The organism is Methylobacterium nigriterrae (assembly GCF_037106235.1).
Classification (GTDB): Bacteria; Pseudomonadota; Alphaproteobacteria; order Rhizobiales; family Beijerinckiaceae; genus Methylobacterium; species Methylobacterium nigriterrae.
Genome location: NZ_JBAWTG010000047.1, coordinates 1 through 41,315, shown reverse-complemented (window position 1 = coordinate 41,315; position 41,315 = coordinate 1). Strand labels below are relative to the sequence as shown.

The 41,315-nt window shown below is 67.6% G+C and carries 42 protein-coding genes and 4 pseudogenes; 35 read left to right on the top strand and 11 right to left on the bottom strand.

Annotated features, from left to right (window positions below):
- Nucleotides 1-199: 199 nt before the first annotated feature.
- Nucleotides 200-448, bottom strand: a complete 249-nt coding sequence (locus WDW90_RS21425; protein WP_336489489.1) for a hypothetical protein — start codon at nucleotides 446-448, stop codon at nucleotides 200-202.
- A gap of 147 nt (nucleotides 449-595) precedes the next feature.
- Between WDW90_RS21425 and WDW90_RS21420 the strand changes: the two genes are divergently transcribed.
- From WDW90_RS21420 to WDW90_RS21390, 6 genes are all read left to right on the top strand, one after another.
- Nucleotides 596-808, top strand: coding sequence for a hypothetical protein (locus tag WDW90_RS21420; protein ID WP_336489488.1), 213 nt, complete (start codon nucleotides 596-598; stop codon nucleotides 806-808).
- Between the two features lie 9 nt (nucleotides 809-817).
- Complete coding sequence (locus WDW90_RS21415) at nucleotides 818-1,018, top strand: hypothetical protein (protein ID WP_336489487.1); 201 nt, start codon at nucleotides 818-820, stop codon at nucleotides 1,016-1,018.
- Between the two features lie 139 nt (nucleotides 1,019-1,157).
- On the top strand, nucleotides 1,158-1,646 hold the full coding sequence (locus WDW90_RS21410) for a phosphohydrolase (RefSeq protein WP_336489486.1): 489 nt from the start codon (nucleotides 1,158-1,160) through the stop codon (nucleotides 1,644-1,646).
- Nucleotides 1,647-2,811: 1,165 nt separating this feature from the next.
- Entirely contained in the window at nucleotides 2,812-3,759 is a 948-nt protein-coding gene (locus tag WDW90_RS21400) for a hypothetical protein (protein WP_336489485.1), read from the top strand.
- Complete coding sequence (locus WDW90_RS21395) at nucleotides 3,723-5,054, top strand: PAS domain-containing protein (RefSeq protein WP_336489484.1); 1,332 nt, start codon at nucleotides 3,723-3,725, stop codon at nucleotides 5,052-5,054. Before WDW90_RS21400 ends, WDW90_RS21395 begins: the two co-directional genes overlap by 37 nt.
- Nucleotides 5,055-5,125: 71 nt before the next feature.
- Nucleotides 5,126-5,500: a response regulator gene (locus tag WDW90_RS21390; RefSeq protein WP_336489483.1), complete on the top strand. Its 375-nt coding sequence runs from the start codon at nucleotides 5,126-5,128 to the stop codon at nucleotides 5,498-5,500.
- Between the two features lie 292 nt (nucleotides 5,501-5,792).
- Here WDW90_RS21390 and WDW90_RS21385 read toward each other — a convergent pair whose 3' ends face one another.
- Complete coding sequence (locus tag WDW90_RS21385; protein WP_336489482.1) at nucleotides 5,793-7,703, bottom strand: potassium transporter Kup; 1,911 nt, start codon at nucleotides 7,701-7,703, stop codon at nucleotides 5,793-5,795.
- Nucleotides 7,704-7,949: 246 nt separating this feature from the next.
- On the opposite strand from WDW90_RS21385, the pseudogene WDW90_RS21380 reads away from it, so the two are divergent.
- The 13 genes and pseudogenes from WDW90_RS21380 (at nucleotide 7,950) to WDW90_RS21320 (ending at nucleotide 19,387) form a co-directional block, all read left to right on the top strand.
- A pseudogene (locus tag WDW90_RS21380) lies at nucleotides 7,950-8,195 on the top strand (hypothetical protein).
- A gap of 31 nt (nucleotides 8,196-8,226) precedes the next feature.
- Nucleotides 8,227-8,472, top strand: coding sequence for a hypothetical protein (locus WDW90_RS21375; protein ID WP_336489481.1), 246 nt, complete (start codon nucleotides 8,227-8,229; stop codon nucleotides 8,470-8,472).
- 12 nt (nucleotides 8,473-8,484) lie between these two features.
- Entirely contained in the window at nucleotides 8,485-9,159 is a 675-nt protein-coding gene (locus tag WDW90_RS21370) for a methyltransferase family protein (RefSeq protein ID WP_336489480.1), read from the top strand.
- A 129-nt stretch (nucleotides 9,160-9,288) separates the two neighbouring features.
- Complete coding sequence (locus tag WDW90_RS21365; protein ID WP_336489479.1) at nucleotides 9,289-9,429, top strand: hypothetical protein; 141 nt, start codon at nucleotides 9,289-9,291, stop codon at nucleotides 9,427-9,429.
- 541 nt (nucleotides 9,430-9,970) lie between these two features.
- Nucleotides 9,971-10,060 (top strand): K(+)-transporting ATPase subunit F, encoded by a 90-nt coding sequence (locus tag WDW90_RS21360; protein WP_017484418.1) that lies wholly within the window; start codon nucleotides 9,971-9,973, stop codon nucleotides 10,058-10,060.
- 22 nt (nucleotides 10,061-10,082) lie between these two features.
- Nucleotides 10,083-11,798 carry a potassium-transporting ATPase subunit KdpA gene (gene kdpA / locus WDW90_RS21355; RefSeq protein WP_336489478.1) on the top strand — a complete coding sequence of 572 codons (1,716 nt, stop codon included), beginning with the start codon at nucleotides 10,083-10,085 and terminating at the stop codon, nucleotides 11,796-11,798.
- A gap of 1 nt (nucleotide 11,799) precedes the next feature.
- A complete protein-coding gene (locus WDW90_RS21350) occupies nucleotides 11,800-12,000 on the top strand; it encodes a hypothetical protein (RefSeq protein WP_336489477.1) in 201 nt (66 codons plus the stop codon).
- A gap of 59 nt (nucleotides 12,001-12,059) precedes the next feature.
- A complete protein-coding gene (gene kdpB, locus WDW90_RS21345) occupies nucleotides 12,060-14,150 on the top strand; it encodes a potassium-transporting ATPase subunit KdpB (RefSeq protein ID WP_336489476.1) in 2,091 nt (696 codons plus the stop codon).
- A gap of 23 nt (nucleotides 14,151-14,173) precedes the next feature.
- Nucleotides 14,174-14,779 (top strand): K(+)-transporting ATPase subunit C, encoded by a 606-nt coding sequence (locus tag WDW90_RS21340; protein ID WP_336489475.1) that lies wholly within the window; start codon nucleotides 14,174-14,176, stop codon nucleotides 14,777-14,779.
- Nucleotides 14,780-14,788: 9 nt separating this feature from the next.
- Nucleotides 14,789-17,506 (top strand): ATP-binding protein, encoded by a 2,718-nt coding sequence (locus WDW90_RS21335; protein ID WP_336489474.1) that lies wholly within the window; start codon nucleotides 14,789-14,791, stop codon nucleotides 17,504-17,506.
- On the top strand, nucleotides 17,503-18,249 hold the full coding sequence (locus tag WDW90_RS21330) for a response regulator (protein ID WP_336489473.1): 747 nt from the start codon (nucleotides 17,503-17,505) through the stop codon (nucleotides 18,247-18,249). The genes WDW90_RS21335 and WDW90_RS21330 overlap by 4 nt, the downstream gene beginning before the upstream one ends.
- 31 nt (nucleotides 18,250-18,280) lie before the next feature.
- Entirely contained in the window at nucleotides 18,281-18,742 is a 462-nt protein-coding gene (locus tag WDW90_RS21325; protein ID WP_336489472.1) for a PTS sugar transporter subunit IIA, read from the top strand.
- 225 nt (nucleotides 18,743-18,967) lie between these two features.
- The gene (locus WDW90_RS21320; protein ID WP_336489471.1) at nucleotides 18,968-19,387 is read left to right on the top strand and encodes a tellurite resistance TerB family protein; all 420 of its coding nucleotides are present in this window, start codon (nucleotides 18,968-18,970) and stop codon (nucleotides 19,385-19,387) included.
- Nucleotides 19,388-19,418: 31 nt separating this feature from the next.
- Here the strand turns inward: WDW90_RS21320 and WDW90_RS21315 are convergent, their stop codons facing one another.
- The 4 genes from WDW90_RS21315 to WDW90_RS21300 all read right to left on the bottom strand — a co-directional run bounded on the left by WDW90_RS21315 (nucleotide 19,419) and on the right by WDW90_RS21300 (nucleotide 22,030).
- Nucleotides 19,419-20,210, bottom strand: a complete 792-nt coding sequence (locus WDW90_RS21315; protein WP_336489470.1) for a 2-keto-4-pentenoate hydratase — start codon at nucleotides 20,208-20,210, stop codon at nucleotides 19,419-19,421.
- A gap of 210 nt (nucleotides 20,211-20,420) precedes the next feature.
- Nucleotides 20,421-21,212: an ABC transporter permease gene (locus WDW90_RS21310; protein ID WP_336489469.1), complete on the bottom strand. Its 792-nt coding sequence runs from the start codon at nucleotides 21,210-21,212 to the stop codon at nucleotides 20,421-20,423.
- Entirely contained in the window at nucleotides 21,209-21,832 is a 624-nt protein-coding gene (locus WDW90_RS21305; RefSeq protein WP_336489468.1) for an ABC transporter ATP-binding protein, read from the bottom strand. Before WDW90_RS21305 ends, WDW90_RS21310 begins: the two co-directional genes overlap by 4 nt.
- A gap of 57 nt (nucleotides 21,833-21,889) precedes the next feature.
- The gene (locus WDW90_RS21300) at nucleotides 21,890-22,030 is read right to left on the bottom strand and encodes a hypothetical protein (RefSeq protein WP_336489467.1); all 141 of its coding nucleotides are present in this window, start codon (nucleotides 22,028-22,030) and stop codon (nucleotides 21,890-21,892) included.
- A 154-nt stretch (nucleotides 22,031-22,184) separates the two neighbouring features.
- Between WDW90_RS21300 and WDW90_RS21295 the strand changes: the two genes are divergently transcribed.
- Nucleotides 22,185-23,510 carry a hemolysin family protein gene (locus WDW90_RS21295; protein ID WP_431311093.1) on the top strand — a complete coding sequence of 442 codons (1,326 nt, stop codon included), beginning with the start codon at nucleotides 22,185-22,187 and terminating at the stop codon, nucleotides 23,508-23,510.
- Between the two features lie 437 nt (nucleotides 23,511-23,947).
- Here the strand turns inward: WDW90_RS21295 and WDW90_RS21290 are convergent, their stop codons facing one another.
- The gene (locus WDW90_RS21290) at nucleotides 23,948-24,166 is read right to left on the bottom strand and encodes a hypothetical protein (protein WP_336489466.1); all 219 of its coding nucleotides are present in this window, start codon (nucleotides 24,164-24,166) and stop codon (nucleotides 23,948-23,950) included.
- 204 nt (nucleotides 24,167-24,370) lie between these two features.
- Between WDW90_RS21290 and WDW90_RS21285 the strand changes: the two genes are divergently transcribed.
- The 12 genes from WDW90_RS21285 (at nucleotide 24,371) to WDW90_RS21230 (ending at nucleotide 34,852) form a co-directional block, all read left to right on the top strand.
- Nucleotides 24,371-25,201, top strand: a complete 831-nt coding sequence (locus tag WDW90_RS21285; protein ID WP_336489465.1) for a chromate resistance protein ChrB domain-containing protein — start codon at nucleotides 24,371-24,373, stop codon at nucleotides 25,199-25,201.
- A gap of 2 nt (nucleotides 25,202-25,203) precedes the next feature.
- Nucleotides 25,204-26,616 (top strand): chromate efflux transporter, encoded by a 1,413-nt coding sequence (chrA, locus tag WDW90_RS21280; RefSeq protein ID WP_336489464.1) that lies wholly within the window; start codon nucleotides 25,204-25,206, stop codon nucleotides 26,614-26,616.
- Between the two features lie 11 nt (nucleotides 26,617-26,627).
- Complete coding sequence (locus WDW90_RS21275; protein WP_336489463.1) at nucleotides 26,628-26,993, top strand: hypothetical protein; 366 nt, start codon at nucleotides 26,628-26,630, stop codon at nucleotides 26,991-26,993.
- 28 nt (nucleotides 26,994-27,021) lie between these two features.
- Nucleotides 27,022-27,984 (top strand): DUF1259 domain-containing protein, encoded by a 963-nt coding sequence (locus WDW90_RS21270; protein WP_336489462.1) that lies wholly within the window; start codon nucleotides 27,022-27,024, stop codon nucleotides 27,982-27,984.
- 22 nt (nucleotides 27,985-28,006) lie between these two features.
- The gene (locus WDW90_RS21265; RefSeq protein ID WP_336489461.1) at nucleotides 28,007-28,426 is read left to right on the top strand and encodes a DMT family transporter; all 420 of its coding nucleotides are present in this window, start codon (nucleotides 28,007-28,009) and stop codon (nucleotides 28,424-28,426) included.
- A 64-nt stretch (nucleotides 28,427-28,490) separates the two neighbouring features.
- Nucleotides 28,491-28,874, top strand: coding sequence for a Rap1a/Tai family immunity protein (locus WDW90_RS21260; RefSeq protein WP_336489460.1), 384 nt, complete (start codon nucleotides 28,491-28,493; stop codon nucleotides 28,872-28,874).
- 188 nt (nucleotides 28,875-29,062) lie between these two features.
- Entirely contained in the window at nucleotides 29,063-29,815 is a 753-nt protein-coding gene (locus WDW90_RS21255) for an ABC transporter ATP-binding protein (RefSeq protein ID WP_336489459.1), read from the top strand.
- A complete protein-coding gene (locus tag WDW90_RS21250; protein WP_336489458.1) occupies nucleotides 29,802-31,178 on the top strand; it encodes an ABC transporter permease subunit in 1,377 nt (458 codons plus the stop codon). Before WDW90_RS21255 ends, WDW90_RS21250 begins: the two co-directional genes overlap by 14 nt.
- Nucleotides 31,175-31,915, top strand: coding sequence for a LamG domain-containing protein (locus tag WDW90_RS21245; protein ID WP_336489457.1), 741 nt, complete (start codon nucleotides 31,175-31,177; stop codon nucleotides 31,913-31,915). The genes WDW90_RS21250 and WDW90_RS21245 overlap by 4 nt, the downstream gene beginning before the upstream one ends.
- 116 nt (nucleotides 31,916-32,031) lie before the next feature.
- Entirely contained in the window at nucleotides 32,032-33,084 is a 1,053-nt protein-coding gene (locus WDW90_RS21240; RefSeq protein WP_336489456.1) for a Cj0069 family protein, read from the top strand.
- Between the two features lie 1,221 nt (nucleotides 33,085-34,305).
- Complete coding sequence (locus WDW90_RS21235; protein WP_336489455.1) at nucleotides 34,306-34,482, top strand: hypothetical protein; 177 nt, start codon at nucleotides 34,306-34,308, stop codon at nucleotides 34,480-34,482.
- A 4-nt stretch (nucleotides 34,483-34,486) separates the two neighbouring features.
- Nucleotides 34,487-34,852, top strand: coding sequence for a DUF3768 domain-containing protein (locus WDW90_RS21230; protein ID WP_336489454.1), 366 nt, complete (start codon nucleotides 34,487-34,489; stop codon nucleotides 34,850-34,852).
- Nucleotides 34,853-35,022: 170 nt separating this feature from the next.
- Here WDW90_RS21230 and WDW90_RS21225 read toward each other — a convergent pair whose 3' ends face one another.
- Nucleotides 35,023-37,368 carry a cytochrome P450 gene (locus WDW90_RS21225; RefSeq protein ID WP_336489453.1) on the bottom strand — a complete coding sequence of 782 codons (2,346 nt, stop codon included), beginning with the start codon at nucleotides 37,366-37,368 and terminating at the stop codon, nucleotides 35,023-35,025.
- A 260-nt stretch (nucleotides 37,369-37,628) separates the two neighbouring features.
- Nucleotides 37,629-37,856, bottom strand: a pseudogene (locus tag WDW90_RS21220) (hypothetical protein); the annotation flags it as partial.
- A 146-nt stretch (nucleotides 37,857-38,002) separates the two neighbouring features.
- Here WDW90_RS21220 and WDW90_RS21215 point away from each other — a divergent pair.
- Nucleotides 38,003-38,296 (top strand): hypothetical protein, encoded by a 294-nt coding sequence (locus tag WDW90_RS21215; RefSeq protein ID WP_336489452.1) that lies wholly within the window; start codon nucleotides 38,003-38,005, stop codon nucleotides 38,294-38,296.
- Nucleotides 38,297-38,589: 293 nt separating this feature from the next.
- Here the strand turns inward: WDW90_RS21215 and WDW90_RS21210 are convergent, their stop codons facing one another.
- Nucleotides 38,590-39,189, bottom strand: a complete 600-nt coding sequence (locus WDW90_RS21210; RefSeq protein ID WP_336489451.1) for a hypothetical protein — start codon at nucleotides 39,187-39,189, stop codon at nucleotides 38,590-38,592.
- Nucleotides 39,190-39,713: 524 nt separating this feature from the next.
- Here WDW90_RS21210 and WDW90_RS21205 point away from each other — a divergent pair.
- Together WDW90_RS21205 and WDW90_RS21200 are read left to right on the top strand one after the other, a co-directional pair.
- Complete coding sequence (locus WDW90_RS21205) at nucleotides 39,714-40,817, top strand: patatin-like phospholipase family protein (protein ID WP_336489450.1); 1,104 nt, start codon at nucleotides 39,714-39,716, stop codon at nucleotides 40,815-40,817.
- Nucleotides 40,818-40,850: 33 nt separating this feature from the next.
- Nucleotides 40,851-41,222 (top strand): annotated as a pseudogene (locus tag WDW90_RS21200) (acetoacetate decarboxylase); the annotation flags it as partial.
- Nucleotides 41,223-41,226: 4 nt separating this feature from the next.
- Here the strand turns inward: WDW90_RS21200 and WDW90_RS21195 are convergent.
- Nucleotides 41,227-41,315, bottom strand: a pseudogene (locus tag WDW90_RS21195) (IS5-like element ISMex42 family transposase); the annotation flags it as partial.

Genomic DNA, 41,315 nt, shown 5'->3' with positions numbered 1-41,315 from the left:
CGTGCTGCAGGCGTTACGGGCGAGCGACCTGATCGTCTGGAGCAAGTCCGCGCTGACCATCCCCGATGTGGAGCGGCTGAAGGCGTTTGCCGAGTTCGATGCCAGCTACCTGAGCCTGAGGACCGCCAAGGCCGCCTGACCCGCGATCTCATCTCCTCACGTGCCCTGCACCGTCGAGCGCTTCGATCCATGAAGCTCTTCAGTGAAAGCCGTGATGCACCTGCTCCTGACCCAAGTGGTGCGAGCGCAGGTGCCTCAGAGCGGTGCAGAGGTTGCGCGGCAGGCCCCGAACAGGTGGTGGGCAGGTACACTCGACGAGCCGGTCGAGGGCATGGAGCTGCAGCTCGTGCCGATAGGGACTGCGGGCCGACCGAGGCGGCCATGGGTCCGTGAGCGGCACGCGGGAAAGCCCCTTCGGCGTGGCAGTGAGGATGGCGATGCTGGCCATGGGACACCAACCGTCATCGGCGCCCGGCATGAGCCTCATGGGCAGACGGTGCGCCTGAAGTCAGCCCGAACGGTTTGAGCCCTTGAGCGTTCCTCACGGTCGAACACGACGGGGCGTCAGGAGTGCGCCATGGTCAGTTGGAGGCCCATGGATCGGGCCCCGCAGGACGGCCGGTGGATCATCGCCATCGACCGGCACGAGCCGGATCGGCGCGCGGTGATCCGCTGGGACCCGAAGCGCTTCGGCGACGTCCGGCCCTGGCACGTCGCTTCCTGCCAGCACAGCTACCCGGCCGACGCCTTCACCCACTGGATGCCGTTTCCTGATCTGCCCAGCGCCGAGGACAAGACAGCCAAGTAGGAGGCGACGATGACGGCCGAACAGTCGGCTCCCCTTACCCTGCAGGTGGAGCCCTGCACGAAGGACCCCAGCCGCTACCGCTGGCTCATCCGGGATCACGCACATGTCGTGCGGCAATCCTGCTACTCGCTGGCGACCGAGCATGAGGCGCGCACCCAAGGATGGGCTGCTTTCCAGGATGCGGCTGCCATCTGGCGCGACAGCCACTGAGACGAGGAAACGAGCCGCATGCCCGAGCGCGATCCACGCCCAGCGCGCATGCGGCTGATGCTGGGCCTTGCTGCGGCGCTGTTCGTGCTGATCATCGGCGGCATGGGTCTGGTCTGGCACTTGGCGTGAGGCGAGCAGGATGACGAGCGCCGATGCCAAAGCCTTTGCCCGCCTGCACCACGTTGGACAGGGGGACCAAGCCGGGCAGCCTGTCTTCGACCGTCTGGCGCGGGTCGCGTGCGCCGTCGAGCGCCGTGCCCAGCATGCCGCGGACACGGGTCTGCCGGTGAGGTCCGATGAGATCACGCAAGCAGCATGGCTGCACGATGTCATTGAGGACACCTCGTTGACCGCAAACGAGCTGCGCACCGCCGGCTTCGCCGAGTCTGTGGTCACGATGGTGGAGTTGCTGACGAAGCCGAAGGGCCAGGAGACTGACGAGGCACGCATCGCCAAGCTGACTGCGAGCGGCAATCTGGGTGCGATCCTGATCAAGCCGTCCGAGAACGAGGACGCGGTGAGCCCAGATCGGTCGCTGGACCCGGCGAGCACACTGGCGGCGCGCGATGCGGCCACGATGGTGCGGCTGCGCAAGGCGGCTGCGGCGCTCGGCTACTCCGGGCCGTGAGGTCCCACCAGCCGAGCGCGGAATACTCCATAACAGCCCGGGACGAACCCTTTTGGAGTGAGGGCGTTAGCCCAATACCCACTTCCGAAAGGAGCATCCCCATGCGCTCGAAGACGATTGCCTTCGCCGCGTCACTCGGCCTGACGCTCATGGGGATCGCGGGTGTGGCTTACGCCCAGGAGCCCGCCAGATCCCCTGTGCCGGGAACTACCGGGACCACGGTCGCGCCAACCCCGGGCACGACCGGGAACGCTCCAAACGTCACGGTCGCGCCAGGGGCGACAGGCGCCTCGACTGGCCAGACCGACTCGGCTGCCGGCGGTAATGCGGAGCAGCCTTCGCGCAGGGTGCCCCAGGGTGGCGGCGGTGGTGGTAATCGCTGACGCGGACGTCGATTGACATCAGATCAGGCTAGGCCTCTTACGCGAGCCAAAGGCACCATAACGCCCAACCTGCGAAAGCCCGCTTCCAGCAGGATACATGCCTCTGTGAGCCGAACGACCTAACTTCCGCTCATGGCGCAATCCGGCCCTAAAGTCTGGGCAGTTGCAGCGGCTGCATTCGGTATGCCGGACGATAGCGGGTACGACCGGAATGGGCGCATAGGTGCCGGCCGGGCTTGGCCGAAAGCGGCCGGTCCGCTTCGGGGCGGAAGGTATGGGGAAGCGGACGTTCAGCGCAGCTCAGGTACATGCCTTAAACTGACCCGAAGCAGTCCTTCACGGCGGGTGTGAGGAATGTCCGGTCGCGAGCGTATTGCGGACAATTGATTTCCCAACAGGGTTTCCTGACACGGACAGCCGAGGGGCTCGGGCGCCGGGCCGGACGCAATCGGCGTGCATGGTTGGTTTCCCGTCGTTTTTGGACGGGTCATTTGCCCGATCCGTGGCTGAGTGCGCGAGCCTGAGAAAACGTGGCTGGCAACCCCGCCCTGTTCCACTCACGTCTAAGACGTCTCGCCGGTCTTGTTCCAAAGCCCCAACCCCGACGCATGCGGAACGGCTCTGGAACGGTCCATTGGGGCAAGCCCTATTGGAACGCCCGAAGCTGCCGCGCGCTGGTTAACACGAGACAGGGATATCTGCCGCGTATCGAGCATCCTGGAAGCAATGCCGCCGTCCGGTCCAGACCGCTCCGCCGGATCAGCCAAGCCGAGGAACCGCGCATGGGCTCGGACGAAACAGATCAGGTGACCAACAGGTTCGCCAACGAAGTGGCAGGCCGCTTCGGTGTCCTGCCCAACTTCTTCTGCTCCGCGCCCGCTGCCGCGGGTCTGATCGAGGAGCTGTGGGCCTTCGCCAAATCCGGCTATCTCGACAATCCGCTGCCTTCCCTCTTCAAGGAGCGCCTGTTCGTCCACCTCTCCCGCTTCTGTGAGGTGCGCTACTGCATCGTGCGCCATGTCGGCTTCCTGCTCGGTGAGGGTCGCCCGGCCGGCGACCCGGCCGCCACGCCGCACACGCTCGAACAGGCTCTAACGCTGCTCCGCAGGCCGGTGCCGGATGTCGCCGCGCTCGATCAGGTCTTCACACGGCTTGCGGCTCATGCACGGCCGGGCGATCTGCCCTCGCCTGAAACCCAGGCCGAGGCCGATCTGTTTGACGCATTGACCGTGATCTTCCTGGTGCCGCAGCACTCGGCCCATGCGCGTGAGGCTGTGCGCAGGGCCGCCGGCGAGAGGCATTTCGAGCTGCTGACGGCTTTTCTCGCGTTCGTGCGCACGGCTCACTTCTGGACCGAGACCCATCCCGAGCTGGCCTATGAGTCCGACATGCTCGCCTGCATGGAGCGGCATCCTGAGCTTGCCCGCCTTCTGCTCGATGCGACCGAGGCCGAGGAGGCAAAGAGCAGCCCCCAGTTGCGGGAGGCGCTCAGCACCCTTCAGCGGACGGAAGGAGCGCTGCGCCGGAGCGAAGCTTGGCTTGCCGGGCAGAAGGAGGCGTTCCAGGCGGCCATGAACGGGGCGCCGCTGGAAGCCTCGCTGGCCTACCTCATCCGCACCGCCATCGAGCAGCGGAGAGCGCGCGCAGATGCGCCTTCTACATCGCCGATGCTGAAGGCAAGACGCTCCGGCACGTGGTCGGCATGCCCGACGAGTATGCGCAATGCGTGAACAACTTCGAGATCTCACCCGCGTCGCTGTCGTGCGGTCTGGCGGTCGCGAGGGGAGAGCCCATCGTCACGACCGACGTGCAGGAGGAGCCGCGATGGGAGCCATGGCTCTGGATGGCGAAGCAGTTCGATTTCCGCGGCTGCTGGTCCTTCCCCATCGAGACGGTCTCGGGACGGTTCGTCGGCACCTTCGCGATGTACTTCCGGGAGCCGCGCGAACCGACGCCGCTCGACCGTGAGCTAGCTGCTGCCTTGACCCAGACCGCGGCGATCATCATCTCCCGCCACCAGGAGACCGAGGAGCGCGCACGGGCCGAGAACGCCTTGCGGGCGGGCGAGGAGCGACTGCGGCAGTTCGGCGAGGCCTCTTCCGACGTTCTCTGGATCCGCGATGCCGAGACCCTGCAGTGGGTCTACCTCACCCCGGCCTTCGAGCAGATCTACGGGCTCGACCGCGAGGCGGCGCTGCAGGGCGACAACCTGACGGGCTGGCTCGATCTGGTCGTGCCCGAGGACCGCCAGCGCGTCCTCGATAGCATCCAGCGCGTGCGGGCGGGCGAGCGTGCCTCCTTTGAGTACCGCATCCGGTGGGCCTGCGACAGCGCGGTGCGCTGGCTGCGCGATACCGACTTTCCGATGCGCGATGCGAGTGGAAAGGTCTGCTGGATTGGCGGTGTCGGCCGGGACATCACCGAGGAGAAGACGGCGGCTGAGCGCCAGGACGTGCTGGTCAAGGAGTTGCAGCACCGCTCGCGCAACCTGCTCGCCGTGGTCACCTCGTTGGCCAACCGCACCGTCGGCCAGGGTGCGCCGGTCGAGAGCTTCACCACGCGGCTGAAGGCGCTCAGCCGGGCTCAAGCCCTGCTCAGCCAGTCCGGCAGCGACACCGTCGAGGTAGGCGCCCTCGTGGACGCGGAACTCGCTGCCCATGCTGACGGCACTCTACCCCGCATCACTGTCTCTGGACCGAAGGTGCTGCTGACCTCCCAACAGATGCAGAACTTCGCGCTTGCCCTGCACGAGCTGGCCACCAACGCCGTCAAGTACGGCGCACTGAAGAGCGAGACGGGCCAGCTCTCCGTCACCTGGGAGCGGACCCGAGACCAGGACGGTGACGGGCACTTGGCCCTGAACTGGATCGAGAGCGGCGTGGACGTGCAGCCGGAGAAGGTGCCCCGGCGCGGCTTCGGCCGAGAGCTGATCGAGCAAGCGCTCGCCTACGCGCTGCAAGCCCGGACCGAGTACGCGCTGGGCACGGACGGCGTGCGCTGCCGGATCGAGATGCCACTCGCCTAACCCACGGTAACGCGCGGCCGTGCCGGAGCCGATAGGCTTCAAGGCTCTGCAGCGTGGCCCAGAGAGTCCACATGGCTGATCGTCCGACCTCGCTTGCCGGCCGGCGTGTGCTCGTGGTCGAGGACGAGTACGTCATCGCCATGGACATGCAGTCCAGCCTACAGGAGGTTGGTGCCGAGGTGGCCGGGCCGGTGCCGGATGCCGAGCAGGCGCTCGCGCTGATCGAGGCGGCTTCGCTCGATGCGGCGGTGCTCGATGTGAACCTCAGGGGCGAGGCGGTCTACACGGTTGCGGACCGATTGAGAGAACGGGACGTGCCGTACCAGTTTGCCACGGGCGAGAGCCAGATTGTGGACCGCTCCGACTACCGCTCACGCCCGAGGCTGGAGAAGTCGATCCTCGACACCGAGCTGGTGCGAGCCCTCGGCAAGCTCCTGCTTGGCTGATCGGCCCGACGTTCTTTCCATAACGCCCAATCCGCGAGGGTCCGCTTTAAAGCACACATCGGCCGTTGAAATTGGCCTGACCGAAAGTCCGCTCGTGGCGCAACCCTTACCTCTGACCAGGGCTCAGACGATGTCTGCTTCAGAGATCTCGGCTGAGGCCACCGGATGGCGGCAATGGGCGCAAATCGGAACGGCAATCATTGGCCGAGAGCGGCCTGTCCGCTCTCGGCACTTGGACCGCAGAAGCGGACGCTCATTGCGGCCTAGGTAAAACCTGGCTGCTTTGCCGCCTCTAGATCTTGATCTGCGCACCGATCTCCACGGCCCGGTCCACGGGTATGCGGAAGTAGCGGGACGCGTCGGTCGCGGTCCGGGCGAGCGCGATGTAGAGGCGGTCCTGCCAGACCGGCATGCCGGTCTCTGGCGAGGCCACCAGCACCCGCCGCGTGAGGAAGTAGGACAGGTTGCCGGTGTCGAGCCCGGCGGCGGCGAGGGCGCGGGGCAGGTCGGGCAGCTCCATGAAGCCGAAATGCACCGTCGCGCAGGAGAAGACGTCCGACAGTCTCCTGACCCTAACGCGCTCCGTCTCAGTCACGCGCGGCAGGTCCTCCGTGACCACATGCACGATCATGTTGTGGGCGTGCAGCACGCGGTTGTGCTTCACGTTGTGTAGGAGCGCCCCGGGTGTGTCGCCGGGCGTGCCGGTCAGGAACGCGGCCGTTCCGGGCACTTGCCGGATCGAGCCGCTCTCGGCCATGCGGGTGAACTCGGAGAGCGGCACGCGCCGACGATGGATTTCCTCGGCGATGAGGCGCGAGCCCGTCCGCCAGGTCCGCATGGCTGTGACGAGCCCAGCCCCGATCGTCAGGGGCACCCAGCCGCCGTGGAGCAGCTTGAGGGCGTTGGCCGACAGGAACACCAGCTCGATCAGGAGGAAGGGCGCGATGACGAGGGCCGCCAGGACAGGTGACCAGCGCCAGAACCGCCAGGCCACGATGAAGATCAGGCAGGCGGTGATGACCATGTCTCCGGTCACCGCGATGCCGTAGGCGGCCGCCAGCGCACTCGACGACTTGAACAGCACTACCAAGAACACGACCGCGACGAGCAGCCACCAGTTCACGCGCGGGATGTAGATCTGCCCCTTCTCGGTCTCGGACGTGCGCTGCACGCGCATGCGCGGCAGCAACCCGAGCTGCATGGCCTGTTGGGTGATCGAGAAGGTGCCGGTGATCACGGCCTGGCTCGCGATCACGGTCGCCACGGTGGCGAGCAGCACCATCGGCAGCAGCGCCCAGGACGGGTAGAGCAGGAAGAACGGGTTCTCGATCCGCTCGGGATGGGCGAGCAGCATCGCGCCCTGGCCCAGGTAGTTGAGGGCGAGCGCCGGCAGCACGAGTCCGAACCACGCCGTCCGGATCGGCCCGCGGCCGAAATGGCCCATGTCGGCGTAGAGCGCCTCGGCCCCGGTCACGGCCAGGAACACGGCGCCGAGCGCCAGGAGCCCGGCCGTGCCGTGGCCGAGTAGGAAGCTGATGCCGTGAGCCGGGTTGAACGCGCCGACGATGCTCGGGTCTTCAGCAAGGTGGCTGACGCCGCCGAGCGCCATGACGAGGAACCAGAGCGCCGTGATCGGCCCGAAGAAGGTCGCGACCCGCGCCGTGCCGTGGCTCTGGACCGCGAACAGGCCGATCAGGATCGCGAGGCCGAGGGGCACGACATAGGGCTCGAAGGCCGGGGTGACGAGCTTCAGCCCCTCGACCGCCGAGAGCACCGAGATCGCCGGCGTGATGATTGCGTCGCCGTAGAACAGGGCGACGCCGACCATGCCGAGCACGATCACCGGACCGCCGGTCCGGCCCAGCGCCCGCTGGGCGAGCGCCACCAGCGACGGCGTGCCGCCCTCGCCGTCGTTGTCGGCCCGCATCACGATGAGCACGTATTTCAGCGTGACGATCAGGATGAGCGCCCAGAGGATCAGCGAGACGACGCCGAACACCATCTCGCGGGTGGGGCCGTGTCCGCCGGAGGCCGCGTGCAGGGACTCCTTCAGCGCGTAGAGCGGGCTCGTGCCGATGTCGCCGTAGACGACGCCGACCGAGCCGAGGGTCAGCGCCCAGAACGACGTTTTCGAGCCATGGCCCGCATCGGCCGGCAGCGGCGTCTGCGACGTCGGGAACCCGGTCGTTGCAGGTGCAGACATCTACGGCTTCCTCCGTGCGCGACCCGAGGTCGCTCTGGGTTCGGGCCTAGAACGGGCGAGAGGTCGAGAACGTTCGCGCGAGCCGAAGCGTATGGTCTTCCCCTGATCGCGCCATCGAACGAGACAACGGCATGATCCGGGTCCACCGCGCCGGACGGCATGGCTTGCCGCCGTCCTGAGTAACCGTTCACGGGCAACTGGGCCGCGCTCCGGCGTTACGGCACGCAAGCCCTAACTGGAGCCTCCATGCCAAACCCCTTCCGTGCCGCGTTCCTGCTCGCCGTCGAGGCGCAGAGGGTCATCGAGTTGCGGCTGGTGTGGATCGCCTGAAGCGGGGCGGAGGCTCAGGCGGAGATGATCTCGATGGTCGGCGAGAAGGTCGTGGCCGACATGGGGGCCGGCAACACGCTGCTTGCCGGCGGCACGCACGAACAGGTCGTCGCCCGCTACCGGGAACTTGTTGCGGCCAAAACACGGCGCCTGACGGCCTGAGCGAGTAACGGGAACGCGGGAGCGAAGGTCTGTGACCCGACCGGTGTGCTACAGCATCGTCGATCTGCCGGACGGGAGCTTCGGCGTGGTGGCTGTCGTTGGCTCCGGCAAGGTCTTCCGTCGCGTCGGGCTGCTCACCCTGGCCGAGGCGGAGGAGTGCGTCGAGGTCCTTCGCGCCGCCATGGCGGCGTGCCGTGCGCCGGTCATCGATGCGCCTGCCGACCTAATGGGCGCTGCGGCGCAACGGCGTGATGATCAGGCCGGCCGTGGGGGCTGATGGAGGCTCGCGTTGCGGCGGAACGTCATGCGCTCGCTGCTCGGGACCGGCCTGCTCGGCCTGCTACTGTTCGTGCCGGCCGGCACGCTCGCATGGCCGCAGGGCTGGTGGTTCCTCGCTCTGTTCGTCGGCTGCGGCGCAGGCATCGGCTTGTGGCTGGCGTGGGCCGATCCGGCGCTGCTGGCCGCGCGCACGGGCTCGCCCTTCACGGCCGACCAGGCCCCCCGCGATCGGGTCCTGGGCATCCTGCTGACCGCCGCGTTCTGGCTGTGGCTGCCCTTCATGGCCCTGGACGCCAAGCGCTTCGGCTGGTCGCACGTGCCGTTCTGGGCGCAGCTGCTCGGCACGGCGCTCCTGCTGGTCGCCTTCGCCGGCTGGGTCTGGGTGCTCGGCGCCAACACCTTCGCGGCCACCACGGTACGGGTGCAGGTCGAGCGCGGGCATACCGTCGTCGACGCGGGACCCTACGCTTACGTGCGCCACCCGATGTACGGCTTCGCCCTACTAATGCTGCTTGGAGCGCCACTCCTCCTCGGCTCGTTCTGGGGCCTTGCCTGGCTCGTCGTGCTGGTGCCACTGCTGGTTGCTCGCACGCTCGGCGAGGAAGCGGTGCTGCGGAAGGATCTGGCCGGGTACGAGCACTACACCCATGGGGTTCGCCATCGGCTGATCCCGGCCGTTTGGTGAGCGAGACGTCGCCCCTGCCGCCGATCTTAATGACTTACCTATGCCGGAGGCCTCGCCTTCGTCTTGTTCCCTAACGGGGTAGCTAAGACTTCTCGCGCCACCGGGCCTTCGCCCGCGTGGAGCTTCCAGATGATCGTCTTCCGGCACATCGCTGCCGAATGCAGGGCCGACCGCGTCTTCGCCTTGATGATCATCGGCCTCGGCTCTTGGTCGGCCGTCTCCCTTGCGCTTCTCGCCCTGAACGTCCTCGACCTGCTGCCCGCATCTTGAGCGCTTGGTCCCTCCTCGGTCTGCGGCCTCGCCTGCCAAGTTTCGCACCACGGTTTCCGTCCGCCCCGCCGGCCCGCGGGCCGAACGATGTGGACGTCCGCGGTCCCAGGCTCCGACGCGTTGGCGGCCGCTGCCCCGCCTGCGGCGTGCCCTATAGCGGCTTCGCGGGCGCGGACACGGGCGTGATCCGGGTCGACCGCGGGCAGTGGCGCGCCGCCTGTCCCACGGCCATGCTCCTCGATGCTCCCGGCGCTTGCCAGGCGTTGCAGGCCGCCTGGGACGCGCCCGAACGGCGTGGCGAACCCGAAATCGGGCCAATCCTAATGCGATCCTTATAAGATCGCATTCCTTTCCCTCTCGAACCCTAACGCGGTTCCCGTCCACATTCAGGGCCGGCCCAGGTCGGTCGCGGGGCGGCCGACGGGCCGAACGGACACGGACGCACCATGCTCGACATCGTCTTCCTGCTCGGCGGCCTCGCCTTCTTCGGGCTGGCCGCCGGCTACGCCGCGCTCTGCGAGCGCCTCTGAGGCAACCCGCCATGACCCTCGACCTCGCCCTCGGCGCCCTCGTGACCGCCGGGCTCCTCGTCTACCTCACCTATGCCCTCGTCCGCCCCGAGCGGTTCTGAGCGGCTCGCAGGACTGACCTCCATGACACCCAATGGCTGGATTCAGATCGCGCTGTACTGCGCGGTCGTCCTCGTGCTCGTGAAGCCGCTCGGGGCCTACATGACCCGAGTCTTCAACGGCGAGCGCACCCTCCTGTCCCCCGTGCTCGTGCCCGTCGAGCGCGGGCTCTACCGCGTGTCCGGCGTCGACGCCCGCCAGGAGCAGACCTGGCTCGGATACGCGGGCGCAATGATCATCTTCAACGTCGCCGGCTTCGTCCTGCTCTACGCCATTCTGCGGCTGCAGGCGGTGCTGCCGCTCAACCCGGCCGACCAAGCCGCGGTGGCCCCGGACCTCGCCTTCAATACGTCGACGAGCTTCGTCACCAACACCAACTGGCAGTCCTACGGCGGCGAGACCACGCTGTCGTACCTCAGCCAGATGCTGGGCCTGACGCACCAGAACTTCGTGTCGGCCGCCTCCGGCATCGCGGTCGCCGTCGCGCTGATCCGCGGCTTCGCACGTGCCTCGACGAGGACGCTCGGCTCGTTCTGGGTCGATATGACCCGGGCGACGCTCTACGTGCTGCTGCCGATCTGCGTCGTCTACGCGCTGTTCCTGGTCTCCCAGGGCATGCCGCAGACCCTCGGCGCCTACGTCGAGGCGACCACACTCGAGGGAGCGAAGCAGACCATCGCGGTCGGGCCCGTGGCGAGCCAGGTCGCCATCAAGATGCTCGGCACCAACGGCGGCGGCTTCTTCAACGCCAACGCCGCGCACCCGTTCGAGAACCCGACGGCGCTGTCGAACTTCCTGCAGATGCTGTCGATCTTCGTGATCGGCGCGGCGCTGACAAACGTGTTCGGCCGCATGGTCGGGGACGAGCGCCAGGGTTGGGCGATCCTGGCCGCCATGGGCCTGCTCTTCGTCGTCGGCGTCGCCATTACCTACTGGGCCGAGGCGAGTGCCCACGGCGTCCTCACGAACCTCGGCCTCACCGGCGGCAACATGGAGGGCAAGGAGGTCCGTGTCGGCATCGCGGCCTCGGCGCTGTTCGCGGTCATCACCACCGCCGCCTCCTGCGGCGCGGTCAACGCCCTGCATGACAGCTTCACCGCGCTCGGCGGCCTCGTGCCGCTCCTCAACATGCAGCTCGGCGAGGTTATCATCGGCGGCGTCGGCGCCGGCCTCTACGGCATGCTGGTCTTCGTCGTGGTGGCGATCTTCGTGGCCGGCCTGATGGTCGGCCGCACGCCCGAGTATCTCGGCAAGAAGATCGAGGCGCGCGAGGTGAAGATGGCCATGCTCGGCATCCTCTGCCTGCCCTTGATGATGCTGGGCTTCACGGCGCTCGCCACGGTAGTGCCGGCCGGGCTCGCCGGGCCCGCCAATGCCGGCCCGCACGGCTTCTCGGAGATCCTCTACGCCTACACCTCGGCGGCGGCCAACAACGGCTCGGCCTTCGGCGGCCTCACGGCCAACACCCTGTTCTACAACACGACGCTCGCCGTCGGCATGCTGGTGGGTCGGTTCTTCGTGAAGATCCCGGTTCTCGCCATCGCCGGCTCGCTCGCCGCCAAGAAGCGGGTCCCGGCGTCCGCCGGCACCTTCCCGACCCACGGCGGCCTCTTCGTCGGCCTGCTCGTCGGCGTGGTGCTGATCATCGGCGGCCTGACCTTCTTCCCCTCGTTGGCGCTCGGGCCGGTGGTCGAACACTTCGCCGGGGCGGCGGGCCAGACCTTCTCGACGGGAGGCTGAGATGCCGCGCGCCCTCCCGAACCGTCGCATCCCGCGCCATCACCTGATGCTGCACCGGCCGCTGCACCACCGGGCCCACGGCGCCGAAGCCAAACCCCTGCGCACCTCGGACCTCGTGCTGGCGCTCCTCGGCGTCGCGCTCCTCGGCGGTTTCGCCCTGATGGCAGCCTTCACCCTGGCCGCCGGCGCGACCGCCCCCTGAACGGCAAGGCCCGGCGCTGCGCCGCCGGGCCTCCCCGCCCTCTCCGGACACCCGAACCCATGTCCCGCAAGAATGCATCCCTGTTCAGCGCCGCCCTGGTCGGGCCCGCGCTCCTCGGCTCCGTCAGGAAGCTCGACCCCCGCGCCATGATCCGCAACCCGGTCATGTTCGTGGTCGAGGTCGTGGCCGCGCTCACCACCGTGCTGTTCCTCCGCGACCTCGTCACCGGGGGCAGCGCCCTGTTCTTCTCCGGCCAGATCATCCTCTGGCTCTGGTTCACCCTGATCTTCGCCAACTTCGCTGAAGCCCTCGCCGAAGGCCGCGGCAAGGCCCAGGCCGACTCGCTCCGCCGCACCCGCACCGAGATGACGGCCAAGCGCCTCACCGGCCGTGGCCGCACCTACGAGACGGTCGCCGGGACCTCGCTCAAGGTCGGCGACATCGTCCTTGTGGAGGCCGGCGATCTCATCCCCTCCGACGGCGAGGTGGTCGAGGGCGTCGCCTCGGTCAACGAGGCCGCCATCACCGGCGAGTCCGCCCCGGTCATCCGCGAGTCGGGCGGCGACCGCTCGGCGGTCACCGGCGGTACGCAGGTGCTCTCGGATGCGATCAGGGTGCGCATCACGGCCGCGGCCGGCTCGACCTTCGTCGACCGCATGATCGCGCTCGTCGAGGGGGCCGCCCGGCAGAAAACACCGAACGAGATCGCGCTCAACATCCTGCTGGCGGGCCTGACGATCGTGTTCGTCTTCGCGGTGGCTTCGATCCCGAGCTTCGCGAGCTACGCCGGCGGCTCCATCCCGGTCATCGTGCTTGTGGCGCTCTTCGTCACGCTGATCCCCACCACCATCGGCGCCCTTCTGTCCGCGATCGGCATCGCCGGCATGGACCGGCTCGTGCGCTTCAACGTGCTCGCCATGTCGGGCCGCGCGGTCGAGGCGGCGGGCGACGTGGACACGCTGCTCCTCGACAAGACCGGGACCATCACGCTCGGCAACCGGCAGGCCACCGCCTTCCGTCCCGTCCGCGGCGTCTCCGAGCAGGACCTGGCCGATGCCGCGCAGCTCGCCTCGCTGGCCGACGAGACGCCGGAGGGCCGCTCCATCGTGGTGCTGGCCAAGGAGACGTTCGGCATCCGCGCCCGCGACATGGCGAGCCTGCACGCGAGCTTCGTACCCTTCACGGCGCAGTCGCGCATGTCGGGCGTCGACCTCGAGGGGTCCTCCATCCGCAAGGGCGCCGTCGACGCGGTCATCGCCTCGCTCTCCGGGCAGCCGCTGGCCACCCGAGGCTCCAGCGCGGCGCTCGCCTACCGTCCGGCAGTCGAGCCGGAGGCCGCGGCCGAGATCCGCGCCATCGCCGAGGAGATCGCCAAGGCCGGCGGCACGCCGCTCGCGGTCGCCCGCGACGGCAAGCTCCTCGGCGTCGTCACCCTCAAGGACATCGTGAAGGGCGGCATCGCCGAGCGCTTCGCGGAGCTGCGCCGCATGGGCATCCGCACCGTGATGATCACGGGCGACAACCCCATGACGGCGGCGGCGATCGCCGCGGAGGCCGGCGTTGACGATTTCCTGGCCCAGGCCAGGCCCGAGGACAAGCTCGCGCTGATCCGCCGCGAGCAGGCCGAGGGCAAGCTCGTGGCGATGTGCGGCGACGGCACCAACGACGCCCCGGCGCTGGCCCAGGCCGATGTCGGCGTCGCCATGAACACCGGCACAGTGGCCGCGCGGGAGGCCGGCAACATGGTCGACCTCGATTCCGACCCGACCAAGCTCATTGAGATCGTCGGCATCGGCAAGCAGCTGCTGATGACGCGCGGCGCGCTGACCACCTTCTCCATCGCCAACGACGTGGCGAAGTACTTCGCGATTCTTCCGGCGATGTTCCTCGGCCTCTACCCGCAGCTCCAGGCGCTCAACGTGATGGGGCTGGCCTCGCCGCGGAGTGCGATCCTGTCGGCGATCGTCTTCAACGCGCTGATCATCGTCGCGCTGATCCCGCTCGCGCTGAAGGGCGTGACGTACCGGCCCGTCGGCGCCGCCGCGCTGCTGCGGCGCAACCTCCTCGTCTACGGCCTCGGCGGCGTGCTGGTGCCCTTCCTCGGCATCAAGGCCATCGACATGGCCATCACCGCCCTCCACCTCGCCTGAGACCCGGGCTTCGGAGACCTTCCATGTTGAACCAGCTACGTCCCGCCTTCGTTCTGCTTGTCGCCCTGACGGCGGTCACGGGCCTCGCCTATCCGCTGGCCGTGACTGGCATCGCGGGAGCCATCTTCCCCGCCAAGGCCGCCGGCAGCCTGGTCGAGCGCGACGGCACGGTCATCGGCTCCAGCCTGATCGGCCAGAGCTTCACGGCCCCCGGCTACTTCCACGGCCGGCCTTCGGCCACGACCGGGCCCGACCCGGCCGACGCGAGCAAGACCGTGCCGGCGCCCTACAACGCCGCGAACTCCATGGGCTCGAACCTCGGGCCCACGAGCGCGGCGCTCGCCGAGCGCGTGAAGGGCGACCTCGACGCGCTGCGGGCCGAGAACCCGGGCCAGCCGGTCCCTGTCGACCTCGTCACCACGAGCGGCTCGGGGCTCGACCCGGACATCTCGCCCGAGGCCGCCCTGTTCCAGGTGCCGCGCGTCGCCAAGGCCCGCAACCTGCCCGAGGACAAGCTGCGCGAGCTGGTGACATCCCGGATCGAGGGGCGCACCCTCGGCCTCCTGGGCGAGCCCCGCGTCAACGTGCTGGCGCTCAACCTCGCCCTGGATGACCTCGCCAAGCGCTGAGTCGCCACCATGCCCGAGACCGGCCGCGACCTGTCCCGTCCCTCGCCCGATGCGCTGCTGCAGGCGGCGCGCCGGGAGGAGCGGACGCGCGGCCGGCTCAAGGTCTTCCTCGGCGCCGCGCCTGGCGTCGGCAAGACCTACGAGATGCTGACCGTCGGGCGCGCCAGGCTGCGGGCCGGGACCGACGTCGTGGTCGGGGTGGTCGAGACCCATGGGCGCGCCGAGACGCAAGCCCTGCTCGACGGCTTCGAGGTGATCCCCCGGCGCTCCGCGCCCTACCACGGCACCGTCCTGGAGGAGATGGACCTCGACGCGCTGCTCGCCCGCCGGCCGGCCCTCGCGCTGGTGGACGAGCTCGCCCACACCAACGCGCCGGGCTCGCGGCACCCGAAGCGCTACCAGGACGTCGAGGAGTTGCTCGACGCCGGCATCGACGTCCTCACCACCCTGAACATCCAGCACGTCGAGAGCCTCAACGACGTCGTCGCCTCCATCACCCGCATCCGGGTGCGCGAGACCGTGCCGGACGGCATCCTCGACCGGGCCGACGACATCGAGGTAGTCGACCTCAACCCGGACGACCTGATCGAGCGCCTGAAGGCCGGCAAGGTCTACGTGCCGACGAACGCCGAACGGGCGCTCAAGCACTACTTCTCCCGCGGCAACCTCACGGCCCTGCGCGAGCTGGCGCTCCGGCGCACCGCCGACCGGGTCGACGACGAACTCCTCAGCCACATGCGGGCGAACGCCATCGCCGGCCCCTGGGCGGCCGGCGAGCGGGTGCTGGTCTGCGTGAGCGAGGACCCGCGCTCGGCGGGCCTCGTGCGCTACGCCAAGCGGCTCGCCGACCGCCTGCACGCGCCCTGGACGGCGCTCTCCATCGAGGGCGCCCGCGCGGCGTCCCTGAACGAGGCGGAGCGCGACCGGATCGCCGAGGCGCTGCGTCTCGCCGACCGGCTCGGCGGCGACGCGGTGACCCTTCCAGGCGGGCGGCGCGTGGCCGATGACATCCTGGCCTACGCGCACTCCGCCAACGTGAACCACATCGTGGTCGGCAAGGCGACGAGGTCTTGGGCCTTCGAGCTCGTCAACGGCTCCGTGGTGCACGACCTCGTCCGCCGCAGCGGCAACATCAGCGTGCACGTGGTGCCCGGCGAGGCCGCGCCGGCGGAGACGCCGTCCCGCCGGACGGTGGCCACGGTCGCGCCGCCCGCGGCGTTCGATGCCCGATCTTACGTCCTGGCGCTGCTCGTCACAGGCGTCGGGCTCGGCGCGGCCATCCTGGCGCAGCCCTATACGGGCGTCGAGAACGCCGACCTCATGCTGCTGACCGCGGTGGTGGCGGTCGCCGTGCGCTGGGGCCTGGGACCATCCCTCGCCGCCGTGGTGGCGGCCTCGCTGTCCTACAACTTCTTCTTCCTGCCGCCGGTCTACACCTTCACGATCGCCGACCCGACCAACGTTGCAGCCTTCCTGCTCTTCACGCTGGTGGCCGCGCTGGTCTCGAACCTCGCCGCGCGCGCCCGCCTGACCGCCGTGGTCGCGCAGGGACGCGCTAGGTCCACCGAGCGCCTGTTCGGCTTCTCGCGCAAGCTCGCGGGTTGCGGCACCCTCGACGACGTGCTCTGGGCCACCTCGGCCCAGGTTGCCGCCATGCTGAAGGTGCGCGTCGTGCTGCTGCTGCCGGACGGGCCGGCGGTGACGGTGCGGGCCGGCTACCCGCCCGAGGACATGTTGGACGAGGCCGACCTCGCGGCGGCGCAATGGGCCATCGACAACGACCGCCCGGCCGGCCGCGGGGCCGACACGCTGCCGGGCGCCAAGCGCCTGTTCCTGCCGATGCGCACCGGCCGCGGCACCATCGGCGTGATCGGCCTCGACGCGGACGGCACCGGCCCGATCCTGACCCCGGAAGGCCGGCGCCTCCTCGACGCGCTCGCCGACATGGGCGCGCTCGCCATCGAGCGGGTGCGCCTCGTCGAGGACCTCGACCGGGCCGAGCGGGCGGCCGAGACCGACCGCCTCGCCCGCGCGCTCCTGACCTCGATCAGCCACGACCTCAGGACGCCGTTGGCCTCCGTGCTCGGGGCGGCCAGCACCCTGCGGGACCTCGACGCGGCGCTGCCGGCCGAGGCCAAGGCGGACCTGCTGGCGACCATCATCGAGGAGTCGGAGCGCCTCAACCGCTTCATCGCCAACCTCCTCGACATGACGCGGCTGGAGGCGGGCGCGGTGACGCCGAACCTCTCGGCCCAGGACGTCGCCGAGAGCGTCGACACGGCGCTGCGGCGCGTCGAGACGGTGCTGGCCGGCCACCGGACCGCGGTCGAGGTCCAGCCCGACCTGCCGACGCTGCGCCTCGATCCCGTCCTGTTCGAGCAGGTCCTCGTCAATCTCCTGGACAACGCCGCCAAATACGCGCCCGAGGGGTCCACCGTGACCGTGCGCGCCGGCCAGGACGAGGGCCGGGTGCGCATCGAGGTGCTGGACGAGGGCTACGGCTTGCCCGAGGCGGATGTCGAGCGGGTGTTCGACAAGTTCTACCGGGTGCGCAAGAGCGACCGGGTCCGCGCCGGAACGGGGCTCGGCCTCGCCATCTCGCGCGGCTTCGTCGAGGCGATGGGCGGCACGGTCACGGCCGCCAACCGGCGCGACCGGAGCGGGGCCGTCTTCACCGTGACCCTCCCGGTCCCGGCCCAGACCGCGCCGAAGGACATCGCCGCATGAGCCCGACCATCCTGGTCATCGACGACGAGCCGCCGATCCGCAAGCTGCTGCGCATGGGGCTGGCCACGCAGGGCTACGCCATCCTGGAAGCCCCGAACGCCGCCACGGCCCTGGAGGTGCTCGGGCGCCAGAGCCCGGACCTGATCATCCTCGACCTCGGGCTGCCGGACATGCGCGGGCACGACCTGCTGCGCGCGATCCGGGCGAGCCATCCCGGTCTGCCGGTGGTGGTGCTGTCGAGCCGCGAAGACGAGGGCGGCAAGGTCGAGGCGCTCGATCTCGGCGCCGACGACTACGTCACCAAGCCCTTCGGCATGGCTGAACTCCTGGCGCGCCTGCGCGCGGCCCTGCGCCACCAGCTCGCCGCCCGAGGCGAGCGCCCGGTCTTCCGGGTGGACGGACTCAGCGTCGACCTCGTGCGGCGGATCGTGAAGGTCGACGACGCCGAGGTGAAGCTGACGCCGCGCGAGTACGATTTCCTGCGGGTCCTGGTGCTGCATGCCGGCAAGGTGCTGACCCACGCGCAGCTGATGCAGGCGGTCTCCGCCTCCTCCGAGCCCCAGTACCTGCGCGTCTACATGCGCCAGCTCCGGCAGAAGCTGGAGGCCGATCCCGAGCGCCCGCGCATCCTTCTCACCGAGACCGGCGTCGGCTACCGCCTGCGGGCTCCCGACGACGAACCAAACCTCAAGCTGCGCGCGGCGAACGATGCCAAGCCGGCCGTGACGGAGACGAGCCCCTGATGCCCATCACCGCATGCCCTTGGGCGACGCGATGACCATCGATGAGATCCTCGCGCCGGCCGACGTGGTCCACGGCTTGCGCGCCGCGAACAAGAAGACCCTCCTCAAGGAGCTGGCCAACCTGTCAAGTCTGGCGCTCGGCCTCTACCCCGGCGATGTCCTCGGCGCCCTCGCGCGACGGGAGGATCTCGGCTCGACCGGTGTCGGGGACGGCGTGGCGCTGCCGCACGCGCGGCTTGAGGCCGTCCGGCAACCCTTCGGCCTGCTGGCGCGGCTGCGCGAGCCCATCGACTTCGAGGCGGTGGACGAGCGGCCGGTGGACCTCGTCTTCCTGCTGCTGCTGCCCACGGGGGACGGGGGCGATCACCTGAACGCGCTCGCTTGCGTCGCGCGGCGACTGCGGGACCCCGAGATCGCCGCGGCTCTGCGGGGCGCGCGGGACGCGACCGGCCTCTACTCGCTGGTGAGCGGCCGATCCCTCAGCAAGGCGTGACGGGGACTAAGCGGACGCCCCCTCCCGCTATCGGGTGCGCGGCATCGGCGGCGGGCGTCATGCTCCTGTCTCGCGATCCACGTATGAGAGGAAGCAATCATCCCATGTTGCATAGATAAAAGTTCGACATATGCTCGTATTGTCACGATAGACAGCTCTGAATGCTTAGATTATGAAGCTGCTCCATCGGCGGTCAAGCTTCGCGCCGCGTGGAGAGACCTGATTATGTTCAACATGTTCAAGTCGCAGGCGTCCCTCGACCTGACGCCGCGGAACTGCCTGGCCACCTCCTTGATCTACTGCATGGCCTCCGACGGCGAGATCGACCCCGAGGAGGTCGGCCACCTCATGTCGGTCATAGGCCGCAACGCGACGCGGCAGCAGTTCGACGCGGTTCTGCGCTACACCCGCTCCACCCAGCCGGCCCAGTTCCTGGCCGAGGCCGCGCCCAGGCTGCGCCCGGAGCAGAAGCTCTGCATCGTCCTGAACATGATCGACAGCGCCATGTCCGACGGCGAGGCCGAGCCCGGCGAGGAGCGGCTGATCATGCAGTTCGCGCAGGCCTTCGGGCTGTCGGAAGCCGAGCTGACGCCGCACTTCCGCACGCTCGTGGCCAAGAACGACCGGGCCGTCCTGGATCGCTGACCGGACCGGCAGCGGCGCCGGCGGCCGGCGCTCAAACGAGGTCGAGCGAGACCGAGCCGAGGTCACCGAACCCGGCCCACAGGGTCTGGCCGGGCAGCACCTGCGCCAAGCCGGTGCAGCTGCCCACTGCGACGAGGTCGCCGGCGCTCAGGCCCGAGCCCCGGTCGACGAGCCGGCGCGCAAGCCATGACAGCGCAGCGAACGGGTCCCCCATGACGTCGCGCCCATGGCCGCGCGCGACCACGTTGCCGTCGATGGCGAGGCTCGCCTCGCTCGCGGCGAGGTCGGTCGCGGCCCAGCCCTCGACCCAGGGACCGGCGACGTGCGCGACGTCAAGGCCGAGGTCGGCGGCGGCGACCCAGTCGTCGAGAACGGCCGGGACCGCGGTGCGCCGCCCGAGCAGGTGAAGGTCGAGCCGGCACGCAACGCAGGCTCTGCTGGCGTTCCGGGCGGTGAGCGGCTCCTCGTCGGCGAACGGGAAGGAGCGCCCGAGCAGGAAGGCGAGGCCGACGCCGGCGCCGAGGACGCCGCGCGGCAGGTGGAAGGTCGACCGGTCTTCGAGCAGGGCCTCGCGCAGGAGCGGGCCGACGACCGGGCCGGTAAGGCGGAGTGTCCGCGTGACGGCGGGATGCGTCCCTGCCAGCGCGTAGCCGACCTGCGCCCAGCCGAGGCTCCGCACGGCCGCGTCGCGCAAGTCCTCGGCCTCGTCGAGGTCGACGGGGCCGCCGAGGTCCACGTCGGCGAGGCCGCCGTCGAGGCGCGCCTGGGCGAGGCGCTCTCCCATCGCGTCGAGGTCGATGGCGGAAGAAGCAATGGCGAGCATGGGACGGCTCCGGGAACGCAGACGATTCCGAAGCCTGCGCCCTCTCGCATAAGGGTTCGAGAGGGCGAACGGAGCCGCCGTATCAGTATCCTGTTAGGATGGCTTGAGCCTCGGGGCGGGGCCGGCCTGAGCGTTAGATGCCCGCGAGGTTGCCCAGGGCGTCGGCGGCCAGCAGGCGGCCGCACATGCGCCATCCGAATTGGAGACGACTCACACCAAGCGGTCGAGGCGGAGGCGTTGCCGATCGTCCGTCAGGCAACGCAAAGCAAGGACGGCCGTGGCGAGCGCCGCGAGACCGCTCGCGCCCGTCAGCAGGAACAGCAGCAGGATCTGGTATTTCACCGCCTCGACAGGATCCATCCCGGCCAGGATCTGGCCAGTCATGATCCCGGGTAGCGTGATGATGCCGGCGGCCGACATCTGGTTGATGACCGGCAGGAGGCCGCGGCGGACTGCCATGCGGAAGATCCCGGCGACCGCCTGCCGGAACGGGACGCCCAGCCCGAGTTGCGCTTCGATGGCATTGCGCTCGCGTCGGACGCTTCCCAGCAGGCTGTCGAGCGTCAGGCTGGCAGCGTTCAGCACTGACCCGAGAATGATGCCGGCGAGAGGCACGGCATAGCGGGCATCGTACCAGGGATCTGGGCGGATCGCCGTCGACAGGGCAAGGCCGGCCGTCGCCAATGCGGCAACCAAGACGCTGCCGAGACTGATCGCCTGCGTGACGAAGCCCTGGAAGCGCTCCTCCGGCCGTGCGGCGACCTCCCGCGCAGCCACGAGGCCCATCACCAGGACGAGCAGCAGCGTCGCTGTCGGGTCGTTCAGCGCGAAGATGAGGCGCAGCAGATATCCGACCGCAATCAGCTGAACGACCATGCGCGCGGCGGCCAGCACGAGTTGGCGGTGAAGGTTCAGGCGCAGGGCGAGCGACAGGCCCGCGTCCAACATCACGAGCGACGCTGCGAGCGCGAGATCGGCGGCGCTGAGAGCGACGGGGGTCACGACAGGGGCTGCAGCCGTCCCGCCCCCATGCGCAGCGACCGTGCGCCCAAGCGCTGGCCCTGACCGGGATCGTGGGAAGCCATCAGAATGATCGTCCCGGCCGCCGCGCGCTCCAGAAGGACGGCCTCGACGGCTGCGACGGAGACGGGATCAAGTGGCCCGGTTGGCTCGTCGAGGAGAAGGGCGGTCGGTTCGCGCACGAGGGCGCGGACCAGGGCCAGGCGCTGACGCTCTCCGGTCGAGAGGGTGGCGACTGCTCCTGCGAACTGAACCGCGCCAACACCGAGGCGTGCGGCGAGTGTCTCGGCTGCCACGCGGTGCTCTGGTGCGAAATGATCGGCGACCGTCTCGCCCCACCAGGCGGGTTCGGCTGCGACGTAGGGGACCTGCCGCCGCCATTCCGGTGCCGGCATGTCGGCGCGCGACCGCCTGCCGAGCCAGACGTACCCCGTGTTCACGTCGAGATCGGCGATCATGCGCAGGAACAGGCTCTTTCCGGAACCGGACGGGCCGGAGATCGTCACGACCTGTCCCTTGGGGACTGCGAGATCGAACGGGCCCGCCAGATCGCTGCCCAGGCCCTGGATCTCCAATCCTCCCCGGTCGCGGTCAAACGTCACGGTACGCCTCGCAGCCGCCCTCGGCCGGCTCAAGTCATAGCAGGCCGGGTTGCAAGGCTAGGGTGTCGCTTCGAGGCACCGGAGAACCGACGCGAGTTCTTGCGCCTGCTGCAAGGTCAGGCCAGAGCCGACGGAATCGGCGTCGCGATAGAGCGTGTATGAGCCGTCATCGGCCCGCTTGATCTTGATGGAGGACATCTGGCCCCTGGATGGGCGCCGACGATGCGGCGACGTCCGAGCTTAGCAATTCAGGCATGCGCGGCAACCCGTCCGCGGCGGTGAGGATGTCGGTGGGCCAAATCCAAGCCGTCCTGTAGAGACGCCTGTGACGACGGCGAGACGGGAGGCAACGATTTCCGACGATGCTTGGGCAACCGGCTTGGGTCTCCTCGCCGTCATCGCCCTGGTGCTGGCCAACGGCTTCTTCGTGGCCGCCGAGTTCGCCCTCGTAGCGATCCGCAGGAGTCGGGTTGCCGAACTCGTCAACGAACGGCGCTCAAACGCTCAGGCCCTGCTCTGGGCCACGGACCACCTCGACGCGCATCTTGCCGCGACCCAGCTCGGCATCACCATCTCCTCGCTGGCGCTAGGCTGGATCGGCGAGCCGGCGCTGGCGCACCTGGTCGAGCCCGTACTCACCTGGCTGCCCGGCTCACTCCCCACGGCCGGCGCCCACACTGTCGCCGTCGTCATCGCTTTCGTGGTCATCACCGCCCTGCACATCGTGCTCGGCGAACTCGCGCCGAAGAGCCTTGCGCTCCAGCGCAGCGAGCGCACCGCGCTCGCTATCATCCGGCCGCTCAGCCTGTTCCTATTCGTTTTCCGGCCGGCCATCGTCTTCCTCAATGGCCTCGGGAATGGCGTACTGCGCCTGTTCGGCCTCGAGCCGGGCCACGGCGAGGGCGGCCAGCACTCGACGGCCGAGCTCAACCTGCTGGTCGAGGCGAGCCGTGAGGCTGGCCTGATCCGCGAGGTGCAGCAGGAGGCGGTGGAGCGGATCTTCAGCCTTGGCGAGCGCCGCATTCGCGAGGTCATGACGCCACGCCACGAGATTGAGTGGGTCGACATCGAGGACGACGCGGCCCGCCTCCGGGACGAGGTGCGCGCCTGCAACCACGCTCAGATCGTCGTCAGCCGCGGCATCGTCGACGAGGTCGTCGGCCTCGTGCGCAAGCAGGATTTGCTCGACCGGATTCTCGATGGTGGCACGATCGACGTGAGGGCGGCCGCACGGCCGCCCATCGTGGTGCACGAGGCCATGTCGGTGCTGGCGGTGCTGGAAACCTTCCAGCGCAAGCCGGTACAGATGGCCATCGTCGTGGACGAGTACGGCAGCCTGGAGGGCATCGTCACGGCCACTGATCTTCTGGAAGCCATTGCGGGCGACATCCCGGAGCCCGGGGAGGAACCCGCGGTGGTCGAGCGGGAGGACGGCTCGCTCCTCATGGATGGCATGATGCTGGCCGAGGACGCGTTCGAGCGGCTCGGCGTCCTGGAGGATCCGGACACTGACGACTTCAACACGCTCGCCGGGTTCGTGATCTTCCGGCTCGGGCGCATTCCGGCGGAAGGCGACGCGGTCGAGGCGCATGCCTGGCGTTTTGAGGTCGTCGACATGGACGGCAGGCGCATTGACAAGATCCTGGCCACGCCCCTGACGGAGCCCTCGCTGCCTTAGGGGGCGTGACCGTCCTCCAAGCCTCCGGCCCGGGCGTCTGCTCCTTGGTCGCGATAGGCCAAAAACGTCGGAACCCGGTCGTTCGGGATCGCGTTTCGGGCGCGTGTCGAAATGCGAGGCGCTTAGATGGAAAAGCGGGCCAACGCCACGAGGAATGTCAACATGGGAAGCCCGTCCTTGCTTCTGGCCATCCTCGGATTTGCAGCGTCGACTACGACGGTTGTCGGCCTGATGACGGTACTTGGCTCGTTGGCCTGAGCGGACGACCCAGTACGGACATCGGGGCGACGCCTGCCCCGGGCCCGGGCGCGGTCATAGCCGACGCCGCGCCGGAGGAATGAACTCCAGTGCTCGTCGGTGGAGTGCCCGGATGCAGTCGCTTCATCTTCCGAACGCGACCCGGCCATTTGGCAGGCTTCCTCTCGGTCCCGCGCCGGCTACTTCGTGATGCGCTTCGGCGCGATGGGGTCGCTGGCCGGGAAGGTCTCCTCGACGGCTTCGTCCAGCAGCTGGTCCTGACGCTTCTCCAGGTTCTCGCCCGGCACGTAGGGTCCGGGCGCAGCCTCGGCTGCCCGGAAGGGGTCACATCGCCCGGAGACGCACTCTTCCGGGTTCGAGGTGGTGCCCGCTGCGGGAGCCTTGTTCGCTGGACTCATGGTCATAAGACCCTCCTGCACTGACCCTTACCAACGAGGGGTCGGACCGGATCGTTCGCTGTCCAGATCCAGCGCCTCTCCGGCCAACTACCCGGCTTGACATCGCACTCTCGGCGGCGATGTATGGAGGCTCGGGAAGCGATCTCCCGACGAGGCTCCGGCTGAAGAATCGCGTCCAACCTGCATTCGATGCAAGGACGCGCCATGCCTACGCCTTCCACCATCCCCGTCGACAAGCTCGCTCGTCTCTTCGGCACGCCTGCCTGCCCACTCGTCGTCGACGTCCGGCCGGACGACGCCTTCCGGGACGACCCGCTCCTGATCCCCGGCAGCATCAGACGTCCCGCCGACCAAGTCGACGCGTGGGCGCACGAACTCGCAGGCCGCAGCGTCGTCGTGGCCTGCAGCCACGGCCGCGATCTCAGCCACGGCACCGCCGCTTACCTGCGCCAGGCCGGTGTGTCCGCCGAAGCCCTGGAGGACGGGATCCAGGCCTGGGCCCGCGCCTTCCTGCCGATGGTCCCGGAGGACAGGCTGCCGAAGCGCGATGCGCGCGGACGCACCGTCTGGGTGACCCGCGCCCGGCCCAAGGTCGACCGCATCGCCTGCCCCTGGCTCATCCGCCGCTTCGTCGACCCGCAGGCGGTGTTCCTGTTCGTGCCGTCGTCGGATGTCCTGGGCGTAGCCGATCGGTTCGGGGCCGCCCCCTTCGACATCGACGAGCCGGGCGTGTTCTGGAGCCATCGGGGCGAGCTCTGCACCTTCGACGTCATGGTGGAGGAGCTCGGCCTCGCCACCGAGCCGCTCCGGCATCTCGCAACCCTGGTGCGCGGGGCCGACACCGCGCGGCCCGACCTCGCGCCGGAGGCCGCTGGGCTCCTCGCGGCCTCGCTCGGTCTCTCACGGATCTACGCCGATGACCTCGCCCAGCTCGACGCCGGGATGGTCCTCTACGACGCCTTCTATCGCTGGTGCCGCGACGCCACGGAGGAGACGCACAACTGGCCCACCAACAAGCCCAAGGCGAGGTCCTGACCATGGCGGATGCCGTGATCACCAACTCCACAGTGTCGCATGAGGTAGAGCGCCGAAGTCCTCCACAGCCTGTCACCCTGAGCGAGGCCCTGCCGGTCTGGGCGCGCGTGGCCGCGCTTTCGTTCGGCGGGCCGGCCGGGCAGATCGCGGTGATGCATCGCATCCTGGTCGAGGAGAAGCGCTGGATCTCCGAGAACCGCTTCCTGCATGCTCTGAACTTCTGCACCCTGTTGCCCGGCCCGGAGGCGCAGCAACTCGCGACCTATGTTGGCTGGCTCATGCACGGCACCCGCGGCGGGATTGTTGCCGGAGGGCCGTTCGTTGTGCCCGGCATTATCGCCATCATGGGCCTGAGCTGGGTCTACGCGCTCTACGGCAACGTCGGCCTCGTCGCCGGCCTGTTCTTCGGGCTGAAGGCGGCGGTGCTCGCCATCGTGGCGCAGGCGGTGCTGCGCATCGGCAGGCGAGCCTTGAAGAGCCGGGCCATGATTGGGCTCGCAGCCGCCTCGTTCGTGGCCATCTTCTTCCTGAATGTGCCGTTCCCCCTCATCGTCCTCACGGCCGGCCTCATCGGTTATTTCGGTGGCCGCCAAGGATTGCCGCAGTTCCAAGTAGGCGGGGGACATGATGCGTCCGGTAAGGACGATGGCGGCCCTTACCTACTGGGCGATGATGAACTCCCGCAGGAGCACGCCACTGCCGGGCAAACCCTGCGGGTCCTGGCGGTCTGGGCCGCGCTCTGGCTCGTGCCGGTCGCGCTCATCCTAGGGCTTCTCGGTCCCAGCCACGTCTTCGGCCAGATCGCCGTGTTCTTCTCCGAGATGGCGATGGTGACCTTCGGAGGTGCCTACGCGGTCCTGGCCTACGTCGCTCAGCAGGCGGTCGAGCACTATGGCTGGCTGAAGCCCGGCGAGATGCTGGACGGGCTCGGCATGGCCGAGACCACGCCCGGGCCGCTGATCATGGTGACGCAGTTCGTGGGCTTCATGGCGGCTTTCCGCAACCTGGGCTCGCTCTCCCCTCTGGTCGCCGGCACGCTTGGGGGCCTCCTGACCACCTGGGTAACGTTCGCGCCCTGCTTCCTCTGGATCTTCGTGGGCGCACCTTACGTCGAGCGCCTGCGCGGCAATCGGGCGCTTGCCGGGGCACTTGCGGCTATCACAGCGGCGGTGGTGGGCGTGATCCTCAACCTCGCGGTCTGGTTCGCGCTTCACACGATCTTTGCCGAGGTGCGGCCCTTCGCGGCGGGCCCGATCCGATTGGACGTGCCGGTTTTGTCCAGCCTGAATCCCTGGGCGCTTCTTCTGGCCCTGGCGGCCCTCCTGGCCGTGTTCCGCTTCAAGGCCGGCATGATCCCCACGCTCGCGGCCTGCTCCGCAGCTGGCGTGGCCTTGCACGTCGCGGGGCTCATCTGATGTGTGCCGGGTTGAAGGCCCTGCTCGTCGGGACGGCGGTTCTACTGGGATCCGGCACCGCGGGTCCGGCCGAAGCGTCTGAGGCCTTTCGACGGCTCACGGGTCCGCAGAGCAAGGCCCAGTTCGCCGGCATGGAGCTCACCGACGAGGTGCACTGGGCCTACGCCTTCGGCCGCGGCGGGCGGCTCGCCTCGACCACCCTCGGGCGGCGCGGCACCGGCTCCTGGCAGGTCGAGAAGGATGCGCTCTGCCTGACCGATGAGGCCGGCAAGCGGGAATGCAGTGATGTCTGGGCGGCCGGCACTCGGGTGCAGCTCCGGCGTGAAGGCGTTCTTCCCGAAGAGGGCATCCTGCGAAAGCCTGAGCACCGGCTGTGAGGCCGGGGCGCAAGATGGAGAAGAGACCATGCAACGCTTCACTGCAACCCTTGCGCTCCTGGGGCTCGTGGCCTGCGCGAGCGCGGCGTCAGCCGCCGAAGAGTGGCAGCAGGCCATCGCGACCGGCCTCGGCAAGCCGGGCACGGCGATGCCGGGCGGCGTCTACCGGGTCGGGCTGCCACGCACCGATCTTGCGGTCACGCTCGACGGCGTCCGGATCAAGCCGGCGCTCGCACTCGGTTCCTGGCTCGCCTTCCAGAAGACGAGCGACAACGAGGTCATGGTGATGGGCGACCTCGTCCTGACCGAGGACGAGATCAACCCAGTGATGACGCGCCTGATCGAGGGCGGCGTGGAGATCACGGCCGTGCACAACCACCTGCTGCGCGCCTCACCCGCCACGTTCTACATGCACGTCTCGGGTCACGGCGAGCCAGGCAAGCTGTCCACGACGCTGATGGGCGCGCTGGGCGCCAGTCGGACGCCGTTCGGGGGCGAGACGGCGGGCGGCAAGCCGCCGGCGACGGCCAGCACGGGCCCGGCCTCGTCCGGCGAGGGACCGGTGCCGGCGAGGACGACCGCGCCCGACCAAGCGCTCGATCTCGACACGGCCGCCATCGACCAGGCGCTCGGCCGTAAGGGCAAGGTCAACGGCGGCGTCTATGCCGTCAGCGTGCCGCGGTCGGAGAACCCGAAGGACCACGGCATGGTGGTGCCGGAGGCGATGGGCTCGGCCATCGCCATCAACTTCCAGCCGACCGGCGGTGGCAAGGCGGCCATCACCGGCGACTTCGTCCTCACCGCCGGCGAGGTGAACCCGGTGATCAAGGCGCTGCGGGGCAACGGCATCGAGGTGACGGCTCTGCACAACCACATGCTCGACGACGAACCGCGGCTGTTCTTCATGCACTTCTGGGCCAACGACGATGTGGGCAAGCTCGCCAAAGGCCTGCGTGCGGCGCTCGATCACGTGAAGGTGGCCAAGAGCTGAGCGGCTCAACAGGCGCGGCGGCATGCTGGCTTGGCTGCTTATCCCTTTCGCAGCGCTGGCAGGGGCGCTGACGACACTCCAGGCGGGCAGCAACGCGGCGCTGAAGAAGAGCCTCGGTGAGCCGCTGCCAGCCCTGCTGATCAACTACGGGCTCGGCATCGTGGTCCTCGCCAACCGCATCACTCGCCAGTCCTGGTTGGGTTTCGGCAAGCTCTCTGGCGTGCCCTGGTGGGCCTGGGTGGGCGGATTGGCCGCCATCGTTCTGGCCTACCGGCTGGGTGCCGCGACCCTGATGGCCTCTATTGTCACCGGACAGGTGATCGCCTCGGTGCTGCTCGACCATTTCGGCTGGCTCGGTTTCGAGGTGCACGCGGCCAACGTTTGGCGCCTGCTCGGGGCCGCGCTGATGATCATCGGCGTGGCGCTGGTGGCTCGGTTCTGAGCACGGGAGGGTGGCCATGGCCGAGTATGAAGGCCGAAAGCTCAGACGGTGCGGGGTCCCAGCCATGCTCACATCCCTGGCCATCCTACTCGTCGCGCCGCCCTCTGTTCTGCGGGCAGAAGAGAAGCCGGCGAGCATCGAGCAGGGAGCACCGAACGGCGGGTCGGTAGACGTCACGGATCGGACCACGCGCAGTCTCGCAGCCGCCTGTCTGGCCGAGCAAGGAGAGGCCTCGGGCTGGTGCAGCGCTTACCTCATGGGTGTCGCCGATACGCTCACGGCCTTAGGCATCGGCGGCGCCAAAGACGGGATCTGCGATGCCGACTACACCATCGGGTCCCTCGCAGAGACCTTCCTGACCTGGGCGCGCGCCAACGATAGCCTGCTGCGGCTCGACATGCTGGCCGGGGTCAGCCTGGCCTTCCGCCAACGGTGGCCATGTCGATGAGAGCGAAACTGACCGCCTCTCGCGGCTCGCCGGCACGGCGGCTAGCGCCCGCGACGCGTCGCAGGTGGCTGGGATGGCCCAGCCGCCGAACCCAAAGAGGACCATCTCGCTCGTGGCGGTATGCGGATGGGGCGGCCGCATGGCCTCGACCGCGCACAAGCCGGTGTTGGCGTCGGAGCCGGCTACCATTGTTGGCGCTGGACCGGGACACTTGGGCTATGGGCGCTTGTAATCTCGAGCTGCTGCAGGTCGCCGGCCTGGCCAAGCAGTATGGCCCGTACACCGCGCTGGCCGATGTGAACTTTGCGGTCTGTCGCGGCGAGATCCTCGGCCTGATCGGCCCAAACGGCTCGGGTAAGACGACGCTGCTCGAGTGCCTTGCCGGACTGCTTCCTACTGACCAGGGGGCGGTCGCCTGGCGAGGAGAGATCTTGCCGGCCAACCGACGCAAGACCGTCTTGTTCTATGTGCCCGATGGCATCGCCCCGTACGCGGAACACCGCGTGGCGGATGTCCTGTCTTTCCTGGGGCGCGTTTACCGGGTGCCTGTGGCTCGCATTGAGGAGACCGCCGCCGCACTCGGACTTGGTGGCGTGTCGCTCAAGCCGGTCGGCACCTTGTCGAAGGGGTATAGGCGGCGCCTCCTGCTCGCGCTCGGCGTGCTCACGCCGCATCCGCTGCTCGCCATGGACGAGCCATTCGATGGCCTCGACCTGCACCAGACCCGTGATGTTATGCGGCATCTGCGGGTCGTAGCAGCCCAAGGTCGATCGCTTCTGCTGTCCATCCATCAGCTCGCTGAGGCCGAGCGGATCTGCGATCGCTTTGTCTTGCTGGATGCCGGCCGCGTGCGCGGCGAGGGCACGCTGAATGCCCTGCGCGATATGGCTGGGCTTCCGCCTGATGCAGGGCTGGAGGACGTCTTCCTTGCCCTCACCTGATCTCATATCGCGGCGGCACGCACCCCTGACGCCCCTGCTCGCGAAAGAGCTGCGGGACCTGCTTGCCGGCCGGGCGCTTTGGGCTGTGATGCTGCTCCTGTGCCCGATCATGGGCTACGGGTTTGTTCAGGCCACCGCTCTCTACAGTGAAGCGAGCCGATCCGCAGCCTCATTCCCAGAACTCGCGCGTGGGCTGTCGCCGCTGGACGGCGTGCTCGTTCCGACCTTCGGCGCGTTCTACGTCGCCGTCACGTTGCTCTTTCCGTTCGTGGCGATCCGCGCCCTTGGCGCCGAGAAGCAGAACGGCGGCCTCAAACTGCTGCTTCAACTGCCCTATCGCTCGGCGACACTGATCGTGACCAAGCTCGTCGCGGTGCTCGCTGGCTGGTTACTCGCGGCGATGCCAGCTTTGTCGGCGCTCGCTTTGTGGTCGTTGCTCGGAGGGCATCTCTGGCCCGCGGAGACCCTGAATCTGTTGTTGGGTCACCTGCTATATGGATTGCTGATCGCTTGCATCGGCCTATTCGCGGCCGCGGTCACGGAGAGCCCCGCCACCGCCGCGATCCTGGCCCTGGCCTTCACACTCGGCGCATGGATCTTGGATTTTGCCGCCGCGGGTCAGGGCGCCTGGCTGCGCCGCCTCGCCGAGCTCTCGCCCACGGCCGCCTTGCGCGGCTTCGAGACTGGCCTGCTCTCCGGACCCGCAGTGCTCGGGATATTGACCGCCTCAGCGACATTCGGCGCTCTCGCATGCACGTGGCTACGCCCGGCACCTCCGGACCGCCGCAGGATGGCTCTGTCCGCCGGTATCATGGTGGGCACGCTCGCGGTTGGCGCTCTGGTGGGGCAGGCCCGCTACTATCTCGACACGGCTGAAGACCGGCGGAATTCATTTTCGCCGGTGGACGAGGCAGCTCTGCGGCAAGTGACCAAGCCGCTTGCCGTAACGATCTATCTCTCCCCCGAGGATCCCCGCTTTGCCGACTTCAACCGGCAGGTTCTCAGCAAGCTGCGTCGCCTCATGCCCGGTCTCTCCGCGACGCTGGCCGAAACATCGAAGTCCTTTTTCTCGCAAGCAGATGACGATCGCTATGGATTGATCAGATACGAGTACGGCAGCGCCCAAGCGGAGAGTCGCTCGACCAGCCCGCGCGAGGTGCTTCCACTAATCTACGAGCTGACTGGCGTCACCGCGAGCCCGTCCGTAGGGACGAATTATGTCGGTTATCCAATCGTCGTTGACGGACATATGGCTGCCCTCTGGTTCTACGGCGTCCTACCCACCATCGTCGTCTTCGGGTGGTGGCTGTCGAGGCGACCGATACGTCTGCGTCGCCTTCGCGCAACGGGAGACTCATCATGACGTCAATCCCCGGACCATGCTCTCTCAACCGGCGTCGCGCCCTGACCACAGGCGCAACTTTCCTCATCGTGCCAGCATTCATTCGCTCCGCCGACGCGGCTGCCCTCGGCCTGGTCGACTTTGCGGCCGAGACCGTCGGGGCCGAACCGAAGGCCTTCACCGCGATCGTCGGCAACTGGGTCATTGCTGCCGATGGCGACAATCGGGTGCTGGCGGTTGATGGGCGGCGATGGCGCGAGGGTCAGGCATCGTCGGGCATCGCCGACAAGGCGCGCGCCATCTACGGCGAGCGCTATGCGGAGTTCCTCGATAGTGTTCAGGCCTATGCCTACTTCCCATACGCGATTGCCCTGGGGGTGGAGGACTTCCGCGAGGGCGACATCACGGTGCGGTTCAAGCCGCTGGATGGCCGCATCGATCAAGGCGCGGGCATCCTGTTCAACCTGAAGCCCAACGGTGATTACCTGACGGTCCGCGCAAATGCCCTTGAGAACAACCTTGTTCTCTGGCAGGTCGTGAAGGGTCGACGAAGCTCAGTGAAGTGGGTTCGCAACACGCCCACTGCGACTCGTCAGTGGCATGAGCTGCGCGTTAGTGTGCAGGGTCGCACGGTCCAGTGCTATCTCGACGGCAAACTAACACTGACCCAGGAACTGTCCGCGCCAGTGACGGGAAGAGTTGGTCTTTGGTCTAAAGCAGACAGCTACGTCTTATTCGATGACTTCGCTGTCCATTAGGTCTACTGAACATGCAGACGAAGCCTGGAGACAATACGGCCGCTCAGATTGAGCGGCGTGGCAGCCTGGCTAGGAATTCAGCAGGGATCTTTACTCTGACTCGTGAGTAGCGCCGGATGTCCCATTTAAGCCCCCATCCTCCCAAGGTCGCCGTCGTTTGGCGTGGCGATGCCCAGGCACGTGCCGAGGCACGTCCGGAGACCAGCCGGTTCGCGGCGATCTTCACTGCCCTGGAGCGGCACGGGCTCGCCGGCGAGCCTGCCGTCTGGGTGAAAGGGCTCGCCGACGTCGTCAGGGCCCAGCTCATGGCGGTGGACGCGGTGCTGGTCTGGGTGAACCCGGTGACAGAGGACACCGGAGAGGGTCGTGACGCCTTGGACACGGTGCTGCGGGAGGTCGCCGCAGCCGGAATCCTCGTCAGCGCCCACCCGGACGTAATCAACCGGATAGGCACCAAGGAGGTGCTGTACCGGACCCGAGGGATGCCGTGGGGGACGGACACGTACCTCTACGGGAGCCATGCCGCCCTCGCGACGGAATTCCCCAGGCGCGTGGCCGCGGGGCCGCGGGTGCTGAAGCGCAGCCGGGGCAACGGCGGCATTGGCGTGTGGAAGGTCGAGCGCGCCATGGGTCCCGATGTCCTGGTGCAGGAGGCGCGCGACAGAAGGCTGCGTACCGTGCCGCTCCACGCATTCCTGACGGAGCGCACGTCCGACTTCTCGGCGGGCGGCACCCTCGTCGACCAGCCGTTCCAGGTGCGGCACTTGGAAGGGATGGTCCGATGCTACGTCAGCGGCACGCGCGTGGCGGGCTTCGGTGCCCAGCACGTGACCGCCCTAGCCTCGCCCGAACACGGGCGGGCGCCGCCGCGCCTGTATTCCGGGCCGGACGACGGTCGGTTCCAGCGCCTGCGCGACCTGCTCGAACGGGACTGGATACCGGAGATGGCGAACCTGCTCCGGTTGGAGCCGGATGACCTGCCGGTCATCTGGGACGCCGACTTCCTGCTGGGGCGGAAGAATGCCGCTGGCGAGGACAGTTACGTGCTCTGCGAGATCAACGCGAGCTCGGTGTACCCCATCCCCGACGAGGCGCACGACGCCTTGGCCGCGACGACGCTGCGGCGGCTGGCTGAGACCCGCGCCCGCTGGTCGGCGGGGCATGCCTGAGTACGTCGGCTCGCCGCCCGTTCGGACGGCGGCCGACGTTTCGGCATCCATGTACCCCCTCAGTACCCGTGATGGTGGTGGTGGCCGCGCTCGAAGTGGACGGGGCGGTCGTAGCCGTTTTGGTGGCTGCGATCGTGGCCGTAGCCATGAACGTAGCCGTGACCATAGCGGGGGTTATGGCCCCAGTGGTGGTGATGGTGATGCCTAGGCCCGTGTTCGTACCACTGCGCGGACGCCGCACCGGGGACCAGGACGAGCGCGGTGGCGACGAGACCTGCGAGACGTGCCTTCATGGGGATGACCTTTCGGCTCAAGGGTGAAGGCAACCTAGACGCGTCGCATTGAACCGGTTCTGAGGCCGCCGCGCAGCTTTTGTTCAGCGAACAGTGCCGCTTCGTCAGCCGGACCGCTCCACTCTGCGGAGCCGGCCACCGGCACCGTGTGCGTATCCCCGCGTTGACGGTTCCATCGACCCGAACGGCCTCAGGAAGAGCATGAACACGCCGCACATCCGGCGCCGGAACTAGTTGCCCGTGCTCGAACTTGCACATCATCAGCTTGGAACGGCGGCTCGGCCGAGCGGGACAACATAGGTCGACCGGTGCCCGGTGAAACGGTGCAGTTCAGCGCGAGGCAGGAGGCCGGCGACGGTGCGCCCGGAGCGATTGCGGTCTTCTCGTATGACCGCATGACCGTGGAGCGGTTCCGCGCCGCGTTCCCTCGCGCGCGATGGCGCGACGATATCAGCGCCTGGTTCGTCCCGGGCTCCACGGCGGAGCGGCGCCTGAAGGCGTGGTCCGGCCGCGAATGGTCGGGCGTCCTAGCATATGCCGACGAGCGCGGGCGCGACGCCTTCGCGTTCGAGCCGATCACGAGCCCCTACCTAGAGGTCGCCGACGACCTGGCGGTCAGGACGCCGTATTCCCGCGCCGTCGTCGCCGAGTTGCGGATGGTGCCGTGGGCGCGGTGGGACCCGGCGTCTAGGGCGTGGCGCGTCCCGTTCCGGTCGTTCGAGGAGCTGCGCCGACGCTGGCCAAACATCGAGGATGCCGCCCGCCGGGCCGAGCCCAAGGAGCGACTGAAACGGGCGGCGAGCCGCAGGACCTCACCCGAGCACGGGGACAGGCTGGCGGCGACCAGGGCAGCGGCAGTAGCCCCGGGGGCGCTGGCGGGGCTGCCAAGCCGCCTTTCGACTGAGCCGACATCACGCTTGGCAGCCTCGTGCTCGCCAAGGAGGACGACCCGGACGACGGCTACTACCTTGCCAAGGTGATCGCCACGAAGGCCGACAACCACTTTGTCCTGAAGTGGGTGAACTACCCTAACCTGATGGAGTTCACGCGTCACCGGCTCGCGCTCGGACTGCTGCACCCCGGCACGCCGACGAAGGGCCGGTGAGGCGATGCGCACGCCCTCAAACGTCGCGGCGAGGCTCGCCGCGACACCTTATGCCGCTCGCGTGCGGGCACTGAACGATGCCCTGCGCCGGAGATATGCCGGCGGCCGAGTGGTCACCACGAGCGGCATTGCCGCCCTGCCGGAAAGCTCGCAGGGTGCCGTGCTTGCGGCGGTGCGCGGATTCGACACCTTTGACGCCCGGAACGATCCTTACGGTGAGCACGACTTCGGGACCGTCACAGTCGCAGGGCTACTCTGCTTCTGGAAAATCGATGCGAACAACCTGAGCCTCGGTGGCCACTCGCCTGATCCGGCCGACCCGGCCGTCACAGTGCGGGTGCTCACGATCATGCGAGCCGAAGAGTACTGACAGGACTGGGCCGGCTTCACTTCCCCAAGGTTGAGAGGCCGGCGGTTTCTTCAAACGACACCCGGGCTGTTGCCTACAGGCCGGGCAGCATCCCGGGCAGCATCAGGTTCGCTGGGACGTCGCAGCCCTCGTGTGCACAGCATCCGTTCCGGAGCACGTGAGGAGGTCAATCAGACATTCAGAGTCAATGCCCCCTTACCGCGCGAGACGCAGACCAGCATCTTTTTGCCTTCTGCCCGCTCGGCAGCCGAAAGAACTGAATCGCGATGGATGATCTCTCCAGCCAGGACCTCAACTTCACAGGTCCCGCAACTCCCGGCGCGACACCCGAATGGGACCTCGATGCCGGCGTGCTCCAGGCCATCCAGCAGCGATTCGACTGCCCCGACATCGACCGTCTTGCCTGAATGTTGGCATTCCGCCTCGAACGGCTCGTCGCCCTTCTTGGGTCCAGCGCCGAAGCGCTCGACGTGAATCGACTCCGGCGGCCAGCCGAGAGCTTCAGCCGCATTCACCGCGGCATCCATGAGTCCGCTGGGTCCGCAGGTGTACACATGCGTTCCCTCCGGCTGGCGGCGAATGAGCGTGGGTATGTCAAGCTTCTGTCCGAGACTTTCATCGTAAAGATGAACATTAGGGTCGCCTTGGAATTGTAGGAATGGAACAAAGGCTGCCGTCTCGGCACTGCGGAACGCGTAGTGCAGCTCGACCCGCTCTTCGGCCTGTCTGAGATGGGAACGATGGGCGAGCAGCGGCGTGATGCCGATACCGCCGGCGATCAGCAGGTGTTTGACCGCATGCTCGGCCGTCGGAAAATAGTTCGCGGGCACGGAGATCGTGAGTTCGGAACCGCGTTCGACTTTCTCGTGCAGGAACTTCGAGCCCCCTTTAGAGGGCGCCGCGAGCTGGACCGCGATGAAGTAAGCGAGACCCTCAGCATAACCGCCGTTGATGAGCGAGTAGCTGTTGCGGTAGACTTTGCCGCCGTCCCGCATGTGGATCACGATATGGCTTCCTGGCGTAAAGCGCGGGAGCAGCCCCCCGGTCGGGTGAGTCAATGCAAAGAGTTTGACCGTACTGCTTACGTCCCAAAGCCCGGCCACCTTCACGGTCATGATCTGGCGCTTGTCCAACCCGAGCTGCTGGTCGGACATGCCGGCGAGCTTCTCCGCCGTTGCCGTTTGCTTGACCACGCTATCTTCCGGTGCTGTGACGATTTTGGCCGCCCGGCGTTCAAAGGCAACCGGCAGCTTGGTGAAGCTCTTGACGAAGGTCACCTTCTGCTTGGCGAGTTCAGGCTGACCCTTGCGCTCGAAGGACGAGACGCGCGCGAACCACTCTTCGAATGCGACGCGCGCCTCAAGACGGGCGAGCGCCTGCCCGATGCACTGGTGGTTTCCGCTGCTGAAGCTGAGCACCCGCGGGATTTTGCGGCGTAGGTCAAAAACCTCCGGATTCTCGAACACCAATTCGTCGTGGTTCGCCGAGCTGACTACCGGGGCGACGATGCAGCCCGCGGGCACCTTCACCCCGGCCTTCTCAGTGTCGCGAAGCGCCTTGCGCCGCAAGGTAATGACCGGGCCATTGAATCGCAGGCTTTCCTCGAACGCGTTGACGGCGAGCGACAGGTCGTTGGCAAGGAGTCGCATCTGATCCGGGTGTTCGAGTAGGCAATCCAGCGTCAGTGTGAGTGCCTGCGTCGTCAAGTCATTGCCGGCGATGAGGCAGAGTTTCATCAGGGTAAGGGCTTCCCTCTCGGTCAGCCGGTCGCCCCCTTCCGCCGCCTGGATAAGGTAGGTGATCAAATCCTGTTGGGGCAACTTGCGCCGCTCTTCGATTTGCTCCTTGAGAAATGCCTCCATGTCTTTGGCATCGCTGGCAATTTCCTGGTAGCGTTTCTGTCGCGCCGCTTTGTCCTTGATGGCATGGGCCGCGTCAACTCCCATCATTGAGTTGGCCCAGCGTGCGAACGTCTCCGTCATTGAGGAGTCAACGCCGAGAAGACCCGACATCACTGTGGAGGGGAGCGGGAGGGTGAACTGATGAAGGAAATCGCACTCGTTGCCGCCGGCCATGATGCCGTCGATTAGCTTGTGAGCGATTTCACGCGTGTGGGACTCCATTGCAGCCACGCGCTGGGGCGTGAAGGCTTGTTGCATGAGGATGCGCACGCGCGTGTGCTTCGGCGGGTCTTCCCGCAGCAATGTGTCGATCTTCGTCTCTTCTTCTGCTCCGGGCACGGGCTGACTGCGCTCGAATTCCACAGAAAATGTCTTGAAGTCGCGGAGAATCGAATCACAATCAGCCCAGCGCAGGAACCCGAGAATGCCGAGCGGCTCCACGCGGCAGATCGGTCCTTTGGCGCGCAGCTCATCTAAAATCCGGTTACCTTCGACAAGGAAGTTCGGATTGCTAAGGTCGAGAACCGGTAGCGCATCGAAACCGACCGGAACAGGGTCCGCTGACAGACCATTCTTGGCAAGCGGAGGCGTCTTGCGCGATGCATGAAGGGGCATTCTTTCCTCCCTACAGCCTTGCTACGAGCTTTGCTATACTGAACAGGGGGAGTGCAATTTATTATAGGCAATTCCAGCGATACTCTTGATCGTTTGGGACATTCGGCCCGTAGCGGTTTCCGCGCACCTTATATCCGGCGGCAGTTGCGACTTGACGGGCCCGGCGAAAGCCGGCTTGTGGCGTGTAGCCGAACAAGTCAGACGCGAGCTCCTGAGCTTGAGCGGGCTCCGAACGCGGTCCCTCCTGGCGCTACTGCCGCTCATGTCAGGACCGGCTCGCTAGACGGCCCACCGTCGTGAAGGATGCGGTAGACCTGCATATGCGAGCAGCCGACAGCAGCGGAAATGGCGGCTGGGCCACTGCCCGCCGCCTGCATCGTCTTCACTCGCTCGCATTCGAGCCGGCGCTTTCCGCCGGTGTAGGTGCCCTCGCCCTTCGCCCGCACAATGCCTTCACGTTGGCGCTCCTTGATGAAGCGCCGCTCCATTTATGACCAAGCTCAAGTCCGACCATCGCCACTCGCGGAGTGGATATTTTTACTCGACCTCTGCCTACTTGTTGTAAGTAAAAAAGCGCGAAGATGATATAAAGTGCGAAGCCGCTGTTAGTTCGAAGCGTACCAAGGAGGTGGCAATGACAAGCTCAAGGACGCGCAGTGGCGTGGTGACCTTCGCCCTTCTTCTCGGGACGTTCGGAGGAGCGGCACAGGCGAGTCCAAGCGTCCGCGTCGCTCAGGGCACGGTCACGATCCCCAACGACGCGCAGATCAACCGCCTGGAGCGAGACTCGATCACCACGCCCCCGCTTGATGTCAGCGAAGGCGTCCAGCGGGGCAGTCAAGGGGCGCAGATCCGGCAGATGGATCGACGTGATCACCGCATCGATCAGAAGCTCCTGAAGCACGACGGCGTCTGCGACGACTGCTGATCACGGCCGCCGGGGCTCCACGCGTGATCGGGCGCCTAGCGTGAATGCGAGGACCTGCCCTGCAGGATCCGCGAGCATGATGGGGCCGAGGCGCCGGGAGGGCCGCGATGATGTCAGACGCGACGCCCATCGATCCCAGTCCTGCGACGACAAGCCAGGAGCGGCTCGCCGCCCGCCAGCCGCGCCGCAGTCTTATGAAGCATGCCCCTGCTTCGGACGCCTCGGAGTTCGTCCAAGTCACCCCGCCTCTGGGATCGCGCCTCGGACGCAACGCTCGCCCGAGGCGCCGACGCTCACGCCGACCGGGTGCCGAAGAGAAGAGAGTGCAAGCGGTTACCCCCGAGCGCACGGCCGATCTCGCGATAGGCGAAGTATGGGATCAGCGCCACGAACATCACCCATGCGAAGGTCGCCAACCCGCGTGGACCGCCGGCGATGTCGGGCAGAACCTCACTTATGGTCCTCCCGTGCCAGGCGCCCACCAGCACCTCCTCCAGCACGTAGGCCGCCGTCAGGACGGCCGCAAACAGGGCAGCGCGGTTCAGGATCGCATAAACGAGCGGCCCCTGCTGCAGGCGGCGCCCAAGGGAGAGCGAGCCCAGCTTTGTCGCCTCAATCACCAGCATGAATTTGGCGAGCACGAGGGCATTGATCAGGCCGAGCGCATAGAAGTGGTAACTCGAGTAGTGCGGAACGTCCTGATCGATCCGGGCGTAGATGTTGAGGCTGAACAGGATCAGCGTTCCGAAGACGACCACCAGGTAAGCGGCAAAGGCGAGGTAGCGCTTCGCCTCCTCGGCGGCGCGCCGGGCGATGGACGGTTTCGTCGCGCTCGGGTCCCTGTTCTCCGGTGCTGGAGTCAGAGGAGCTCCCGCGGGACTGGTCAGTGACATGGCTGGTCTCCCCGATTGACGAGGCATCATGACGCCCCAAGGATTCGGCGTGCCTATGCACGCGGCGCCTCCCGGGACCGGCACGTCCCCGGCCTAATCCGCTCCCTTGGTCGATCTCTGGGGTGCGGTGGCCTCCCTAGAGCGGGGCGGCGAGCCCGAGACCGATGACGGCTCCCAGAGCAAGCTTGAACTTACTGCACCCACGCCGGAAGCACCGACTCCGAGCGGCGGCCTTCGGCTGCCCAAGGAAGCTCAGGGCGTCCTCGCAAGGCTTGGGTCCGGCAGATTACTCACTAACTCGGGATTTTTACACGTAAAAGACAGTTGCTCCTCTGCAATAAATTCCAATTAAGTACGTCATCGTACAGGATCAACTCCTGATAACCTGCGCTGCCTATGAAAGCTTGGCCGCATCTTCGACAGTACACAACCGCCGATAGCGTCGTGTCTTGCGGTATGCGAGATTCCTGTTCCCGCTTCACTCGCCCACCCGGGAGGGTCGGCCATGCCGGGCAGCCTGAAAGATGCTGAGAGCCGCGTCCTCGTCCTACTGGGGGGGCGGGGCGCTGGGGTCCTACCAGGCGGGGGTCTACGAGGGACTCTGCGAAGGCGGACATAAACCGGACTGGGTCGCCGGCATCTCCATCGGCGCCATCAACGCCGCCCTCATCGCCGGCAACCCGCCGGAGCAGCGCGCAGAGCGGCTGCGCATCTTCAGGGAGAAGGTCTCCTCGGGCATCCAAGGTCAGCCTTTTCTCCCCGGCGAGCAGGCCCGCGCCTGGTTCAACAAGGCCAGCGCCGCCCTGATCGCGAGCGTCGGCGTACCAGGCTTCTTCACGCCCCGCTGGCCGCCGGCCCTGTTCTACCCGCCGGGCGCTCCCGAGGCCCTTAGCTACTACGACACCGCCGCGCTGAGGGGGACGCTGGAGGTGCTGGTGGACTTCGACCGCATCAATGCCCCCGAGACACGACTGAGCGTCGGCGCCGTCAACGTCCGCACGGGCAACTTCGTCTACTTTGACAACCTGCGCGACCGGATCGGACCCGAGCACATCATGGCCTCGGGCGCGCTGCCGCCGGGCTTTCCGCCGGTCGAGATCGACGGCGAGCATTACTGGGACGGGGGGCTCGTCTCCAACACCCCGCTGGAATACGGGCTGGACCAGGAGCCTACCAAGGACCTCAAGGTTTTTCAGGTCGATCTCTTCCTTGCCCGGAGCCCGTTGCCCCGTACCTTGGTCGAGGCGGCTGAGCGCGAGAAGGACATCCGCTACTCAAGCCGCACCCGCCTCAACACCGATACGGCCATACGCTTGCGCAATGCCAAGGCCGCGTTTCGCCGCTTGGCCGAGAAATTGCCCCCGGAGCTGCGCCAGGATCCCGACGTGGCCTTTCTATCCAAGGTCAGCCACGAGAACGCGGTCACGATCATGCAGGTGATCTATCGGCGCAAGAACTACGAGGGCAACGCGAAGGACTACGAGTTCTCGCGCCAGACCATGCTGGAGCACTGGGAGGCCGGCCGCAGCGACGTCAAGCGGGCGTTCCGGAATCGCGGCTGGATGGAGCATGCGCGTGCGGAGGACGGGATCACCGTCTTCGACCTGACCCGCGACGCTCGCGACTGATTCAACCTTCGGCAGAAGAGGAGAGATCGAACCATGACCCGTGAAGACATCCTCGGGGCTCCCTCGATGCCGGCGTTCAGCCCGAGCTACCCGCGCGGGCCCTACCGCTTCATCCGGCGCGAGTACCTGATCATCACCTACGAGACCGACCCGGAGGCTCTGCGCGCAGCCTTGCCAGAGCCGCTCGAGCCCGCGCCGGGAAACCTCGCCTTCTACGAGTGGATGAAGATGCCAGACTCCTCCGGCTTCGGTGACTACGAGGAGAGCGGCTCGGCCATCGTGGCGACCTACAAGGGCCAGCCCTGCAACTTCTCGGTGCAAATGTATCTCGACGACGAACCGCCGATCACAGCGGGGCGCGAGATCTGGGGATTTCCGAAGAAGTACGGCGTGCCGAGACTACGGCCTGTTAGCTCTTGAGCCAGTCCAGAGCGGCTGCGAGCGAGAGAACGCCCATGAAGCTTGAAGCTGTCTTCTCGTAGCGGGTTGCGATGGCAC

Excerpts from the sequence above, each read along its gene's own strand:
- WDW90_RS21425 (WP_336489489.1), bottom strand. The coding sequence starts at position 448 with ATGGCCAGCATCGCCATCCTCACTGCCACGCCGAAGGGGCTTTCCCGC.
- WDW90_RS21420 (WP_336489488.1), top strand. The coding sequence starts at position 596 with ATGGATCGGGCCCCGCAGGACGGCCGGTGGATCATCGCCATCGACCGG.
- WDW90_RS21415 (WP_336489487.1), top strand. The coding sequence starts at position 818 with ATGACGGCCGAACAGTCGGCTCCCCTTACCCTGCAGGTGGAGCCCTGC.
- WDW90_RS21410 (WP_336489486.1), top strand. The coding sequence starts at position 1,158 with ATGACGAGCGCCGATGCCAAAGCCTTTGCCCGCCTGCACCACGTTGGA.
- WDW90_RS21400 (WP_336489485.1), top strand. The coding sequence starts at position 2,812 with ATGGGCTCGGACGAAACAGATCAGGTGACCAACAGGTTCGCCAACGAA.
- WDW90_RS21390 (WP_336489483.1), top strand. The coding sequence starts at position 5,126 with ATGGCTGATCGTCCGACCTCGCTTGCCGGCCGGCGTGTGCTCGTGGTC.
- WDW90_RS21385 (WP_336489482.1), bottom strand. The coding sequence starts at position 7,703 with ATGTCTGCACCTGCAACGACCGGGTTCCCGACGTCGCAGACGCCGCTG.
- WDW90_RS21365 (WP_336489479.1), top strand. The coding sequence starts at position 9,289 with ATGATCGTCTTCCGGCACATCGCTGCCGAATGCAGGGCCGACCGCGTC.
- WDW90_RS21360 (WP_017484418.1), top strand. The coding sequence starts at position 9,971 with ATGACCCTCGACCTCGCCCTCGGCGCCCTCGTGACCGCCGGGCTCCTC.
- kdpA (WP_336489478.1), top strand. The coding sequence starts at position 10,083 with ATGACACCCAATGGCTGGATTCAGATCGCGCTGTACTGCGCGGTCGTC.
- WDW90_RS21350 (WP_336489477.1), top strand. The coding sequence starts at position 11,800 with ATGCCGCGCGCCCTCCCGAACCGTCGCATCCCGCGCCATCACCTGATG.
- kdpB (WP_336489476.1), top strand. The coding sequence starts at position 12,060 with ATGTCCCGCAAGAATGCATCCCTGTTCAGCGCCGCCCTGGTCGGGCCC.
- WDW90_RS21340 (WP_336489475.1), top strand. The coding sequence starts at position 14,174 with ATGTTGAACCAGCTACGTCCCGCCTTCGTTCTGCTTGTCGCCCTGACG.
- WDW90_RS21335 (WP_336489474.1), top strand. The coding sequence starts at position 14,789 with ATGCCCGAGACCGGCCGCGACCTGTCCCGTCCCTCGCCCGATGCGCTG.
- WDW90_RS21330 (WP_336489473.1), top strand. The coding sequence starts at position 17,503 with ATGAGCCCGACCATCCTGGTCATCGACGACGAGCCGCCGATCCGCAAG.
- WDW90_RS21325 (WP_336489472.1), top strand. The coding sequence starts at position 18,281 with ATGACCATCGATGAGATCCTCGCGCCGGCCGACGTGGTCCACGGCTTG.
- WDW90_RS21320 (WP_336489471.1), top strand. The coding sequence starts at position 18,968 with ATGTTCAACATGTTCAAGTCGCAGGCGTCCCTCGACCTGACGCCGCGG.
- WDW90_RS21315 (WP_336489470.1), bottom strand. The coding sequence starts at position 20,210 with ATGCTCGCCATTGCTTCTTCCGCCATCGACCTCGACGCGATGGGAGAG.
- WDW90_RS21300 (WP_336489467.1), bottom strand. The coding sequence starts at position 22,030 with ATGTCCTCCATCAAGATCAAGCGGGCCGATGACGGCTCATACACGCTC.
- WDW90_RS21290 (WP_336489466.1), bottom strand. The coding sequence starts at position 24,166 with ATGAGTCCAGCGAACAAGGCTCCCGCAGCGGGCACCACCTCGAACCCG.
- WDW90_RS21285 (WP_336489465.1), top strand. The coding sequence starts at position 24,371 with ATGCCTACGCCTTCCACCATCCCCGTCGACAAGCTCGCTCGTCTCTTC.
- chrA (WP_336489464.1), top strand. The coding sequence starts at position 25,204 with ATGGCGGATGCCGTGATCACCAACTCCACAGTGTCGCATGAGGTAGAG.
- WDW90_RS21270 (WP_336489462.1), top strand. The coding sequence starts at position 27,022 with ATGCAACGCTTCACTGCAACCCTTGCGCTCCTGGGGCTCGTGGCCTGC.
- WDW90_RS21265 (WP_336489461.1), top strand. The coding sequence starts at position 28,007 with ATGCTGGCTTGGCTGCTTATCCCTTTCGCAGCGCTGGCAGGGGCGCTG.
- WDW90_RS21260 (WP_336489460.1), top strand. The coding sequence starts at position 28,491 with ATGCTCACATCCCTGGCCATCCTACTCGTCGCGCCGCCCTCTGTTCTG.
- WDW90_RS21245 (WP_336489457.1), top strand. The coding sequence starts at position 31,175 with ATGACGTCAATCCCCGGACCATGCTCTCTCAACCGGCGTCGCGCCCTG.
- WDW90_RS21240 (WP_336489456.1), top strand. The coding sequence starts at position 32,032 with ATGTCCCATTTAAGCCCCCATCCTCCCAAGGTCGCCGTCGTTTGGCGT.
- WDW90_RS21230 (WP_336489454.1), top strand. The coding sequence starts at position 34,487 with ATGCGCACGCCCTCAAACGTCGCGGCGAGGCTCGCCGCGACACCTTAT.
- WDW90_RS21225 (WP_336489453.1), bottom strand. The coding sequence starts at position 37,368 with ATGCCCCTTCATGCATCGCGCAAGACGCCTCCGCTTGCCAAGAATGGT.
- WDW90_RS21215 (WP_336489452.1), top strand. The coding sequence starts at position 38,003 with ATGACAAGCTCAAGGACGCGCAGTGGCGTGGTGACCTTCGCCCTTCTT.
- WDW90_RS21210 (WP_336489451.1), bottom strand. The coding sequence starts at position 39,189 with ATGTCACTGACCAGTCCCGCGGGAGCTCCTCTGACTCCAGCACCGGAG.
- WDW90_RS21205 (WP_336489450.1), top strand. The coding sequence starts at position 39,714 with ATGCTGAGAGCCGCGTCCTCGTCCTACTGGGGGGGCGGGGCGCTGGGG.